General features: G+C 70.5%; 47 protein-coding genes and 4 pseudogenes (2 of these 51 cut by a window edge). 19 read left to right on the top strand and 32 right to left on the bottom strand.

The genetic code is table 11. The annotated features are described in order from the left end of the window. The 3 genes from ACFY4A_RS07240 to ACFY4A_RS07230 form a co-directional block, all read right to left on the bottom strand. A protein-coding gene (locus ACFY4A_RS07240) for a metallophosphoesterase (RefSeq protein ID WP_390828402.1) crosses the window boundary here: on the bottom strand, positions 1-41 show its 5' end (the start). Its footprint begins 1,576 nt before the window's first position; the window shows 41 of its 1,617 coding nt (coding positions 1-41); its start codon is at positions 39-41; its stop codon lies off the left edge, out of view. A 672-nt stretch (positions 42-713) separates the two neighbouring features. Further along, positions 714-956: a 2'-5' RNA ligase family protein gene (locus ACFY4A_RS07235; protein ID WP_390828401.1), complete on the bottom strand. Its 243-nt coding sequence runs from the start codon at positions 954-956 to the stop codon at positions 714-716. 179 nt (positions 957-1,135) lie between these two features. After that, the gene (locus ACFY4A_RS07230) at positions 1,136-2,125 is read right to left on the bottom strand and encodes a helix-turn-helix domain-containing protein (RefSeq protein WP_390828400.1); all 990 of its coding nucleotides are present in this window, start codon (positions 2,123-2,125) and stop codon (positions 1,136-1,138) included. Between the two features lie 210 nt (positions 2,126-2,335). Here ACFY4A_RS07230 and ACFY4A_RS07225 point away from each other — a divergent pair, with 210 nt between their 5' ends. Further along, positions 2,336-6,097 (top strand): S8 family serine peptidase, encoded by a 3,762-nt coding sequence (locus tag ACFY4A_RS07225; RefSeq protein ID WP_390828399.1) that lies wholly within the window; start codon positions 2,336-2,338, stop codon positions 6,095-6,097. A 124-nt stretch (positions 6,098-6,221) separates the two neighbouring features. Here ACFY4A_RS07225 and ACFY4A_RS07220 read toward each other — a convergent pair whose 3' ends face one another. The 3 genes and pseudogenes from ACFY4A_RS07220 to ACFY4A_RS07210 form a co-directional block, all read right to left on the bottom strand. Further along, positions 6,222-6,587, bottom strand: coding sequence for a hypothetical protein (locus ACFY4A_RS07220; protein WP_390828398.1), 366 nt, complete (start codon positions 6,585-6,587; stop codon positions 6,222-6,224). Between the two features lie 386 nt (positions 6,588-6,973). Continuing rightward, positions 6,974-7,732 carry a sugar phosphate isomerase/epimerase family protein gene (locus ACFY4A_RS07215; protein WP_390828523.1) on the bottom strand — a complete coding sequence of 253 codons (759 nt, stop codon included), beginning with the start codon at positions 7,730-7,732 and terminating at the stop codon, positions 6,974-6,976. 90 nt (positions 7,733-7,822) lie between these two features. Next, a pseudogene (locus tag ACFY4A_RS07210) lies at positions 7,823-7,915 on the bottom strand (twin-arginine translocation signal domain-containing protein); the annotation flags it as partial. Between the two features lie 468 nt (positions 7,916-8,383). On the opposite strand from ACFY4A_RS07210, the gene ACFY4A_RS07205 reads away from it, so the two are divergent. Then, positions 8,384-9,127 (top strand): GNAT family N-acetyltransferase, encoded by a 744-nt coding sequence (locus ACFY4A_RS07205; protein ID WP_390828397.1) that lies wholly within the window; start codon positions 8,384-8,386, stop codon positions 9,125-9,127. 137 nt (positions 9,128-9,264) lie between these two features. Here ACFY4A_RS07205 and ACFY4A_RS07200 read toward each other — a convergent pair whose 3' ends face one another. The 5 genes from ACFY4A_RS07200 to ACFY4A_RS07180 all read right to left on the bottom strand — a co-directional run bounded on the left by ACFY4A_RS07200 (position 9,265) and on the right by ACFY4A_RS07180 (position 13,410). Further along, positions 9,265-10,245 carry an alpha/beta fold hydrolase gene (locus ACFY4A_RS07200; protein ID WP_390828396.1) on the bottom strand — a complete coding sequence of 327 codons (981 nt, stop codon included), beginning with the start codon at positions 10,243-10,245 and terminating at the stop codon, positions 9,265-9,267. Positions 10,246-10,786: 541 nt separating this feature from the next. Beyond that, the gene (locus ACFY4A_RS07195; RefSeq protein WP_390828395.1) at positions 10,787-11,230 is read right to left on the bottom strand and encodes a VOC family protein; all 444 of its coding nucleotides are present in this window, start codon (positions 11,228-11,230) and stop codon (positions 10,787-10,789) included. 69 nt (positions 11,231-11,299) lie between these two features. Next, positions 11,300-11,749 carry a helix-turn-helix transcriptional regulator gene (locus ACFY4A_RS07190; RefSeq protein WP_390828522.1) on the bottom strand — a complete coding sequence of 150 codons (450 nt, stop codon included), beginning with the start codon at positions 11,747-11,749 and terminating at the stop codon, positions 11,300-11,302. Between the two features lie 105 nt (positions 11,750-11,854). Further along, positions 11,855-12,994, bottom strand: coding sequence for an RNA polymerase sigma factor (locus ACFY4A_RS07185; protein ID WP_390828521.1), 1,140 nt, complete (start codon positions 12,992-12,994; stop codon positions 11,855-11,857). Positions 12,995-13,002: 8 nt separating this feature from the next. After that, the gene (locus tag ACFY4A_RS07180; protein WP_390828394.1) at positions 13,003-13,410 is read right to left on the bottom strand and encodes a YciI family protein; all 408 of its coding nucleotides are present in this window, start codon (positions 13,408-13,410) and stop codon (positions 13,003-13,005) included. A 201-nt stretch (positions 13,411-13,611) separates the two neighbouring features. Between ACFY4A_RS07180 and ACFY4A_RS07175 the strand changes: the two genes are divergently transcribed. Genes ACFY4A_RS07175 through ACFY4A_RS07165 form a run of 3 tightly spaced genes read left to right on the top strand, consistent with a single transcriptional unit; the run spans position 13,612 to position 16,897 of the window. Further along, positions 13,612-14,235: a helix-turn-helix domain-containing protein gene (locus tag ACFY4A_RS07175; protein ID WP_390828393.1), complete on the top strand. Its 624-nt coding sequence runs from the start codon at positions 13,612-13,614 to the stop codon at positions 14,233-14,235. A 47-nt stretch (positions 14,236-14,282) separates the two neighbouring features. After that, complete coding sequence (locus ACFY4A_RS07170; protein ID WP_390828392.1) at positions 14,283-15,767, top strand: peptide MFS transporter; 1,485 nt, start codon at positions 14,283-14,285, stop codon at positions 15,765-15,767. Between the two features lie 32 nt (positions 15,768-15,799). Next, entirely contained in the window at positions 15,800-16,897 is a 1,098-nt protein-coding gene (locus tag ACFY4A_RS07165; RefSeq protein WP_390828391.1) for an NAD(P)/FAD-dependent oxidoreductase, read from the top strand. Between the two features lie 364 nt (positions 16,898-17,261). On the opposite strand, the gene ACFY4A_RS07160 is transcribed toward ACFY4A_RS07165, so the two are convergent. Further along, on the bottom strand, positions 17,262-18,056 hold the full coding sequence (locus tag ACFY4A_RS07160) for an SDR family NAD(P)-dependent oxidoreductase (RefSeq protein WP_390828390.1): 795 nt from the start codon (positions 18,054-18,056) through the stop codon (positions 17,262-17,264). A 100-nt stretch (positions 18,057-18,156) separates the two neighbouring features. Next, positions 18,157-18,423: pseudogene (locus ACFY4A_RS07155) on the bottom strand (aldo/keto reductase); the annotation flags it as partial. A 2-nt stretch (positions 18,424-18,425) separates the two neighbouring features. Between ACFY4A_RS07155 and ACFY4A_RS07150 the strand changes: the two are divergent. After that, positions 18,426-18,635, top strand: a pseudogene (locus tag ACFY4A_RS07150) (MarR family transcriptional regulator); the annotation flags it as partial. Between the two features lie 222 nt (positions 18,636-18,857). Here ACFY4A_RS07150 and ACFY4A_RS07145 read toward each other — a convergent pair. Further along, positions 18,858-20,030, bottom strand: coding sequence for a mandelate racemase/muconate lactonizing enzyme family protein (locus ACFY4A_RS07145; RefSeq protein WP_390828389.1), 1,173 nt, complete (start codon positions 20,028-20,030; stop codon positions 18,858-18,860). A gap of 95 nt (positions 20,031-20,125) precedes the next feature. Beyond that, complete coding sequence (locus ACFY4A_RS07140; RefSeq protein ID WP_390828388.1) at positions 20,126-21,166, bottom strand: LacI family DNA-binding transcriptional regulator; 1,041 nt, start codon at positions 21,164-21,166, stop codon at positions 20,126-20,128. Between the two features lie 258 nt (positions 21,167-21,424). Between ACFY4A_RS07140 and ACFY4A_RS07135 the strand changes: the two genes are divergently transcribed. From ACFY4A_RS07135 to ACFY4A_RS07120, 4 genes and pseudogenes are all read left to right on the top strand, one after another. Next, the gene (locus tag ACFY4A_RS07135; RefSeq protein ID WP_390828387.1) at positions 21,425-22,288 is read left to right on the top strand and encodes an ABC transporter permease; all 864 of its coding nucleotides are present in this window, start codon (positions 21,425-21,427) and stop codon (positions 22,286-22,288) included. A 39-nt stretch (positions 22,289-22,327) separates the two neighbouring features. Continuing rightward, positions 22,328-23,347: an ABC transporter substrate-binding protein gene (locus ACFY4A_RS07130; RefSeq protein ID WP_390828386.1), complete on the top strand. Its 1,020-nt coding sequence runs from the start codon at positions 22,328-22,330 to the stop codon at positions 23,345-23,347. Next, on the top strand, positions 23,344-24,186 hold the full coding sequence (locus ACFY4A_RS07125; protein WP_390828385.1) for an ABC transporter ATP-binding protein: 843 nt from the start codon (positions 23,344-23,346) through the stop codon (positions 24,184-24,186). The genes ACFY4A_RS07130 and ACFY4A_RS07125 overlap by 4 nt, the downstream gene beginning before the upstream one ends. Before the next feature lie 408 nt (positions 24,187-24,594). After that, positions 24,595-24,815: pseudogene (locus tag ACFY4A_RS07120) on the top strand (MGMT family protein); the annotation flags it as partial. Here the strand turns inward: ACFY4A_RS07120 and ACFY4A_RS07115 are convergent. The 8 genes from ACFY4A_RS07115 to ACFY4A_RS07080 all read right to left on the bottom strand — a co-directional run bounded on the left by ACFY4A_RS07115 (position 24,734) and on the right by ACFY4A_RS07080 (position 38,017). Beyond that, complete coding sequence (locus ACFY4A_RS07115; RefSeq protein WP_390828384.1) at positions 24,734-27,082, bottom strand: glycoside hydrolase family 95-like protein; 2,349 nt, start codon at positions 27,080-27,082, stop codon at positions 24,734-24,736. The pseudogene ACFY4A_RS07120 and the gene ACFY4A_RS07115 sit on opposite strands and share 82 nt — an antisense overlap. 259 nt (positions 27,083-27,341) lie before the next feature. Continuing rightward, entirely contained in the window at positions 27,342-28,070 is a 729-nt protein-coding gene (locus tag ACFY4A_RS07110; protein WP_390828520.1) for a sugar phosphate isomerase/epimerase family protein, read from the bottom strand. A 359-nt stretch (positions 28,071-28,429) separates the two neighbouring features. Further along, positions 28,430-31,882, bottom strand: a complete 3,453-nt coding sequence (locus ACFY4A_RS07105; protein ID WP_390828383.1) for a ThuA domain-containing protein — start codon at positions 31,880-31,882, stop codon at positions 28,430-28,432. Between the two features lie 93 nt (positions 31,883-31,975). Continuing rightward, positions 31,976-32,596 (bottom strand): hypothetical protein, encoded by a 621-nt coding sequence (locus ACFY4A_RS07100; RefSeq protein WP_390828382.1) that lies wholly within the window; start codon positions 32,594-32,596, stop codon positions 31,976-31,978. A 90-nt stretch (positions 32,597-32,686) separates the two neighbouring features. Next, on the bottom strand, positions 32,687-32,905 hold the full coding sequence (locus tag ACFY4A_RS07095; RefSeq protein WP_390828381.1) for a hypothetical protein: 219 nt from the start codon (positions 32,903-32,905) through the stop codon (positions 32,687-32,689). A 130-nt stretch (positions 32,906-33,035) separates the two neighbouring features. Then, entirely contained in the window at positions 33,036-33,680 is a 645-nt protein-coding gene (locus ACFY4A_RS07090) for a DUF6174 domain-containing protein (protein WP_390828380.1), read from the bottom strand. Between the two features lie 258 nt (positions 33,681-33,938). Then, entirely contained in the window at positions 33,939-36,638 is a 2,700-nt protein-coding gene (locus ACFY4A_RS07085; protein WP_390828379.1) for a M4 family metallopeptidase, read from the bottom strand. 161 nt (positions 36,639-36,799) lie between these two features. Next, complete coding sequence (locus tag ACFY4A_RS07080) at positions 36,800-38,017, bottom strand: helix-turn-helix transcriptional regulator (protein WP_390828378.1); 1,218 nt, start codon at positions 38,015-38,017, stop codon at positions 36,800-36,802. Between ACFY4A_RS07080 and ACFY4A_RS07075 the strand changes: the two genes are divergently transcribed. Next, a complete protein-coding gene (locus tag ACFY4A_RS07075; RefSeq protein WP_390828377.1) occupies positions 38,016-38,399 on the top strand; it encodes a helix-turn-helix domain-containing protein in 384 nt (127 codons plus the stop codon). The two genes, ACFY4A_RS07080 and ACFY4A_RS07075, sit on opposite strands and share 2 nt — an antisense overlap. Next, the gene (locus tag ACFY4A_RS07070) at positions 38,396-40,603 is read left to right on the top strand and encodes an MFS transporter (protein ID WP_390828376.1); all 2,208 of its coding nucleotides are present in this window, start codon (positions 38,396-38,398) and stop codon (positions 40,601-40,603) included. Before ACFY4A_RS07075 ends, ACFY4A_RS07070 begins: the two co-directional genes overlap by 4 nt. Before the next feature lie 60 nt (positions 40,604-40,663). Here the strand turns inward: ACFY4A_RS07070 and ACFY4A_RS07065 are convergent, their stop codons facing one another. Beyond that, positions 40,664-41,881, bottom strand: coding sequence for an MFS transporter (locus ACFY4A_RS07065; protein WP_390828375.1), 1,218 nt, complete (start codon positions 41,879-41,881; stop codon positions 40,664-40,666). Positions 41,882-41,930: 49 nt separating this feature from the next. Beyond that, a complete protein-coding gene (locus ACFY4A_RS07060; RefSeq protein ID WP_390828374.1) occupies positions 41,931-43,724 on the bottom strand; it encodes an MFS transporter in 1,794 nt (597 codons plus the stop codon). A 328-nt stretch (positions 43,725-44,052) separates the two neighbouring features. Here ACFY4A_RS07060 and ACFY4A_RS07055 point away from each other — a divergent pair, with 328 nt between their 5' ends. Both ACFY4A_RS07055 and ACFY4A_RS07050 read left to right on the top strand, forming a co-directional pair. After that, positions 44,053-45,117, top strand: coding sequence for an acetamidase/formamidase family protein (locus ACFY4A_RS07055; RefSeq protein WP_390828373.1), 1,065 nt, complete (start codon positions 44,053-44,055; stop codon positions 45,115-45,117). A 38-nt stretch (positions 45,118-45,155) separates the two neighbouring features. Continuing rightward, the gene (locus ACFY4A_RS07050; RefSeq protein WP_390828372.1) at positions 45,156-45,545 is read left to right on the top strand and encodes a cytochrome P450; all 390 of its coding nucleotides are present in this window, start codon (positions 45,156-45,158) and stop codon (positions 45,543-45,545) included. A gap of 68 nt (positions 45,546-45,613) precedes the next feature. Here ACFY4A_RS07050 and ACFY4A_RS07045 read toward each other — a convergent pair whose 3' ends face one another. Next, the gene (locus ACFY4A_RS07045; RefSeq protein WP_390828371.1) at positions 45,614-46,213 is read right to left on the bottom strand and encodes a TetR/AcrR family transcriptional regulator; all 600 of its coding nucleotides are present in this window, start codon (positions 46,211-46,213) and stop codon (positions 45,614-45,616) included. Positions 46,214-46,339: 126 nt separating this feature from the next. Between ACFY4A_RS07045 and ACFY4A_RS07040 the strand changes: the two genes are divergently transcribed. Continuing rightward, positions 46,340-48,031, top strand: a complete 1,692-nt coding sequence (locus ACFY4A_RS07040) for an amidohydrolase (RefSeq protein WP_390828370.1) — start codon at positions 46,340-46,342, stop codon at positions 48,029-48,031. Positions 48,032-48,044: 13 nt separating this feature from the next. Here the strand turns inward: ACFY4A_RS07040 and ACFY4A_RS07035 are convergent, their stop codons facing one another. Then, entirely contained in the window at positions 48,045-48,677 is a 633-nt protein-coding gene (locus ACFY4A_RS07035) for an amino acid permease (protein ID WP_390828369.1), read from the bottom strand. Between the two features lie 155 nt (positions 48,678-48,832). On the opposite strand from ACFY4A_RS07035, the gene ACFY4A_RS07030 reads away from it, so the two are divergent. Then, complete coding sequence (locus ACFY4A_RS07030) at positions 48,833-48,973, top strand: hypothetical protein (RefSeq protein ID WP_390828368.1); 141 nt, start codon at positions 48,833-48,835, stop codon at positions 48,971-48,973. Between the two features lie 40 nt (positions 48,974-49,013). Here ACFY4A_RS07030 and ACFY4A_RS07025 read toward each other — a convergent pair whose 3' ends face one another. Next, entirely contained in the window at positions 49,014-50,231 is a 1,218-nt protein-coding gene (locus ACFY4A_RS07025; protein WP_390828367.1) for an MFS transporter, read from the bottom strand. A gap of 337 nt (positions 50,232-50,568) precedes the next feature. Here ACFY4A_RS07025 and ACFY4A_RS07020 point away from each other — a divergent pair, with 337 nt between their 5' ends. Both ACFY4A_RS07020 and ACFY4A_RS07015 read left to right on the top strand, forming a co-directional pair. Then, positions 50,569-52,242, top strand: a complete 1,674-nt coding sequence (locus ACFY4A_RS07020) for a SulP family inorganic anion transporter (protein WP_390828519.1) — start codon at positions 50,569-50,571, stop codon at positions 52,240-52,242. Positions 52,243-52,305: 63 nt separating this feature from the next. After that, positions 52,306-52,659 carry an ArsR/SmtB family transcription factor gene (locus ACFY4A_RS07015; protein ID WP_390828366.1) on the top strand — a complete coding sequence of 118 codons (354 nt, stop codon included), beginning with the start codon at positions 52,306-52,308 and terminating at the stop codon, positions 52,657-52,659. A gap of 61 nt (positions 52,660-52,720) precedes the next feature. On the opposite strand, the gene ACFY4A_RS07010 is transcribed toward ACFY4A_RS07015, so the two are convergent. From ACFY4A_RS07010 to ACFY4A_RS06995, 4 genes are all read right to left on the bottom strand, one after another. After that, positions 52,721-53,212, bottom strand: a complete 492-nt coding sequence (locus ACFY4A_RS07010) for a hypothetical protein (protein ID WP_390828365.1) — start codon at positions 53,210-53,212, stop codon at positions 52,721-52,723. A gap of 156 nt (positions 53,213-53,368) precedes the next feature. Continuing rightward, positions 53,369-54,256, bottom strand: a complete 888-nt coding sequence (locus ACFY4A_RS07005) for an amidohydrolase family protein (RefSeq protein WP_390828364.1) — start codon at positions 54,254-54,256, stop codon at positions 53,369-53,371. 164 nt (positions 54,257-54,420) lie between these two features. Next, positions 54,421-55,095, bottom strand: a complete 675-nt coding sequence (locus ACFY4A_RS07000; protein WP_390828363.1) for a response regulator — start codon at positions 55,093-55,095, stop codon at positions 54,421-54,423. Then, the gene (locus ACFY4A_RS06995; RefSeq protein WP_390828362.1) at positions 55,092-56,300 is read right to left on the bottom strand and encodes a sensor histidine kinase; all 1,209 of its coding nucleotides are present in this window, start codon (positions 56,298-56,300) and stop codon (positions 55,092-55,094) included. Before ACFY4A_RS06995 ends, ACFY4A_RS07000 begins: the two co-directional genes overlap by 4 nt. Before the next feature lie 225 nt (positions 56,301-56,525). On the opposite strand from ACFY4A_RS06995, the gene ACFY4A_RS06990 reads away from it, so the two are divergent. Next, a protein-coding gene (locus tag ACFY4A_RS06990) for a class I SAM-dependent methyltransferase (RefSeq protein WP_390828361.1) crosses the window boundary here: on the top strand, positions 56,526-56,758 show its start. It continues 475 nt past the right edge of the window; the window shows 233 of its 708 coding nt (coding positions 1-233); the start codon lies at positions 56,526-56,528; the stop codon falls past the right edge of the window.

Below are 56,758 nucleotides of genomic sequence, written 5' to 3'. Positions count from 1 at the left end.
GCGACAGAGGCCGCGGTGATCACGAGAGGGGTGAGTCTCACTGGTTTTCCTGTTCTCTGGTCAGGCGGTTACGGACGCGGCTTCCCCGCACGGCTTGATAACGTACGGATAACCGGTCTGGTCCAAAGACGCTACGGGGATCGCGCCGGGCTGTGGTGCGTTCCGATTGACATCCCGGTGAAGCGATCATGAATGTCCGCCCGTCCCCGTTCGGGCGGCTTCCCCATGAGGGCCGGACGACGTGACAGCCGGGCAGTGTCCCGCTGCGACCGGCCCCGCCCGACGGACTGCGGCCCTCGCGTGCGCAGTCACGGAGGGCGCCGCGACGATGGCGACGACGCTGGCGGCGATGTCGGAGTGGGGCCGCGCGTGGGAGGGCGGGTCGCCTCGGGGGGCGGAGCGGGAGCGGCTGCTACGGGGGTGGGTGGGCTAGTGCCCCGGCAGGCAACGTTTGCCCGTTGAGGAGCGGCGTCCGGTGCGTGCTCTCGGCGTGCCGACCGGAAGTCCTCGTACTGGGCGTACTTGGGCTTTCGGGCGGTGCGGCGAGAGTGCGTGCCGGGCGTCGCGACGGGGCGAACGTTGCCTGTTGGGGCACTAGAGTCTCCACCTCGTCAGCACCCGAGCCCGCGCCGAGCAGGTCGCAGCCAACCAATTGAACGTATCCACGCCGACCGCTGCCCGCTGCGGCGCTGATCGGCCGAGCCACGGCCTCTTCATTCACGAAGTGCGAACGCCACCCGCTCTTGCCACTTCGTACCGTCATGCACCATGAGGTCAACCGACGGGACCCGTGACGCGAAGGGCAGTTCACCGAGCACGTCGGCTTCAATCTCATCCAGGACACCATCGTCCTGACCATCGGCGATGGTCAGGTGGGGCACGACCTCGGTGAACTTGCCGGCATAGGGAGGGGCGTCGGGCCATCGCTCGGCGATCACCTCGGTGAGCCGCCGCAACGGGGTGTCCGGCTCAGGAGCGAGACAATTCACGCCATGCGCGGACGGCCGGCTCCGCGTCCGGGACCCTGACGATGATCCCCGTCCGGCCTGCCTGAAACCTACTCGCGCCGTCGTCTGCCACAACACGGCATGCTGCCACCGCGCCTCAGCCGCGCGACTTCCCAGGCGACCGCAGCTCAGAGCTGGGGCTCCCGCGCCACCCAGCCGCGCTCGTACGCGTGCCAGCCCAGCTGGAGGCGGGTCGACACTCCGGTCAGTTCCATCAGGCCCTTCACCCGCCGCTGTACGGTCCGCAGCCCCAGGTCCAGCTGCTTCGCCACGCTCGCGTCCGTCATCCCGGCCAGCAGCAGCGACAGGACCTCCAGGTCCGTGGCGTCCGGCCCGTTGGACTCCTCCTCCAGCCGGCCGCTTCCGCCGAGCCGGAGCGGCATCGCGTCCCGCCACACCACCTCGAACAGACCCATCAACGACTCCAGCAGGCCGGAGGCGTGGACGACCAGGGCCGCGGGCTCCGCGCCCCGGCCGGTCAGCGGCACCATCGCCAGGGCCCCGTCGGCGACGACCAGCTTGGTGGGCACCCGGTCGACGACCCGGCACTGCTCGTCACGGCCCAGCGCCGCCGACAACTCCATGATCCCGGACGGCAGTGAGAGCACCTCGCGCTCCACCACCACCCGGTACGACACCCCGCGCGTGGCCGCCCGCTCCTCGGCCTCGTTCTCCATGCCGCTCACCGCGACCGGCTTGCCGGTGACCAGGGCGCACACCTCGCTCGTCGCCCCCAACTGCAGCTGGAAGAAGCGGTGCGCCACCGCGCTCGCACCCGTCACCACCTCGACCAGGTCGTGCACGGCCGCATCGGTCGCCTCCGCCCGGTACTCCTCGGCGAGCATCGCCGCCGCCAGCTCCGCCTGCTCCAGTTCATGACGCTGCTGGGTCAGCAGCGCCCCCAGCGCCACCGCGGGCAGCGCCGCCACCCAGCGGTCGACGCGGGACGAGGACTGGGCGGCCAGGCCGTTCTGTTCCAGCCGGCGCAGGGCCCGTTCGGTGTCCGGCTCGGGGAGGGCCAGCCGGTGGGCGAGGTCGGAGATTTCCGCTGCGCCCACCGCCACGAGGGCGCGGTACACCGACTCCTGCACCTCGTCGAGACCTATGGCTGCCAGCATCCCTCGCTCCCCTCCCGGACGTATGGATTGCGCACGTCGTCGCCGTCCTCGAGCGTCCGGCCGCGGCGAAAAACGGCCACGGCGTAAACCCGCCGTGGCCATCATCCCTGTATCGCCCGTCGCTCTGCCAATGTGGCGCCACGGCAGTACCGACAACTTCCGGAATACCGCTGCTAGTTCAGAGTTGACCGGTTTTACTTAGGGAGAGCGATGCGCCCGATATCGCGTACGGCGCTGGGGGCGGCCACCGCCGCCGTCCTGGCCGTCACCGCGATCGCACCGTCCGCGGCTTCGCCGCAGGACGACCCGACCGCGAAAAGACCACTGACCGGCAGCACGGCCGCCGACAAGGCAGGCACACCGGCCACCGTCACCCTGGTCACCGGCGACAAGGTCCTGGTGCGCACGGACGGTTCGGGGGCCGCGTCGGTCACCGCCCTTCCCGGCGAGGACGGTTCCGTGCCCCTCCTGCAGACCCGGCAGTCCGGCAAGGACCTCTACGTCTACCCCGACACCGCCGCTCGGGCGCTGGCCGCGGGCAAGGTCGACGAGGAACTCTTCAACGTCACGGGACTCATCCGGCAGGGCTACGACGACGCGCACACCAACGCGCTGCCGCTGATCGCCGTATACGGCGACGCCGCGGGCCGCACCGCGCCCGCCACCCCGCGCGGCGCGAAGCGCGGCCCCGTACTGGACGCCATCGACGGCATCGCGCTCAAGACGGACAAGGCGAAGGCCGCCGACTTCTGGACGGACGTCACCAACACCCGTTCCCGCTCCGCCTCCGGTCTGAAGAAGCTCTGGCTCGACCGCAAGGTCCAGGCCACCCTCGACCGGTCCACCAAGCAGATCGGCGCCGATCTCGCCTGGGCCGCCGGATACACCGGCAAGGGCACCAAGGTCGCCGTCCTCGACACCGGCGCCGACGCGGAACACCCCGACCTCAAGGGCCGGATCGCCGCCTCGGAGAACTTCACCGACTCCAGCACCACCGGCGACCGGCAGGGCCACGGCACCCACACCATCTCCACCGTCGGCGGCTCCGGTGCCGCGAGCGACGGCAGGAAGAAGGGCGTCGCCCCCGACGCCGAACTGCTCAACGGCAAGGTCCTCAACGACGGCGGCTACGGCGCCGAATCCTGGATCATCGCCGGAATGCAGTGGGCTGTCGACCAGAAGGCCGACGTCGTCTCCATGAGCCTCGGCAGCCCGGAGCCGACCGACTGCACCGACCCGATGAGCGTCGCCGCCGAGAAGCTCGCCCAGAGCAAGGACACGCTGTTCGTCGTCGCGGCAGGCAACTCCGGCCCGAGGCTCAACACCGTCTCCTCGCCCGGCTGCGCCCCGAGCGTGCTGACCGTCGGCGCCGTCGACCGCGACGACTCCACCGCCTGGTTCTCCAGCCTCGGACCCGCGATCGGCGCGCACACCCTCAAGCCGGAGATCGCCGCCCCCGGCGTCGGCATCTCCGCCGCGGCCGCGGGCGGCCGGGGCCTGTACGCCTACCAGTCGATGTCCGGTACGTCGATGGCCACCCCGCACGTCGCGGGCGCCGCCGCCCTCGTGAAGCAGCGTCACCCGGAGTGGACCGCCCAGCAGGTCAAGACCGCTCTGGTGTCGTCCGCCAAGAACGACATCCCCGGCGACGTGCGCGCGACCGGCGCCGGCCGCCTCGATGTGAAGGCCGCCATCGACACCACCGTCGTCGGCGCCCCCGCCGTCCAGGCCGGCACCTTCGCATGGCCGCAGAACAACGGCGACCGCACCACCGTCGACCTCCCCTACACCAACTCCGGCACCAAGCAGGTGAGGCTGTCGCTGAAGGTCCAGGGCGTCACCGGCAACGACGGCTCCGAGGTCCGCTCCCCGGTCGCCGCGCTCGACGAGAACACCGTCACCGTCCCGGCCGGGGCCACCGTGAAGGTCCCGCTGCGCATCGACCCGGCCGCGAACCTGAAGGCCGCCCAGTACGGCGACGTCACCGGTCGCGTACTGGCCACCGGACCCGACGGTGCGAAGGTCTCCACCCCGTTCTCCCTGTACGTCGAGCCGGAGACCGTCACTCTCCGCGTCAAGCTGATCGACCGCACCGGCGAGCCCGCCACAGGCTCCTCCTCGCTGGACGTCATCGGCACCGACACCTCCAGCGGTGAGCGCCGCTTCAACGACGGCGACACCGAGCAGGTCTACCGGGTGCGCCCCGGCGCGTACTTCGTCTCCGGCTTCGTCATCACGCCGGACGCCGCGGACGCCACGGGCCGCCTGGCCGAGTCCGTCGGCTACCTCGCCCGGCCCCAGGTCGACGTCACCAAGGACACCACCCTGGTGCTCGACGCCCGCAAGGCGCACCGGCTCCAGGTGGAGACCGCGGACCGCGCCTCCGAGAACCGCTCCACGACCCTGGCCTTCGGCCGTACCTGGGACGGGACCTGGCTGCACTCCGGCTCCATCACCGGCAACCGGAGCGTCCGGAACTACCTGGCCGACGTGCAGGGCAAGGCACGCGACGGCGACTTCGAGTTCGTCGGCCTCTGGCGCGCGTACGCCCCGCAGATCGAGAGGCTGTCGGTCGTGGGCGGTGCCGAACTGCACCCGAGGACGGCGAGCACCGGCTCCGTCAACCTCGACGGAACGGGCGAGGCCGCGCTGGTCGACGCGGGCACCGGCACCCCCGAGGAGCTGAGGTCCGCGGGCGTCGCCGGGAAGATCGCGCTGGTCGAGGCCGGCGACGACGGCTACCTGTACAACCTGGCGCGTGACGCGAAGGCCGCGGGCGCGAAGGCTGTCCTCGCCCACCGCCGCGCTGCGGGCCCCTGGCAGCCGTCGATCGGCTTCGGCCAGGCGCCGGTGCCCTCGCTCGGCATCGAGGCGGACGAGGCCGCCGCGCTGAAGGCCGAATTGGCCAAGGGCCCGGTGACGCTCAGCTGGAAGGCCACCGCCGTCAGCCCGTTCGTCTACAACCTCGCCTTCCCCGAGACCGGCCCCATCACCTCGGACCGCATCTACCAGGTCCGGGACAAGAAGCTCGGCACGGTCACCTCGACCTACGAGGCGATGGGCGTCGCGGCGGACTACGTCGACACGATGATCATGGAGCGGCCGTACGGCGGGGTGTTCTCCGCCGCCAGCGACTCCGTCGCCGCTCCCAGCAAGCGCACCGAGTACTACTCGGCGGGCGACACCGCCTGGACGCGCTACCTCTCCTCCAGCTTGCCCTGGGGCGAGGCCATGGCCGACCAGGCGCGCACGTACACCGCGGGCTCGAAACGGGCGGAGAACTGGTACCGGGGCATCCCGGCCCCGGCCGCCCCGCGCGACGCCGACGGCAAGCTCCAGCTGGCCGCCGAACGGCAGGACAACCTGATCGGCGTGGCCCCCGCCTTCTGGGGCGACACCGAGCACATGGGCATCCAGGGCTCCTTCGGGGACATCGGCAACATGAAGCTCACCAGCGGCGGCAAGGTCATCGGCGAGACCGGGTGGCCGTCCGGGGTGTTCACCGTCCCGGCCGAGGACGCCGCGTACGAACTCACCATGACAACCATGAAGTTCGGGCAGCCCGCCGCCGTGTGGAAGCGGTCCACCCGCACCCAGACGGCCTGGAAGTTCCGCTCGCACCGGGACGAGAAGGCCTACTCCCAGGGCATTCCGCTGCTCTTCCCGGTCTACGACCTGGACGCGGACGGGCTCAAGACCCTTCCGGCGAAGGACGGTCAGACGATCGGCCTGAGCGTCACCGGTCACGCGGGCTACACGCCCGGCGAGCTGGTCGCCGCCAAGGTCTCGTACTCGTACGACGGCGGCGCGACCTGGACCGAGGGCGCCACCTCGCAGAGCGATGGCCGCTGGACCGCGACCGTGAACCACGCGGGCGCGGCCGGCAAGCCGGTCACGCTGAAGACCGAACTGACGGACGCCAACGGCAACTCCGTCATCCAGACCGTGACCGACGCGTACGCCGTGCGCTGATCACGTCCCGACCGGTCCGCCGGACTGACTTTCCCGTGGGGGTGAGTCCGTCCGGCGGACATTTTCCATGGCCGGGCCCATGGACGATCAAGGGCATGAGCCAGCACACGATCACGCGCAGCCGCTAGCGGCACAGGTGCTTGAAGGCGCTCGCACCCGGCCTGGCACGGAACTTCACCTCATGCCCCGCGTCGTCGGTGAAGACGGCCTCCCTCTCGGACGTCAAGGTCATGGTGCCGCGCTGGGTGGGATTGCCCCATCCCTCGGGCGGATTTCCTGAACCGTCGGAGAGCGGAGCCTCCGCTTCGAAGTACGTCGAGCCGATACGGGCCTCGTCGATTCCGCAATGCGTATAGAGGTCGTAGGGAATGCTCCGGCCGGACGGAGTCGCCCTGACGGTCCCTCCGCCTTCGCCGGCCGTGGCACAGCCCGTCAGTACCCCAGCAGCCAGCGCAGCGACGACGATGATGTGCCCAGTTCTCTCAGCCATGGCCATTCGACGCTCGGACCAAGTCGGCGGTTCCGCACCTCACTGTTCATGGGCACCGGTGGTGAAGGGTGCGGGACACGCCGATCTGCCGGCCCGCGTCCTTGGTCAGTCCTGTGGGTATGGCGGTCATCCTCCCTCAGGTGCGCCGGGAGCCCCGGGTAAAGTGGCGATCTCCGGTCGGCGAAGCCGTACGGAGTCATCGAAGGCCGGGCACATCATGCATCTCGCCGACCATCCCGCACGCCGCCGCCTCAGCGCCGCCCTGGACGACCTCTCCATCACCTTCCGCGGCATGACCGCACATCCGAACGAGCACAACTGCGAATGCCACTGGGGCAGCCCGGAGGAGATCTCCCTTCTGAAATGCCGCCCCGACGTCTTACGCCTCAGGACCTCTGAGCGACCCCGCCCGGGCCATGGCCGTTGCCCGGAGGGCCTACGCGGATCGTGCGGAAGTAGTCGTAGGACACGTGGGCGGTGCGGACCGGGTTGGGCTGCTGGTCCCTCTCGATGATGTAGTGGTGATGGGGCAGTTGCCGCAGGTTGGCGAAGATGCCCGCGAAGTCGATCTCGCCCTCACCCAGGTCGGTCTCGACGTTTCTCCACGGTGCGCCGTCCTTGACGTGGAGCATCGGGAACCGCTTCTCGTAGGACCTGAGGTAGGGGGCCGGGTCCGCGCCTGCCCGCAGGATCCAGTAGAGGTCCATCTCGAACCAGACCAGATCCGGGTCGGTCTCCTCCAGCCACACGTCGAAGAGAGTCTGCCCAGTCTGCGGATCCGCGTGGAACTCGTTGTCGTGCAGGTGGGCGTACCAGCGCAGACCCCGGGCCCGGGCGGCCTCGCCCCACTGGTTCATCTCCCGCGCCATCGCACGGTAGCCCGTGGCGGTCTGGGCGCTGTCCATGTAGGAGACGCCGACGTACTCCTGTCCGAGGGCCACCGCGTTGTCGAAGGTCTGCTGCGCCCGGGTGCCCCGGAAGTCGCCGGGGTTGTGGTGACTGCCGATCACCCGCAGCCCGTTCGCATCGGCGATCCTGCGGAACTGCTCGGCGGTGCGCCCGCCATAGGTGTAGGCAGGCTCGATCTCGGCGTAGCCCGCGTCGGCGATCATCTCCAGGGTGCCCTCGGGATTGACGGCGAGCATGTCGCGCACCGAGTAGAGCTGGAGACCGATGCGGCCTGCCGGAACCCGTCTGCCCGCACCTCCGGGGGCCGGAACTGCCGAGGCCGGCCAGGCCTGCGATCCGGCGGCCAGAACGGCGGCGGAGACCGCTGCTCCACGGAGGAATCGACGACGACTGTGTGACTTTCCTTGAGCGGAGTTCATCTTTGTCCCTCTCTCAGCGAAAGTTGAGAGGATGCTATGAACACATCAACTGCTGACACAAGGACTTCGACATCGATCGCTCTTAAGTCGCTAGGACCTCTTGGAGCGGGATCATGTCCGTGGCGCCCGCGTCGGCATGGGCACGCGGGCTCACTGCGGCCCATGCCGACGCGGGCGGGCTGGGGCGGCCTATATGGGGCCGGCTCCCTCACGGCGCATTGCGGCGGAGCAGCTGGAACGGCTACTCCGCACCGGGCTCAGGACCTGCTGCAACGCCAGAAGGCCACACCTCGCCGCGGATCACGCGGACCTCTTCCGCCCTTGGCGCCGTCGCGACCGGACCGGGACATATGACGTAGGCGGAAGCCACGGCACCGGCGGTGATCAGTCGACAATTCTGTTGCCGCGCCGAACACGGAACCGCAGGATGTCAGACGCCAATCACATGTGATCCATCGAGGACGAAGAGTGACTGAGAACGACGAACAGCGCCAGACCCTGACGAATGCTTCCGGTGTACCGGTCCTGACCTACCTGCGTGGTGTTCGCGACGGGCACCCGTGGGCGGACCTGGCCGAAGTGGTCGGCCCCGACCCTGTGGACACCATCGTCTCCGACATGTCCGGATGGGCAGTATCGGGATCGGTGGAGCTCGGCGAGCAACTGCTGCGCCGTGGCGCCCGGGTGATGCGACACGCCCATGAAATGCGAAAAGACCTGATCGCGTCTCCGCCGCCCGCCGACTGGTCATCGCGCCTCGGAGACGGACTTCGCGTGGTTCCTTGCGACCGCGCTGCCGACGCGCTCTTCCCAGCATGGCGAGCCGCTTTTTCCGCCGACCACCCTGACCATCACCAGGGCAGCGACGAAGAAGCGCTGAACGAGCGTCTGGCACCTCTGCTGGCGGGCTCTGTCCTCGGTCCCCTCCTTCCGTGCAGTGCCTTGGTGGTGGACGAGACGGACCACGTCGTCGCCGGGGCGATCGTCACCGACCGCGATGGTCTGCCATGGATCGCGGACGTGTTTCGCCAACCTGGGGTACGGCACGCGGGACTTGGCGCCGATCTGCTTCGTCGCGTGCTCAGCGACGCCGCGGCCGACGGGTTGACCGAAGTCTCGCTCGCCGTGAGCGACGCGAATCCGGCGCGCCGCATCTACGAAAAGCTCGGTTTCCAACTGACTGGCACATCCCTGACTGTCGTAGTGCCGTAGGTTCCAAGGCGGCTCGCGTCTCAAGATGTCGTACGCCTGGGTTGTGATCCGGCAGCAGTGATGTCGACTGCACCGTGCCGGAAGGAAGGCTGTGGGCACCTGCCGTCGACAGCACTGGGCGGCGCTGCGCGAGTGCGTCAGGCAGGCAGGGCGGCGAGCCAGTCGGTCAGGAGCCGGTTGACCTCGACGGGGCGTTCTTGCTGGATCCAGTGGCCGCATCCGTCGAGAAGATGGCAGGAGATCAGGCCCGGCAGCGTGACCGGGTACGCCTTGATTGCCTCGGCCAGCCATGTCGTGGAAGCGTCCAGGCTGCCGCCGGCGAATAGGGACGGCTGGGTGATTGGGGCACCGTCGAAGGCGGCGAGGTCCTCCCAATCGCGGTCCATGTTCCGGTAGCGGTTGAGCGCTCCGCTCAGGCCGGTGCGTTCGAACTCCCCGGCGTAGACGTCGAGGTCCCTCTCGCTGAGCCAGGCGGGCAGCCGGCCGACGGGAAACCGGTCCCGCAGCGTCCCGGTCCTGCTGACGAAGTGCGGATCGGGAGCACCGGGTGCGGGCATGGTGTCGGCGGACAGGGCAGCGTAGAAGCCCGCGAGCCAGCCGCGTACATCGGGTTCGATCTCGGCCTCGGCGCGGCCCGGCTCCTGAAAGTACGAGACGTAGAACTCCTCGTCCCCGCCCATCTGCGCGAAGACGTCGCTGGGGCGGGGGCCGCCGCGCGGGGTGTAGGGAACGCTCAGCAGGCCCGCCGCGCGGAAGATTTCCGGCCTGAGCAGGGCGGAGTTCGCGGCGATGGTCGCGCCCCAGTCGTGGCCGATGACCACCGCCTTCTCCTCGCCCAGGGCGTGCACCACCGCGACGTTGTCCTCCACGAGGTCGAGCATCCGGTACGCGTCCGCAGCGGCCGGCTTGGAGGAGCGGCCGTAGCCGCGGACATCGATAGCGACCGCGCGGAATCCCGCCGCCGCGAGTACCGGCAGTTGGTGGCGCCAGGAGTACCAGGACTCCGGGAAGCCGTGTACGAGCAGCACCAGCGGTCCGGTTCCCTGCTCCACGAGGTGGATCCGGCCTCCCGGCGAGGCCACCGACCGGTGTGTGATCTCCGCGACGTGCCGCGACATGGGTCTCCTCCAGGACTGTCGGTCTTCTGAGCCCCAGGACGGCTTCCTTATGCCGTTCCGCTGACTCAACGCCGATCCTGCGGAAGTCCCTGCCCAGAAGACGAGTTTGTTTGCCGATTCTGCAAGCCCGGCCCTCGGTGGTGGCACCGACCCGGTCATCTGTCCGCCTCGGAGTGCGTCAGTCGCGGGGCCGGGAGCGTAGGGCTGTGGTGGAAGAGCTCACACGCCTGCGGCCCGGGCGACCGTCCCGTCTGTCCAGGTCCACGACGTCAGCGCGGCCGTCAGCACGACCGCGACGAATGTCGCGAGTGACCCGGCCGGCCTGGCCCCGCAGCGGCTCGCAGCCGGGGTGGAGATCCTCCTGCCCGCACTCGCCGCGGGCTGGCTGTGGCGGACCAAGCGCTGATGTCCCGCCTCCGCCCCGGCCTCGCTCGGGGCGGACCCGTCCCGCCCGACCGGCTCCGTCGGTCCGACTCGCGACGCCTCCAGGAGGCGGCAGGCGGCATTCCGGACATGAAGATCACGGTCTACGGCCTACGCCTCAGCAGCTCCAATCCTTGGCGAGATCGAGTTGCTCGCGGCGCTGGGTGAAGGAGAACCAGTTGCCGGAATCGTCACGGAAGATGGCCTCGGTGCCGTACGGCCGTTCCTGCGGTTCCTGCAGGAACTCCACGCCGCGCGCCTTCATCGCCTGGTAGTCGGCATGGATGTCGTCGGTGGCGAATACGCCCGCCCCCAGCACGCCCTTGGCGATCAGCTTCTTCAGTTCCTCGGCGGACTCCGGATCCAGCGCGGGCGGGCCCGGGACCATCAGCGTGAGTTCGAGATCCGGCTGGTCCTTGGCTCCGACGGTGAGCCAGCGCATCCCGGCCTCGCCCATCGTCATGTCGGTCCGGACCTCAAGCCCCAGCTTCTCGGTGTAGAACGCCCTGGCCCGGTCGTGATCGAGGACCCAGACGTTGGCGATGGACAAGCCCTTGATCATGGCTGACTCCCTGTGCTCGGCGGGGCGCCACTCGCCCACGCGTTGCGGCCCACCGTAGTTACCACTGCCTCACCGGGCTTCTCCAAAGTTGCGCTCTTCGGTGCCGCGCTCCAGCAGGCCCTTGAAACTTCCGTGCCAGAGCAGCGCATAACACCCGGGAATCAGCGCCGACCCCTGCCCGACATGCCGGGCACGGTACTCACTCGGAGTGAGGCCGGTGTGCTTTTTGAAGCTCGAGGAGAAGGATCCCAGGCTGGTGAAGCCCACGAGCATGCAGATCTCGGTGACCGACAGGTCGGCGGTGCGCAGCAGGTCCTCCGCGCGCTCGATGCGGCGGCGGCTCAGATACTGCCCCGGTGTCTGGCCGTACACATCCCGGAAGACGCGGACGAAGTGGTAGCGCGAGTACCCGGCGTGCGCGGCGAGCACGTCCAGGTCTATGGGTTCGGCCCAGTCACGGTCCATGACGTCCTTGGCCAGACGTAGCCGCCGCAACTGCGACAGCTGGGCGTCGGGCATCGAGTCCGGCGTGGTACTCACCCATCGATGGTGACACACTCCCGATGCCCGCCCCCGCGCGGACTGATCGACATGTCGACCACCGGCACTGCGTGCGGCGATTGTTCACCGGCGCGGGTTGAGCCGGGCCGCCTGGCGTGTCAGGTGGTCGCGTTCGGCGAGGTTGGGGGCCCTGTGGGCCGCCTCGACGTACAGCCGTGCCGCCGTCGTCAGGTCGCCGTCGCGTTCGTGGAGGTACGCCGCCACCGCGGCGTGGCGGGGCAGTGAGTCGTCCAGCGCCGCGAGCGCCGCCAGGCCGGCGCGCGGTCCGTCGGCCTCGCCGACGGCGACGGCGCGGTTGAGCCGGACGACCGGGCTGTCGGTCAGGCGCGTGAGCTCGTCGTACCACTCGACGATCTGGACCCAGTCGGTCTCCTCGGCGGTGGGCGCGTCGGCGTGGAGTGCCGCGATGGCGGCCTGGGCCTGGAACTCGCCCAGCCGGTCGCGGGCGAGGGCCGTCTGCAGGATCTCGACGCCCTCGGCGATCGACTCGGTGTCCCACCGGCCGCGGTCCTGCTCGGCGAGCGGTACCAGGCTGCCGTCGGGCGCGGTACGGCTGGCGCGCCGGGCGTGGTGGAGCAGCATGAGGGCGAGCAGCCCCGCGACCTCTGGGTGGTCGATCGCGGCCGCGAGCTGCCGGGTGAGCCGGATGGCCTCGGCGGCGAGGTCGACATCGCCGGAGTAGCCCTCGTTGAAGACCAGGTAGAGGACGCGCAGCACGGTGGCGACGTCGCCGGGCTGGTCGAACCGCACGCCGGAGACGGTGCGCTTGGCGCGGCTGATGCGCTGCGCCATGGTTGCCTCGGGCACCAGGTAGGCCTGGGCGATCTGGCGGGTGGTCAGCCCGCCGACGGCGCGCAGCGTGAGCGCGACCGCGGACGACGGCGTCAGCGACGGGTGAGCGCAGAGGAAGTAGAGCTGGAGCGTGTCGTCCACTGCGGGCGCGGGCCCGGGCGCCGGCTCCTCGTCGACGAGGTCCTCACGCCGGCGACGGGCGGCGTCCGCCCGGGTCGCGTCGAGGTAGCGGCGCCAGGCCACGGTGACCAGCCAGCCCTTGGGATCCCTCGGCTGGTCGGCCGGCCAGACGCGGACGGCGTCGACCAGCGCGTCCTGCACGGCGTCCTCGGCCGCCGCGAAGTCGGCTCCGCGGCGGACGAGGATCGCGAGCACACTCGGTGTGAGGCTCCGGAGCAGGGCCTCGTTCATCGTTGAGGTCATTCCGTGATGGTGGGCGGCGCGGCCAGGAACGGGCGCACCTCGAGCCACTCGTGGATCGGCTTTCCGCCTGCCCCGGGGGCGGCCGACAGTTCCCCGGCCAGCTCGATGGCGCGCTCGTAGTCGTCGACGTCGATCACCATCCAGCCGGCGATGAGGTCCTTGGTCTCGGCGAACGGGCCGTCGGTGACCGGCGGGCGCCCCTCACCGTCGTACCGGACGAATGTCCCCTCGGGGGCGAGCGCCTGACCGTCGACGAACTCGCCGGTCTTCTCGAGCCGGGCCGCGAAGTCGTGCATGTACTGCACGTGGGCCGAGATCTCCTCCGGCGTCCACTGGTCCATCGGCACGTCGTTGACCGCTGCGGGAGCGCCTCGGTAGTGCTTGAGCAGCAAGTACTTCGCCATCGTGGTTCTCCTCGGTGCTGGTGCGACCCATTGTCGTCACGTTCACCCCTGGGACGAAGCCGCTCACGGGTTCTCGACATCGCCGTCCGAAATTTTTCGGGCTCTCGTGGATGAAACCCGTGAGGCCCTCTCGAGTTCAGTATTGACGACCTGTGTTTGGTGTGACTAAATCTCCGTACCTGATGGAAGGGGCCAGGAACTGTGGTCGACAGCGCTCAGCCGGCTGAACCGGCCGCCGATGGTCCTACCCGGCTGGTGGGGGCGGCGATCAAGCGGATCCGCACCGAGCGCGGCCTGACGCTCCGGGACCTGGCGGAACGCTGCGGACTGTCGCCGGGCTTCCTCTCGCTGGTCGAGCGCGGCATCAACTCGATCTCGCTGACCTCCCTCTTCGCGCTGGCCAACGCGCTGGAGGTGGACGCGGTCGAGCTGCTGGGCGCGGCCGGTCGCCGCAGTCGGCACGACTACGCGATCGCCCGGCACGACGACCCGCACGCAACGCGGGTGGTGATGGGCGAGCGTGAGCACCGCGTGCTGACCGCGGATCTGCCGGACCAGCGCATCGAGGCGCTGGCCACCAAGGTGCACCCGACCGCGGAGCCGTCACCGGTCACCCAGCACGACGGCGAGGAGTTCTGCTATGTGCTGCGCGGTGAGCTGACTTTCCTGCTGCCGGACGAGACCGCGGTGCTCGTCGCGGGCGACTCGATCCACTTCAAGTCCCGAATTCCGCACGCCATCCACAACCGCGGCACCGACATCGCGGAGGTGCTCTGGACGGTCGACCGCCCGCTGCTGCGGCGACCCGACGGCACGATCTGCTGATCGCGCTTCGCCTCCCTGCCGGTTCCGCCACCCACCGAGAGGCGGCCATGAGCGAACTGACGAAGGTTGAGGTCTCCCGGAGCGACCGAGGTTTCTTCGGCCACCCACGCGGACTGGCCACGTTGTTCTTCCTGGAGATGTGGGAGCGGTTCTCCTACTACGGGATGTCCGCGATCCTGCTGTACTACCTGTACGACCGGACCTCCGACGGCGGGCTCGGGCTGGACAAGCCGACAGCGTCGGCGCTGGTGTCGATCTACGGCGCCCTGGTGTTCATGTCCGGCATCCTCGGCGGCTGGATGGCCGATCGGTTGCTGGGCATGCGCCGAGCGGTGCTGCTGGGCGGCCTGCTGATCATGTGCGGTCACCTGGCACTGGCGGTGCCCGGCGGGTTGCTCGCTCTGCTGGCGTCGATGCTGCTGATCGTGGTCGGCACCGGGCTCTTGAAGCCGAACGTGTCGAGCCTGGTCGGGGAGCTGTACTCGGCGACCGACAACCGCCGCGACGCCGGGTTCTCCATCTTCTACATGGGCATCAACCTGGGCGCTTTCATCGCGCCGTACCTGGTGGGCACGCTCGGGCAGAGGGTCGACTACCACCTCGGCTTCGGTCTCGCGGCCGTCGGCATGGCCGCGGGGCTGGTCGTTTACGCCCGGGGGCGGACGCGACTGGGCCGGGCCGGGGACGTGTCGACGAATCCGCTCCGCGCCGGTGAGCGGCGCCAGGTGGCGCTGCGCGCAGCCGTGGGTGTGGCGGTGGTGGCGGTGGTGGTCGTGGCTCTCGGCGCCGGCGGTTCCCTGACCGTCCAGACGCTGATCAACGCCGTGACGGTGCTCGCGGTGCTGCTGCCGGTGGCGTATTTGATCATGATGCTGCGCAGCCCGCACACCGATACCGTGGAGCGGTCCCGCTTGATCGCCTACATCCCGCTGTTCATCGGCGCGGTGTGCTACTGGGTGGTCAACGAGCAGTCCGGCTCGGTGCTCGCTCAGTTCGCCGACACCCGAACCGACCTGGAGGTCTTCGGGCTCGCGGTGCCGTCCTCGTGGTTCCAGTCGCTGAACCCGATCGCCACGCTCGTCCTGGCCCCCACCTTCGCCTGGCTGTGGATCAGGCTGGGGGACCGGCAGCCCACCACGCCGCGCAAGTTCGCCACCGGACTGCTGCTCGGTGGGGCCTCGTTCGTGCTGATGGCCGGGCCCGGTCTGCTGCACGGCGTGGATGCGCTCGCCAGCCCGTGGTGGCTCGTCGCGAGTTACTTCGTTGTGATCTGCGGGTCGATGTGCCTGTCTCCGGTGGGGCTCTCGGCCACCACCAAGCTGGCACCGCGGGCCTTCCTGGCCCAGATGATGAGCTTGTGGTTCCTGGCCTCCGCCGCAGCGGGCGGCATCAACGCGCAACTGGTGCAGCTCTACCGCGCGGAGACCGAGGTCGGCTACTTCGCCGGAGTCGGTGCGGCCGTGATGGCCACCGGAGCTGTCATGCACCTGATCGCGCCGTGGGTGCAACGGCGCATGGGCGGTGTGCGGTGAGAAGTAGTCGGTCCAACCAGAAGGAGCAGAAGATGCGAGTGGTGGTCGTCGGCAGCGGCATCGTCGGTGCGGCAGCCGGTTACGAGCTGGCCCGGGCCGGGTTGGACGTGGTCCTGGTGGACTCGTCGGCCCCCGGCCGTGCGACGTCGGCCGGTGCGGGCATCATCTGCCCGTGGTCGTCCGAGGTGGACGATCCGGACTGGTACCGGATCGCGGTCGCCGGGGCGGAGCACTACCCGGAGTTGCTGGCAGCGTTGACCGCTGACGGGGAGACCGAGTTCGGCTACCGGCGGATCGGCTCGCTGCGACTGGTCCACGAAGCCGAATCCGAGAAGGCGCTACGGCGCGTGGCCGAGCGTGCCGCCAAGTCCCCGATGGCCGGCGAGGTGGAGTTGATCAGCGCTCGCCGGGCCCGCGAGCTCTTCCCGCCCCTCGAACACGACGGCCCCGCGATCCACGTCCCAGGAGGAGCGCGCCTGGACGGCCGCTCGGTCCGCGACGCGATGCTTCGCGCCGCAGTCCGGCGCGGCGCTCGGGTCGTCAACGGCACGGCCGCGATCGTCGCCGACAGCGCGGTCCGCGGAGTACAGGTCGACGATGTGTTCGTCGGCGCGGACACCGTGATCGCGGCGGCCGGCGCCTGGTCGCCGCAGCTGCTCGAACCGATCGGTGTCCGGGTGCGGGTCACGCCGCAGCGCGGGCAGATCATGCACCTGCGGCTGCCCGGCGTGGAAACCGCGAACTGGCCGGTCGTGCTGCCGCGGTCGCGGCACTACCTTCTGGCCTTCGACGACTCGCGGGTCGTCGTCGGCGCGACCCGCGAGGACGACGCCGGCTTCGACCACCGGGTGACCGCGGCCGGGATGGCGGAGGTGCTCGCCGAGGCTCTGTCGGTGGCCCCTGGGCTGGCCGGCGCCACGCACGTGGAGACCCGCATCGGGTTCCGCCCGATCGGGCCCGACATCCTACCGCTGCTCGGCGCGGTCCCGCAGGTCACCGGGCTGATCGTGGCCAACGGCCTGGGGGCCTCCGGTCTGACGATCGGCCCCTACGCGGGTTCGGTCGCGGCGCGGTTGGCCCGTCAGGCCGATCCGGGGATCGACCTGACGCCCTACGACCCGCTGCGTTGACGGCTCAGCCCGCTCCGGGTCAGCAGCGGGTCGCGGTCGGAGCCGAGTCCCGCGGCTGCCGGGACAGCATCTCGCCGAGCCGTATCTCGGCCAGGCCCGCGCCGTGGAACGGGGCAGTTGAGCCGCTCGGCGCCTCCCCGTACGCTCTTTCGCAGCCTCACTTGCGTACGCAATTACTTACAGGCGCTCGTTAATGCAAGCGCGCATTAAGTGCGCGTGGGGGCAGGATCGGAATGTCCCCTCGGCCTGCGAGGTCGGGGGAAACGGCCTGTGGCCGGAACGTTCTCGATGGAGGACGGTCCGGCCACAGGCTCAGGAGCGGGCGGCACGGGTCGGGGCGGCCCCGCCGTGGCCGGCGCCGGGCTCAGGGCAGGATGGAATCGACGTAGCCGCCGTCCACCCGCACCGCGCCGCCGGTGGTGGCGGAGGCGGAGGGCGAGGCGAGGTAGACGACCAAGTTGGCGATCTCCTCGGGCTCGATGAGGCGCTGCAGCAGGGACTGGGGACGGTACTTGACCATGAACTCGTGCTGCGCCTCGTCCCAGGGCAGCTCGTCGCCGACGAGTTCGCGGACGAACCCCTCGACGCCGCCGGTGTGGGTCGGCCCGGCGATGACGGAGTTGACGGTGACGCCGGTGCCGGCGGCGTCCTTGGCGAACCCGCGGCTGACGGCGAGCAGCGAGGTCTTCGTCATGCCGTAGTGGATCATTTCGGCGGGGATGGCCACGGCCGAGTCGCTGGCGAGGTTGAGGACGCGTCCCCAGCCCCGTGCCTTCATGCCGGGCAGGTAGGCGCGGATGAGCCGGACGGCGGAGAGGACGTTGACTTCGAAGTAGCGGCGCCACTCGGCGTCGTCGATCTCCAGCGGAGCGGCGGAGCCGAAGATACCGAGGTTGTTGACGAGGATGTCGACCATGGGCACGGCCTCCAGCACGGCGGCGGCCCCCTCCTCCGTCGCCAGATCGCCCACCGCGCCGGTGACGTCGTCGCTGCCGGAGTCGGCGCGTACGGTGCGGACGGCTTCGGCGACGCGCTCCTCACCGCGGCCGTTGACGACGACGCGGGCGCCCGCGCGGGCGAGGCCGGTGGCGATGGCGTGGCCGATGCCCTGGGTGGAACCGGTGACCAGAGCAGTGCGGCCGGAGAGAGCGATCTGCATGGTGCGTTCCCCTCGTTGAGGCTGTTGAGCTGCTGCGGCGGTGTCGGCGCCCCCGGAGCGCCCCTCCGACGTGGACGGGTGCTTCCGGGGGCGTTCGGGGTCAGTTGAGGGTGCCGGGGTCCGGGCCGGTGCGCAGACCACGGTCGAGGTCCGTGAGGGCGGCCATGTCGGCGTCGGTGAGCTCGAAGCCGAAGACGTCGAGGTTCTGCCGGATGCGGTCGGGGGTGACGGACTTGGGGATCACGATGTTGCCGGTCTGCAGGTGCCGGCGCAGCACGACCTGCGCCGGGGTTACGCCATACGCCTCGGCGACTCGCACGATCGCCTCGTCCCCGGGGACCGCGCCCCGGGCCAGGGGGCTCCAGGCCCACCACGCGGCTGGTGACCCGGCTGGAGGACCGTGGACTGCTCTCGCGCTACCTGTGCCCCACCGACCGCCGGGGCATCTACACCGCCGTCACGGACGACGGCCTGCGCCTGCTGGAGGAGGCCCGCCCCAACCACAACACCGCCCTGCACGAGGCCCTCGACCAGGCAGCCATCGAGCCCGTGCCGGCACCCCTGGTCCAGGCCGTCCAAGGGAATGGCAAGGCGGCGTCCAGCCGGTATGACCGAACGCCGCCCGCGATAACACCACGGAAGGGTCCCGCGCCACGATCCTGCTACCGGGATTCATTCGCAGTGCACCGGCGTTCACGCCGGTGGTGGAAGCCAAGGAATCCCACACGGAAACCGTGCCGCGCAGCGGCACAGCAACCCGTGGGACGGCCAGAATCCTCGGGCATCAGCCCGAGGAGCAAGTCAAGACCGCTGTTCGAGGACGTCCACAGCCAGCTTCCGCACCGCGGTGTCGTCGACCTCGACGCCGAGCCCCGGACCGCCGGGCACCCGCGCCGTCCCGTTCTCGATCGTCACCGTCGGCCCCGCGTAGGGCGACTCGACGAACTGGCGGCCGTTCAGGTCCACTGGCGTGTCGAGCCCGTAGGCCGCGAAGAGGTGCAGCGAGGCGGCGAGCCCCACGTCCGAGTCGGTGAGTCCCGACCCCATGAGCTGTACGCCGCAGTCCTCGGCCAGCGCGCACAACCGCCGCGAGAGCGTGAGCCCGCCGCTGCGCTGCACCTTGGCGATGGCGATGTCGACGGCTCCGAGACGGACGAACGTCGCCAGGTCGGTGGGGTGGCGCAGACTCTCGTCGAGCGCGACCGGGATCGGTGAGGCGTCCCGGAGCCTGCGCAGTCCGGCGATGTCGTTGGCGGGCAGCGGCTGTTCGAAGGCGCTCACCCCGAGGCCGGCCAGGCGGGCGGACATGCGCAGCGCGGCCGGCACGGTGTACGCCTGGTTGGCGTCCACCCACAACGGGGCTTTGGCCGGGGCGTGTTCGCGTACGGCGGCCACCACGGCCGCGTCCGTCTCCTCGTCGTGCAGCCCCACCTTCACCTTGAACGCCCGGTAGCCCGCGTCCACGCCCTCTGCCACGCTGTCGCCGACCTCCGCCGGTGACTGGCCGGAGACGACCCAGCCCAGCTCGACCGTCTCCTGCCTCCGCTGCCCCCACAGCGTGCCCAGCGGCACGCCGGCCGCCCGCCCGAGCAGGTCGTGCAGCGCGACGTCGACGGCTCCCTTGGCCAGCGGGGCGCCGATGGTGAAGCCCCGGTTGACGGCACGGTCGAACGCTGCGTCCACGCCGTCGAGATCCCAGGCCGGGCGGCCCAGGACCGCCGGCGCGAGATAGCGGTCGACGGTCGTGACGATCGACTCCGCGGTCTCGTACGTCCACGCGGGGATCGGCGTCGCCTCGCCCCAGCCGTGCACGCCGTCGGCGTCGACCCGTACCAGGACGCGGATGCTGGGCCGGCCGGCCACGGCCACCGCGCCGCCGGAGACTCCGAAGGAGCGCCGGGTGGGCAGGGCCACGGCGTACGTGGTGATGCGGTCGATGGTCAGATCGCCGAGCGGGAGCCGATGCGGTGTCATGGGCGTCCTTCCGTCTGAAGTGACTGAAGTGGTTTGCCGTTACGAGCCTGGCCGGGCGTACGGCCGGGGGTCGGTGCGCGGTCGGACGTACGACGTCACCCCCGCCCCGGCGGTGCCGTGCCGCCGCGCCACGGTGTTGTGCTGCCCCGCAGCAGGACCTCACCCGGGATGCGCTCCACGCGCGAGCGCCGTCCCCGAGGCTCGCGCAGCGCCAGGTCCAGGACGGTCTCTCCCATCCGTGCGAGCGGCAGCGCGACCGTGGTCAGCGGCGGGGTGAGGTCCCGTACGATCGGTACGTCGTCGAAGCCGGCGAGCGAGAGGTCCTCCGGCACCCGGAGCCCGCTTTCGCGCAGTGCCGCCAGCGCCCCGACGGCCATCACGTCCGTGACGGCGAAGACGCAGCTCGCCCTCAGGCCCCGGGCGAGCAGTTCTGCGGTCGCGGCGTACCCGCCCTCACGGGTGAACGCGCCCTCGACCACCTGGTCGGCGGCCAGCCGGATCGAGTGCTCGGCCAGCGCGGCGCGGAAGCCGCGCAGCCGGTCGGCGACCGTCGTCAGCGACGGCGGGCCGGTCAGCACCGCGAACTCCCGGTGCCCCAGGCCGATCAGGGCCCTGGCCAGTTCCGCCGCCCCGGCCCGGTTCTCCGGCAGCACCGTGTCCACCCGCAGGCTGCGGTGGCGGCTGACGACGGCGACACGGCCGCCGCTCGACACGTACGGCCCCAGTTCCGCGGCCATCGACCGCTCCCAGTCCGCGTCCTCGAAGCCGGAGCCGATGAGCAGGATGGCGCGGGCGCGGTGGGCGCGCAGCGTCGAGACGTAGGCGACCTCACGGGCGGGTTCGCGGAAGGTGCTCGCCAGCATCACCATGAGGTCCCGCGCGGCGGCGGCGCGCGTCACGCCGCTGGCTATGGCGGAGAAGTACGGGTCGCCGACGTCGTGGCAGATGACGCCGACGACTGAGCTCTGGGCGCTCGCGAGTGCCTGCGCATGGGCGTTGGGGATGTAGGCGAGGTGCTCGGCGGCGAGCAGCACGCGCCTGCGCAGGTCCTCGCTGACCCGGCCGGTGCCGTTGAGTGCACGCGAGGCGGTGGCCACGGAGACCCCGGCGGTACGGGCGACGGCGTCCAGGGTCACGTGCGCCCGTGCCCGCCCGGGCCGTTCGGGTACAGGCGCGTTGTCTCGGCTTACGGGTCGGTTCACGGCACCCCCAGATCGCACCAGGGCCACAGGCGCGGCAAGGTCCGGAAACCTCTTGACGCCCTATTGACCATTCGTACGCGCTGTCCCTAACGTGGCAGAGCATAGCAGAAAGCGCTTTCTGGAAGCGTTTTCCGAAACGAATCCCTACGACTCCTTTCCCTCGCCACGACCCGACGTCAGAGGAGTTCACCCATGAGCCAGAGCGCCGTCCGCCGAACTCCCGCTTCCCCGGCGGGAGTCAAGGAGCGCGCGCAGCGCGGCGCGGCCGAACGGCTCGGCGAGGCGGCTGAGCGGTCGTGGCGGCCGTTCGCCCTGCTCCTCGCGTGCCTCGTCGCCTGGTGGGCCGTCTCGGCCGGCGGCCTGGTCGAGCCCTACCTCGTGCCCTCGCCGGGCGCGACCCTGGACCTGATGGCCACCAAGAGCGGCTACCTCTGGCACCACAGCTGGGTGACCACGTACGAGACGCTGCTGGGCTTCGTGATCGCGGTCGTCGTCGGCGTCCTCGCGGCCGTGGTGATGGTCTACTCGTCGACCGTCGAGAAGACGCTGTATCCCATCCTGCTGTTCGCCCAGGTGATCCCGAAGATCGCCATCGCGCCGCTGTTCGTGGTGTGGCTGGGCTTCGGCATCGCGCCGAAGATCCTCATCGCCGTGCTCATCGCCTTCTTCCCGGTGGTCATCTCCATGGTGACCGGCCTGAAGTCGGTGGACCCGGAGATGATCCAGCTCTCCCAGACCATGGGCGCGAGCGCGCTCCAGACCTTCGTCAAGATCCGCTTCCCGGCGTCGTTCCCACACCTGTTCTCCGGTCTGAAGGTGGCCGTCACGCTGGCGGTCACCGGTGCGGTCGTCGGCGAGTTCGTCGGTGCCAACGAAGGTCTCGGCTATGTGATCCTCCAGGCCAACGGCAATCTCGACACCCCGATGCTCTTCGCCGGGCTCCTGGTGATGTCACTGATCGGTGTCGTCCTCTTCGTGGTCGTGGAGATCACCGAGAAGCTCCTGCTCCCCTGGCACGCCAGCCGCCGGGGCGACGCCGTCAGCACCGCGTACTGAAGGCAACTTCCCGCTCCCCGTTCCGAGAAGGGCCGGACCATGCACCTGCGCAGACTGCCCACCGTCCTCGTCCCACTGCTGCTGCTCGCCACCGCCTGCGGCGGCGAGGGCTCGGACAAGACCACGAGCGCGTCGGGCAAGGAACTCGACAAGGTCACGCTCACGCTGAACTGGTATCCCTACGGCGAGCACGCGCCCTTCTACTACGGCAAGCAGCAGAAGATCTACGAGAAGCACGGCATCGACCTGCAGATCCGGGCCGGACAAGGTTCGCAGAAGACCGTGCAGGCCACTGCCGCCGGTCAGACCGACTTCGGCTGGGCGGACACCCCGGCCGTCCTCGCGGGCGTGGACCAGGGAGTCAAGGTCAAGAGCCTGGGCGTGTTCCTGCAGACCACCCCGGCGTCCGTGCAGTTCTTCGCCGACAAGGGCATCGACAAGCCCTCGGACATCAAGGGCAGGACGATCGCGGGAACCGCCGGTGACGCCCTCTCCAGGACCTTCCCGGTCTTCCTGGAGAAGAACGGGATCGCCGAGTCCGACGTGAAGATCCAGAACACCGACCCCGCCGGCAAGATCGCCGCGGTGATCTCCGGCCAGACCGACGCGCTGCTCGGATACGCCAGCGACCAGGGCCCCACCATGCAGAACAAGGCCGGCAAGAAGGTCTCCTACCTGCGCTTCTCCGAGCATGGGCTCAACTTCTACTCCAACGGCCTCATCGCCGGGCAGCGCACCCTCAGCCGCGACCCCGACCTGGCCAAGCGCATGGCCCAGGCCACCAGCGAGGCGTGGGCCGCGGCGGAGAAGAGCCCGGGTCCCGCCGTCGCCTCGATGGCGGGCGCCTCCGGCCAACTGCCGCCCGAGAAGGTCCTGTCCGAACAGTTCGCCACCACGCTGACCCTGCTGCACACCGACGCCACCCAGGGCAAGGCACCGGGCGTCAACACCGAGGCGGACTGGCAGAAGACCGTCGACCTCTTCGCCCAGGTCGGCATGGTCCGCAACGCCAAGCCGGTCTCGGAGTACTGGGACACCAGCGCGGCCCCGAAGGGATGACGATGGGAGAGAAGACCCTCCGTACACCGCGGGCGGACGCCGGCCGGCAGCCGTCCGCAGCCGAGTCGTCCACAGCCGTCGGACTCGATGCGGTGCAGGTGCGGTTCCGTACGAAGAAGAAGGACGTCACCGCCCTGCGGGACGTCTCGTTCGACGTCGCGCCCGGTGAGTTCGTCGCCATCGTCGGACCGTCCGGGTGCGGCAAGTCGACCCTGCTCAAGCTTGTCGCGGGGCTGCTGCGGCCGTCCTCGGGCACCGTCCGGCTGCACGGCGAGGACGTCACCGCGCCTCGCCCCGACATCGGGTACGTCTTCCAGCGCGCCGCTCTGCTCGAATGGCGCACAGTACGGCGGAACATCCTCCTCCAGGCCGAGATGCGGAAGATGTCCGCCGACCGGGCCCGTGCCCGGGCCGCCGAACTCATCGAGATGACCGGCCTGACCGGCTTCGAGGACGCGTACCCGCACGAACTGTCCGGCGGAATGCAGCAGCGCGTGGCGCTGTGCCGAGCGCTGCTGCACGAGCCGCCGGTGCTGCTCATGGACGAGCCCTTCGGTGCCCTCGACGCGCTCACCCGCGAGCAGATGAACGTCGAGCTGAACCGTATCTGGCGGGAGACCGGCACCACTGTCCTGCTGGTCACCCACTCGATCTCCGAAGCGGCGTACCTGGCGGACCGCGTGGCGGTGATGAGTGCACGGCCCGGCACGATCACCGAGATCATCGATGTCGGCCTGCCGCCGGAACGTGACTACACCGACACCATGAGCCGCCCGGAGTTCCGCCGCGCCACGGCCCGTATCCGAACTCTGCTGGGCGCGGCCTCGGCGGCCGACTGACGGGCGCCGCCCTGCCGCCCCGGCGCCGGCCTCGGGGTGCCTACGCGGCCTCGGCGGCCGAAGGCCCCACCCCTTCCCGGCCCACCCCTTCCCGGCGCACGCGTGGCAGGCGTGGACCGAGCTGCCCGGGCCGGAACCGGCTTCGGTTCCGGCCCCGGCCCCAGGGCCTGTTCGAAATGTTGATCAAGGTCGTGGAACGATCCTCAGGTGGCTCGTGGGGATCTGACAGACGACCAGTGGGAGCGGCTGGAACCGTGGCTGCCGCCGGCGTCGAAGACGGGCCGGCGGCCGCGGGACCGCCGGCAGGCTTTCAAACGCGATCTGGTGGCGGGTGCGAACGGGCTCGCCGTGGCGGGACGTGCCGGAGAGGGTACGGACCCTGGGAGACGGCGTACTCGCTCTTCCGTCGGCGCCGGTCCACCGCTGACTGTGCGCCCCTGCCACCGCATCATCGGCGCCGACGGCTCGCTCACCGGATACGCGGGCGGCTTGAGCGCAAGCAGCACCTGCTCGCGCTCGAGCACGCGATCCGACGGACCCAGCGGGCTCAAGCCGAGGGCAGCCCCCAGCCGGGTGCCGGTGCGTTCGGCGTGACCGGTCCGATCCGCAGTTCGGGACGGTCGCCCTGAACCGTGATCAGCGCCGACTCGCCCTTGCCGAGGGCTATGCGGATCGCCCCGTCGCCCGCGTCCTCGTACGCGAGCGGCTTGCCCCGCCCGTCCCGGACGTCGACCGGCCCCGCGATCCCATGGCGTACCACGCAGGGCGCGCCGGCCTCGCTGACCAGCCGAACCCAGCGGGTCGCCCCGGCCTCCCGGACCGCGCTCAGCAGGAACGCGCCCTGGGTGCGGAAGTCGTGCACGGTCAGTTCGCGCCAGGCGGCGGGCAGCGCCGGGAAGACGCGGATCACGCCGCCCCAGGACTGGCACACCATGTCGTGCAGGGACTGTGCGGCGGACAACGGCGTCTCGATGACCGGGCCCGACTCCTTGTACATGGTGTTGGCCTGGATGAAGCGGCTCATCAGCTGGCCCAGGTACCTGAGCGCGTCGTCGCCCTTGCCGAGGAGGGCCGACATCGACGCCGCGCCCGTGAACGTATAGCCCTGCAGGGCGCCTTCGAAGCCCACCCAGTGGGCCAGGGACTTCTCGATCAGGGCCTTCTCGTCCGGGGTGCGGCCGGTGAGTTCGTACAGCGGATAGACGGCGAGCAGGTGGGAGTAGTGACGGTGGGACTTCGCGAACGGGATATCGGCACCGATCATGAAGCCGTTGGAGTCCGTCGGGTAGGGCACGCGCTTGGCCAGGACCTCGCGCCAGCGCGGGGCCAGTTCGTCGTCGATGCCGAGCAGTTCGGCCGACTCCAGCAGCGTCCGGCAGCCCCAGGTCAGCAGCATCAGGTCGTAGTTGCAGTCGCGGGAGTTGCCGCCGTACTCGGGTGAGAACGTCGCCGGCAGATGCAGTTTGCCGTCCGCGCCCGGCTCCAGGAAGTGCAGGTAGTAGTTGATCGCCTTGCGCAGAAGGGGGAAGAGGACATCGCGCAGGATCGACTCGTCCATGGTGTGGCGGTAGCTGAGCCAGACATTGTGCAGGGCCCAGGTGAGGTTGCCGACCTCCGGCGTGGGCGGGCTCTGGCCGGGGATGCCGACGCCGTAGCCGGTGAGGGTGCTTGCCGCGCCGTTGACCAGGGACGGGTCCGTGGTGCGGGGGATGCCGAGCGAGTCGCCGCGGTACGGGGGCGCCACCTCCTTCGCGAGGTTGTCCCGGAACTCGCTCAACGCGCGTGTGACGGCGTCGAGTTCCAGGTGGTTGGAACCGTGGATCAGCCAGTACTCCAGCTGCGCGTTCAGATTCCACCAGGTGTTGGGCCAGGGCGTGGACTCCAGCCAGGGGCCGCAGGTCGCCATCACGGGCGCGTCACGGCGCGCGGCGGAGGCGGCCTTGTAGAGCTGGATCCAGTAGAACCGCTGGATGCGGGCGTCGGGCAGGGACAGGAAGCTCTTGCGGTAGAAGTCGTGCCACCAGGCGCGATGCGCGACGGCCAGCGCCTCGTACGGCAACACGGAGACGTCGCGCACCGCGCGCAGCGCGCGGTCGCGGGCCGTCGACGTGGGGAACGAGTGCGCCACATGCACGTACAGAGTGCGCCGCTCGTCGCGGGTGCGCTCGCGCCAGGCGGTGACGTGCTGCCCGCCCGCGAGCAACGGCTGCACGGCGGCCGACACATCGTCGTGCTCCTCGACCTCGGCGGGCGGATTGCCTCGGTACCCGTCGGGCAGCGGCATGAAGGCGGCGCGCGGGCTGATCGCGTTCGCCGGGTGGAACACCCAGCGGAAGTCGCGCTCGCCCTCGCTCGGGGTCACCTCCACGGCCAGCACCGAGCGGGAGGTGTGGACGAAGGCGCGGAGCGCGAGGGTGCCGCGGTCCGTGGTCAGCGTGCCGGTCAGCTCGGCGTCGCGCAGTCCCAGACGCCAGTCCAGGCCCGTGATCGTGCCGACCGGCTCCAGCGTGAAGTGCCCGATCGGCAGCCGCGCGAGGCCGAAGAGGGAGCCGAACTCGGGCCGGTGGTCCTGCACCTCGGAGTGCTGCACATTGAAGCGGACGGCCCTCGTCCCGGCACCGGGCTCCGCGTAGATCCCGGAGCCGAGCAGACCGTTGCCCAGATACGGACCCTCGTACCAGGTCTTCGGCATGCGGCGCCAGACGAGATCGGCGTCGTCGAGCACCGTGCGCCAGGCGTCGTCGGGGGCGTCGACACGGCCCGGACCCGTCGCGGGTGAGGCCCCGTGTTCCGGGGCGTCCGCCGCCCGAGCGGGTGTCGGCAGCCCTCCGGCCAGTAGCGCTCCGCTGAACGCGGAGCCGGTCGCGAGCACGGTTCTTCTGGACGGTCTCGGCATGACGCCTCCCGGGGCTCGGGCTGAGCAACAATTCATCGGATCTATCCCAGCCTTGCAAGGTAGAGGTGGTCCACGGGATCGTCAATACGTTGCGAGACATCCGATCTATCAGCCCCAGATCGCGGCACCGAGCCACGCCCCCGCATCAGCAGGCAGGCGAACAACTCGACCAGCGCCCTCGTGCCCAGCGCCCGCATGCGAGACCCCGTGGTCTGCCCAGCACCTGGGCCGGACGGGCCACGGGGTCACAGGCCGCGGATCAGAACCGCACGTCCCGCAGGTACTCGTAGCTGGTGCGGGCCGAGGCGAAGGGATCGGCCGGGCGGTCGTGTTCGACCAGCCACTGCTTGACGCCGCCTCGTCGCGCCGAGCCGAACATGTGGGGGAAGTCCAGGACCCCGGAGCCGACGTCGGCGAAGTCGCCGTTCGGCGCCATGTCCTTGACGTGCAGGGCCGGGAAGCGGTGCCGGTTCTCGGTGAAGTAGTCGGCCGGGTCCTTGGCACCGCCCTTCGCCGCCCAGTACAGGTCGAGTTCGAAGCCGACGAGGTGCGGATCGGTCTCCGCGAGCAGGATGTCGTACAGCATCTGCCCGTTGACCGTCCTGTGGTCCGGCTCGTGATTGTGGAACAGCACCTTCAGCCCGGCTTCGCGGGCCGTCAGCCCCGCCTGATTCAGCTTGCGCGCGGCCTCCCGGTAGCCCTCCGGAGAGAGCAGGGAGCTTGGCAGGCTCGGTACGACGATCCACTTCCCGCCGAGCGTGCGGACGTCCTCGAGGGCCTGGGGCAGACCGCTGCCCGTGACCGTGTCGTATCCAACGTGTTCGAGTACCGCCTTCAGACCCGTCGCGTCCAGCATCCGCCGAATGTCGGCGGCACTGTGCCCGTGGCGGCCGCTCACTCCGACGGTCGCGTAGCCGATGGCCGCCAGCTTCTCGAGGGTGCCCTCGAAGTCCCGTGCCAGCGGGTCGCGCATGGTGTACAGGTGCATGCCGATCGCGCTCGGCGGGATCGGCCGCGTCTGCCCGGCCTCGGCCGAGGTGCTCGCGGCAGGGCCGGTCGCCGCCCTCGCCGAGCCGGCCGTCGCCGCTGCCGCCGCGACGCCGAGCAGGCCGCCGAGGAACAACCGCCTGCCGGGTCCTGTTGCATGCCGGTGCGCGGCTTCCGATCCCGGGCTGCGCGTTGCGTGCCGTTGTGCGCCGTCCATGTGCTGTCGCCTCCGATGAGCGGTGGGTTGGTGGGGAGCGAAGAAGGGTGGTCGCCGTATGGCCTTTCGCGGTGGCCGGGCCCTCTCGAGCCCGGCCACCGGCCTGTGCGGCGGGGGCCGCACAGGCCGCACGCTGCGGACCGTCAGCTCACGCTGATCCGGACCGCTCCCGTTGTCGTGTGTCCCTTGTTGTCGGTGACGGTGAGGTGTGCGGTGTAGCTGCCCTTGCGGGCGTAGGTGTGCTGGACCGTCGCCGTGTTCGCCGTCTTGCTGCCGTCACCGAAGTCCCAGTGGTAGGACTGCACGGTCCGCCCGGCCTGAAGGCTTGCCGTGCCCTCGAGCGACACGGCCAGCGGCGCGCCGCCCTGCGACGGCGAGGCCGTGACCTCCACGCTGCCCGCGGGCCGCTGCTGGACGCCGGGACCGTTGAAGTGCAGCCAGTCCAGAGCCAGCAGATCCGCCTTGCCGGCCGACCACTCCGGGTTGCGGAAGACGACGTACAGGTTCACCGTCCCTTCCGGGTCGGCCAGATCGACCGTCGGCGAGACGAGGTTGCCCCAGCCACCGGTATTGGGGATGTGGGCCGTGCCGAGGAGGGTCCCCGTGGGCGAGCCCACCCGGAACTCCACGTCACCGCCGATGCCGCCGGACGCCGCGCCGACGGTCACCGAGTCGATGCCCTTCAGGTGAACCGGGTCGAGCCTGATCCAGTCGCCGTCCTCGATCTCGACGAGCCGCTTGCCGCCGGAGGCGTCGGACCGGTCCCCGATCTGCGCGCCGCCGTTGGAGCCGCCGGTGCGGGTGTAGTGCTCGGCCTCGCGGAACTTGGGGCGCAGCGTCAGCGCCGCGGAGCCGGTGAGGGCCGGCGCGCCCGGGGCGCCCTTGTCCTCGTACTGCGCGCTGATCCCCGCGTAGAGGTTCTGGCCCGGGCCGTGGCTGTCACCGGTGTCGGTCACGATCTCGCCCTCGCACCCGGTGTAGTTGTCCAGCGGGTGCAGGTGCGTGTCATGGCCGAGCTGGGACTGCACGACCACACGCTCGCAGTCGATCGTTCCGTCCTCCGGGTCCTTGACCTTGACCCTGAAGGGAATGGTGTCACCGAAGGCGAACATCCCGCCGTTCGGTGGCTGTTGGATCGTCACCTCGGGGCGGGTGTTGCCGACGGTGATGTCCTTCACCGCCGCGGCCTCCAGCCCGCCGGGACCGGTGACCGTGAGGCGGGCGGTGAACGCACCCTTGTCGCGGTAGGTGTGCGTGGGGTTGGCCTCGGTCGAGTCGACGGTCCCGTTCCCGTCGAAGTCCCAGGCGTACGTCACGGGCTTCCCGCCCGGCACGCCCGACCCCTCGCTGGAGAACTGCACCGTCAGCGGCGCGGGACCGTTGTCCGGGTCGGCCGCCACCTTCGCGGTCGGCAGCAGTCCGTCCTGGACGTAGTCGATGCGGTAGATGCCCGACCCCTCGTTGCTGCCGCCGCGTCCGGTTCCGCTGCCGAGGCCGAAGTCGATCACGTACAGAGCGCCGTCAGGACCGAACTCCGCCTCGAAGGGCTGGTTCCACTTCATGTCCGCGAAGACGGAGTTGATCGACAGCAGTTCGCCCTTCTTGGCGTCCGGGAAGCGGGAGTTCTCGAACGACTGGTCCTGCTGCTGGAACGAGAAGGTCTTGAACCACTGGCGCGTCAGCTCGTAGGTGAACCACTTCTTGTCGAAGTAGGCCGGGAACTTGGACTTGTACGGGTTGTCCTTGTCGTACGCGTAGACGGGCCCGCCCATCGGGCCGCCACCGCCCGCCCCGAGTTCGGGGAACTCCTTCGAGGCGGAGTACGCGTACCACACCACCGCGGGCTGGGCGGGCGGCAGTTCGCGCAGGCCGGTGTTGTTCGGCGAGTCGTTGACGGGCGCGCCGCAGTCGAACTTCGGGCCGGACGTCCTCGTCGCGAAGTCGTAGTCACTGAACGGGATGTTGTTGCCGATGCAGTACGGCCAGCCGAGGTTGCCTGCCTTGGTGACCCGGTTGAACTCGACCGTGCCTTCGGGGCCGCGGTCGGGCACCTCCTTCTTGGCGTCCGGACCGTAGTCGCCGATCATCAGCGCGTCGTCGTGCGGATCGATGGTGATCCGGAACGGGTTGCGCATCCCCATCACGTAGATCTCGGGGCGGGTCTTGTCCGTCCCGGGTGCGAAGAGGTTGCCTTCGGGCACGGTGTACGTGCCGTCGACCTCCGGGTGGATGCGCAGGACCTTGCCGCGCAGGTCGTTGGTGTTGCCCGCGGTGCGCTGGGCGTCGAAGGCACGGCGGCCCTCGCGCTCGTCGATCGGGGTGAAGGCATCGGACTCGAACGGGTCGGTGTTGTCGCCCGTCGCCGCGTAGAGGTTGCCCTTGGTGTCCATGGCGAGCGAGCCGGCCATGTGCACGTTGGCGCGGGCCTCGCCCCGCTGGGTCGGGATGGTCAGCAGCCGCTTCTCGGAGGCCGTGTCGACGGTGGAGCCGGAGACGGTGAAGCGGGAGAGGTTGAGGCGATTCTCGGTCTTGTCCGAGTACAGCAGGTACAGCCAGTGGTTGTCGGCGAAGTGCCGGTCCAGGGTGAGGCCGAGCAGCCCGTCCGACTGGCTGGTCATCTCGGGGGTGTACTGGAAGTCCAGCGCGGTGGTGACCTTCAGGCTCCCCTGGTCGACGACCTTCAACTTGCCGGTGCGCTCGATGAAGAAGACCCTCCGGTCGGGCGCGACCGCCAGCTCGAACGGGTCGGCCAGGCCGTCCGTGACCAGCGGGGTGCGCTGGAAACTACCGGTCTTGGTGGCGGAGCAGTCGCCGGCCCTGGCCCCGGCCGCCCACTCGATGCCGCCGAGAAGGTGTTTGACGAACAGCGGCTCGGAGAAAGCGGAGGAGTCGTGGCCACCCGCGGTGAACCAGGACCGGCCGCCCTCGTAGTTCTGGCACCAGGACCACGGGTGGTCGACGCCCTGGGTCAGGCCGGTGATGCCGTCACGCTGCTTGATCTGCGCGAGCGTGTGGACCTTTCCGGTGGGGTTGACGCGCCAGTTGTACCACTCCTCGGTGCGCTCCCACAGGTCCGGGAGGCCCTCGGTGGAGGGGTGCACCTGGTCGAGCACCTTGACCCGGCCGGTCTGGACGGCCGGGTGCTGGTCGAAGATGGCGCCGACCAGGCCCTCGTACCAGTCCCAGTCGCGCTCGCTGGCGGAGGCCGCGTGCAGGCCGATCCAGCCGCCGCCGCCGCGGATGTACTTCTGGAGGGCGGCGCGCTGGTCGGCGTTGAGCAGGTCGCCGGACTCGGGGGTGGAGTTGGTGTTGTTGAAGACGATCGCCTGGAAGCGGGAGAGGTTGGCGTCGGTGAAGGCGGCCGAGTCGTCGGTCGCCTCCACCTCGAAGTTGTTCTCCGCACCCATCTTCTTGATGGCCTCGACCCCGGCGGGGATCGAGTCATGACGGAAGTTGGTCACCTTGGAGAAGACCAGAACCCGGAACTGCGGGTCGGCGTGCGCCGGCGCCGACGCGGCCACGGCCCAGGTGAGGAGGGCGAGGAGTACGGCGAGGACGGGAAGGGGTGACCGAGTGCTGCGGACCAGTGGACTCATGGCGCTCCCGGTGCGAGTGGGAAAACTTCCTGCGGGACATGGAAAGCGCTTACTGAGTTGCGCCGCTCAGAGTAGGTTCCCTGCGCGGGACGGTCAACGGTGCCGGACGGTACGTGTGTTGCGTGCGAGCCGAGACGCCGGGACGGCGGTTGCCTGCGCGCAGGGAGCCGCTGCCATGCCGGCGGGGCCACTTGGGCCTTGATCCCTCAGCGGTCGTTTCAGATGGTGATGCGGCGGAGGCACGAGCGCACGAAGGGCCCGGTGACAGGTCACGGGACGGCCCAGGGCAGTGGAGAACTCGGCCGCGATCGCCGCCACATCACGGGAGCGCGACCCGGTCGGCTCATGGACCCGGCCGGACGGCGGAGCCGGGTCGAGCAGGAGGCGTGCGATGACCTCCGCCACATCGGCTGCGGCGACCGGGGAGGTCCGGGCGGAGCCGAACGGGAGGCGGATCGTGCCGTCCCGCAGGATCGAGGCGACGGCGACCCGGGCGAAGAGCGGATTCTCCATGCGCACCGTGGGCCGGGCATGGACGACCGGCACCCCCGACCAGTCGAGCACGTGCTCGGCCAGCCGGTGCAGCCGCTGCTGGTGGGAATCGGCATCGCTGGTGAGGTCCATCCGCGAGTCCGTCATCTGCGAGATGCTCACCAGCAGATCGAGGCCGTCCCCCGGGCGGCCGCAGCGACCGTCGTCGCGGCCTCCAGGCATGCGGGCGACGATGGCGCCCGCCTCATCCGGCACGCAGGCTGGGGACATGGACACCATCGCGCTCAGCTGAGAGCGGTCGGTCCCCGATGTTCAAGGAGCGGGAGTGCCGTTGATGGGCGGTGTGGGGCGGTTCAGGCGCCAGACCACGTCGATGCCGCAGCCGGAGGGTGCTGCGGGTGGTGTTGCCTGCTCACGCCGGACTTCGGTGAACCCCAACCGGCGCGGAATGACGCCACTGGAGGTGTTGGCCAGATCGTGCGTGCTTTCCAGGCACTCCACGTCCGGCAGGGCGAACATCTCGGTCACCATGGCTGCCGTCGCTTCTCCTGGCGATGCCCTGGCCGGCGGCGGCAGGGTGCAGCCAGTACCCCAGGTCGCCGTCGCCGTTGCCGACCAGTGGCGAGTACGCGGCAAACCTGCCTGTTCTGAGCACACATGGTCAGGGGAGTTCGCGGTATTCGGTGATGAAGTAGTCGGCCTCGTCGTCGATGGCGTTCTTCTGCCAGTCGATGTGGATCTCTGTGGGGTGGCCGTCTGCGGCGAATACCGCATTCGCTACGTCGGCGTGGTCCGCACGTGCCTCCTGAACCATGGTGAGGAGACCGCCCAGTGTCGGGACATGCTGTGGATTGTCCCCGACGGTGCGCCGGGCCGACTCGTCGAGGCCGGTCGCTTTGACGACCTTCCCGTTCACCACCGTGACCCGGTACTCCCCGAGGCCGCCCCGTTCTCCGGACTCGGAGAGAAGCCTGAAGGAGTAGCGGTCCGGCTCGGGCCATTGGGCCGGCTTTACCTGAGCAGCCCCTTCGGCGGTCCGTGCGGACCCTGCCTCGCAGCCGACCGCGGCGAGGGCGAGCCCAGCGGATGCGACGAGCAGCTGGGTGCGGGTTCTCCTCATGAAAGGGCCTTTCGGTAGCTCAGTCGGCCCTTCGACGGTGTCACCGTTGATTCGGTTCCCGGCCGGGCCCGGTCGGTCCAGGTCCGACTGCCACAGGTCGGGGCCGAATACCTCGTACTGGATGTCGTGCGGGGCGACGCCGTTGATCGACAGCCCGGAGTCGGCCGTGACCAGGTGCGACAGCATGCGCGGGAACAGTGGGACTGATCGGACTGCTCAACCCCGTCACCGGCGTGCTGCTCGGCACAGCGGGCGTCGGAGAAGTGCTGACGGCCCGGAAACCGTGCGGGCTGGTGCTCGTCCTGGTCGGAGTCGTCCTGGGCCGACCCACGCGCACGGGCCGACGCGGCAACATCGGGCGCCTGCACAACCGTTCGATCGGCACGACGCGGGCGGCCACCGGTCGAACCGGTGGCCGCCCTCAGTGCCGTTCTGCCGTCGGGGCTAGGCGCAGGTGTTCGCGAACGTCTCGCGCGTCACGACGTCCGTCGCGGCGGCGGTGGTGTCCAGCCAGACGACGCGCTGGCCGTCACCGAGGGACGGGGCCAACTGCGAGCCGGAGGAGCAGGAGACGCGGCTGAAGTTGTTCAGACCGGCCAGCACGTCGGAGGTCTTGGCGACCTTCACCTTGGTGGGACCGTCCCAGGAGCCGAGGGCGCCCCAGATGCTGTACGTCGAGTACGCCAGGTAGTTGTCGTTCACGGAGAACTGGGCGACGTAGAGGCTCGACGGGTAGCGCAGGTTGGCCATCTGGTTGACGTCGTTGACCGGCGTCGAGCCCAGCGTGGTGCTCGGGATCAGGAAGCCGCCCGTGATGCGGTAGAAGACGCGGTCGGAGGTGAGCTGGATGTCCGAGATGTAGTTGAACAGGAAGCCGCCGATCCGCTTGTTCTGCGTGGTGCCGGTGGCGCTGTCGTGGATGTAGAGGTACGTGCCGTCACCGCCGGCCCAGGCGATGGTGCCGTTCTTCATGGCGAGGTGGGACGCCTGGGTGCCGGGCTCGGGCGTCAGGTTGACCGTGGTGCCGTCGGCCTTGCGGAGCACGACGTCCTGCTCGCCCTCAGGGGTGGTGCGGATGTAGGCGACGGCGCCGTTCTCGGTGACCGGCTCGGTCTCGTCCACGCCCGGCTCGTCGACCAGCTTCTTGATCTCGCCCTGGCCCTTGTCGCCGGCCTGGTAGATGCCCACGCCGTCGGCGGCGATCCGGGTGAAGACGACGCGGTCGCTGTCGACGGACGGGTCGAGCAGGTAGGCGTCCTTCTGGGCCAGCTCGTGCTGCGGGTACTTGGAGAAGCGGCCCACGGTGATGCCGAACGCGGCGCCGCCCTGGTCCCAGGCGATGGCGTCGCCGTGGCTGATGGCGTAGACGTCGCCGTTGATCTGGGCGGCCTGCTCGTCGACGCCGCCGTAGACCTCGTAGGCGGGCAGGACGTCGGCGCCGATGGTGGTGCCGTCGTGCGTGCCGCCCTTGCGCTCCCAGCCCTGCTCGATGCCGTGGGCGTCGAAGGCCTTCTCGATCGCGGCGAGGTCGGCCGTGGAGACCTTCATGGACTTCGCGGCGAGGGTGACCGCGTTGCGCATGTCCGTGAAGCCGGACAGTGGGGTGAGGTAGTTCTGCGCGGCCCGGTAGACGATCTGGTCCGCGAGCTTGGCGTCGATGTTCTTGCGCATGTCCCACAGCGCGCCGCCGACGATGGTGGAGTTGTAGTGGACTCCGCCGTTGTCGATGTCGAGCGTGATGGGCAGGTAGTCCTTCTGCGCGTTGCGGCCGTCGTTCAGGTCGCGCAGGGCGCAGTCCTCGAGCGGCTTGGTGCCGTTGCAGAGGTACTCGCCGACGAGGCCGGACGTGGGGTCGCTCATGGCGATGCCCTTGTCGGCGGTCTCCATGGCGTTGCCGAAGTAGTCGGAGATGGCCTCGTTGAGGGCGCCCGACTGGTTGAGGTAGACGAGTCCGGCGGCGTGCTCGGTGACGCCGTGCGTCATCTCGTGGCCGACGACGTCCAGGCCCACGGACAGCGGTACGCCGTTCATGTGGCCGTAGACCATCTTCGAGCCGTCCCAGAAGGCGTTGGCGTAGTCCTTGCCGTTGCTGGCGACGTTGACGACGGAGTAGACGGAGCTGCCCTTGCCGTCGATGCCGTCACGGCCGAGCTGGCCCTTGTAGTACTCGTAGACCTTCGCTGCGTTGATGTGGGCGTCGACCGCGCCGGAGGTGGTGTTCGCACCGTCGAAGTGGTCGGTCATGGAGGCCGCCAGCGGGACGTCGTCGGTGACCGGGCCGCCCGCGACGAGCAGGTAGCTCTTGCGCTGCGCGTCGTAGGTGCGTATCTGGCCGCCGGTGCGCGCGTACATGTCGCGGGTGGAGTCGGCCAGGGTGTACGAGCCGTCCGCCTCCTGGCTGGCGTTCAGCTGCACCTCGCTGCCGTCCACGCGCACGCCCGTCGCCGCCACGGGCGCGGCGTCGGCCGCGTCGATGTTGTTGTACGACAGGGCGATACCGCCGACGTTCGCGTCGACGTACACCTCCTGGCGCACCGGGCTGCCGTCAGCCCTGGCGCCGGTCACCGTGAAGTGCCAGGTCAGCGTGCCGCCATGGGAGTTGGGCAGGACGACGAGGCCGTGCTCGGCGGTCTTGACGCCCTCGACGGCGCCCAGGCGCGCGTCCAGCGAGAACATCCGCTGCCTGGCGGCGGCCTCGGCGACCTTCGGGGTGGTGGAGACGGAGAGGTCGGTGTACAGCGTGCCGGTGGCGGAAAGGACCTTCTGGCCGCCGTCGGCCGGCTCGGTCTGCACCGCGTACTCGGCGCCGAAGACCGGCACCCCGTGGTGCTTCTGCCGGAAGCGGACCGTGGACTGCTTGCCGACCTTGGTGGTCTTCAAGGTCTGCAAGTCGGAAACCGGGACCCTGTACTTGTCCTGATGGGCCTCGAGGTGCGCGCGGGCCGCCTCGACGGGAGTCCCCTTGCGGGTGGCCTCGTCCAGGCCCTCGGTCATGGCCGGCGCGACCGGCGCCTGGTCGGCGGTGACCTTCGCGGGCCGCGGTACCTCGTCCTCGGCCCAGGCCGGTGAGACCAGCAGCGACGCTCCGGTGGCCGCGACGACCACTGCGGTGGCCAGCGCCCGGCGGAGACCTCTTGTCCTCATGGGGAACACGGGAACCTCTCCATTTTGCACGGATACGTGAAATCGCACCTGTACGCGGGATGCACGGTCCCACGCGTTCGGTGAGCTCGATGGTTCGGTACGGCCCGTTCCCCGTACAAGGGATCAGCCCCGACGCAAATGTGCCGTGGCGCAAATGCGCCTCAACCGTGGTGGGATTCCGGTGGATTCGCGGGTGTCTCGTCGTCCAGCCAGCCGGACCGGGCGGCGTGCCAGCCCAGTTGGAAGCGGGTGGCGGCGCCGACCTCCACCATGAGGGCGCGCAGGCGGCGTTGGACGGTGCGGTGGCCCATGCCGAGCTGGCGGGCGATGGCCGCGTCGGTGAGGCCCACGTGCAGCAGGGCGACGATCTGCCGGTCGACGCCGTCGAGTCGGGCCTCGACGAGACCGTCCGGGCCGGGTCCTGTGCCGGAGGCGTGCAGCCGCCAGCCCTTCTCGAAGTACTCGTCGAAGAGCGAACCGAGCGCGGTGAGCAGCCCGGTGCGGTGCACGACGAGCGCCACGGGTTCGCCCTCGCGCTCCGGGTCGAGGGGCAGCAGGGCGATGCGCCGGTCGACGATGACCAGCTTGACGGGCACCTTGTCGGCGACGACGATGTGCTGGCCCTCGGCCACGTAGGAGGCCAACGCCGAAACCGTTTCGGGTCGTTCGAGCCAATCGCGCTCGATGACGCCGCGCATGACGACCCCGCGCCGGGCCATCTCGCGCTCGACCTCGTCGTGGTTCTCCTCGAAGGTGAGCACCGCGGGCACCCGCCGCAGCGGCAGCATGGTGCACACCTCGCCGACGGCCTGACTTTGCATCAGCAGCAGCCTGCGCCGGATCGCCGCGGCACCCGACAGCACCTCGATCGGCGCGCCCGCGGCGTGGGCCTGGGCGGAGCGGTGCCGCTCGGCGAGGTCGGCGACCAGGGATTCGACGCGGTGCAGGGCGGTGCGGCGGGATTCGAGGAGCGGGCCGAGGGCGAGCATCGGCGATGCGGCACGGTAGCGCGGGGCGCTCCCGTCGGTGCGGGCGGCGTTGGCGAGGCCGCGTTCGACCAGGACGTCGAGGGCGCGCCCCACCTCGGCGGCCGGCCCCGTCGACAGGCCCGCCAGCGCGGCGGGATCGCTGTCGGGCCGGTCGACGAGGAGCCGGTAGACGGCGCTCTCCTGGGGGCTCAGACCGAGCAGGGTGAGCAGGGACGCGTCCGTGGGGGCCGGTACGGAAAAGGCACCGTCCGGCGGATGTATGTGGTCGGTTCTCAACACCCAGCCCTCGTCGGGGCGTTCCCGGAACTCGTCGAGCGAGGGCGCTGCGCCGCGGCCGGCGTCCCGCCGGCGACAACAGCGAACATCCTGCGTGGATAGGAGACGAAGCATGGGTACCCAGATTTTCACCTCGTCGCTCAAGACGCTGGAGGTGCTCGCCGCCCTGGCCGACGAACCGCGCGGCGTGGGGGTGTCCGAGCTGGCCCGCCGCACCGGGGGCAGCCGGGGCTATGTGCACCGGCAGTTGGTGACCCTGTGCGCCGGCGGCTGGGCCGAGCAGACCGAGAACGGGACCTACCGGCTCAGTCTCCGCGTCTCCCGGCTCTCCGAGGCGGCGTTCGCGCAGGCCGGGCTCGGCCACCGCGCCACCGCCGTGATGGAGGAACTGGCCGGCCTGGTCGACGAGACGGTGTCGCTCGCCGTCCTCGACGGGCGGTGGGCACACCCGCCTCGCGCAGCGCGGCCAGATCGTGCGGCAGCGCCCAGGCAGTGAGCACCCGTCCGGAGGCGGTGTCGGAGCGCAAGGGCCTGCCCCCGATGCGCGCCCTGGCCGGGGTGAGCCTGGAGGTCGCCCCCGGCGAGATCGTCGGCATCGTCGGCGAGTCCGGCTGTGGCAAGTCCACCCTGGCACGCACCGTCACCGGGCTGGTCCCGACGCGCTCCGGTTCGGTCTCCTTCGACGGCACGGCGGTCGGCGCGGTGGGGCGCCGCCGCGACCCCGGCCTGCTGCCGCTCCAGATGGTGTTCCAGGACCCGAACGCCTCGCTCAACCCGCGCCGCACCGTCGGCGTGCAGATCGAGGACGTCGTGGTCGCCCGCGACCGGGCGCACGGCGTGAAGCGCGCGCGCCGCGACCCGCGGGCCGTCCGCGAGGCCGCCGAGGCACTGCGGCGGGTCGGCCTGCCGGACGGGGCGGCGGAGAAGTACCCGCACGAGTTCTCCGGTGGTCAGCGGCAGCGTGCGGCGATCGCCCGTGCGCTCGCCTCCCGCCCGAAGATGATCGTCGCGGACGAGCCGGTGTCGGCTCTGGACGCCTCCGCCCAGGCCGCCGTGGCAAACCTGCTGCGCGACCTGCCGCCCGGATCCGGCTGCTTCTTACGCGACCGCGTCCATCGCCCGGGGTGTCCACGATCGACTCGTAGGCACCGGCGCCACCGTCAGTCCGGCATCGTGCAGGATCCCCTGGTGGTTGGTATCCCATTCTGCTTTTTTGGTATACAGAAAAGCATGCACTCTGCACCGATCTCGACCTCCGTCCCTCAACCACGGCTTCCCGACTCCCGTCGCTGGTGGGCGCTGTGCGTCCTCGGGCTGGCGCAGTTGATGATCCTGCTGGACAGCACCATCGTGAACGTGGCGTTGCCCTCCATGCAGACGCAGTTGGGGATGGCGGACGGGGATCGGCCGTGGGTGGTCACCTCGTACACCGTCGCGTTCGGTGGGCTGCTCCTGCTCGCCGGGCGTATCGCCGACCACACGGGGCGCAAGCGGGTGTTCATGTCGGGGCTGCTGGGCTTCGCGGTGGCCTCGGCCGCCGGAGGCGTGGCGCCCACCGCTCAGGTCCTCTTCGCCGCTCGGGCCGTGCAGGGCGCCTTCGCGGCTCTCCTCGCCGCCTCGGCGCTCGCCCTGGTCGCCACCACCTTCACCGACCCGCGTGAGCGTCGAAAGGCCATTGCCGTCTTCGGTGCTCTCGGCGGCGCCGGCGGCTCTCTCGGAGTGGTGCTGGGCGGGCTGCTGACCCAGTGGGCAGGCTGGCGCTGGTGCCTGCTGGTCAACGTGCCCATCGCCCTACTGGCGCTGCTCGGCAGCATATGGACACCCCGCGAGCGGGCGCGGCGCCCGTCCGGGCGCGTCGATGTCGCCGGGGCCGTGCTGGGCTGTGGCGGTCTGACGACCGTGGTGTACGGCTGCAGCCGGGCCGAGGCCCAGGGCTGGACCTCGCCGTCCGTGCTCGGGGCGCTGGCCGGAGGGATGGCGCTGCTCGTGGCGTTCGCCTGGTGGCAGACCCGTGCCGCCACCCCGCTGCTGCCGCCGCGGCTGCTGCGCGACCGTCGCCGTATCGCCGCTCTGCTGGCCGGGGGCGCCCTGATGATGGCGCAGCTGTCCGTCTCGCTGTTCCTCACCTACTACCTGCAGACCGTACTGGGCTGGTCCGCGGTGGCGAGCGGACTGGGCTTCCTGCCCATCAGTGTCCTCACCACCGCGACCGCCACTCAGCTCGGCACGCGCCTGCTGCCCAGGCTCGGTCCCCGCGTCATGATGACGGCGGGCCTCTCCCTCGCCGCCTGCGGGCTGTTCCAGTTCACGCTGCTGACCCCAGACTCCAGCTACGCCGCGAACGTCCTCCCCGCGCTGGTCACGTTCAGCGTCGGCAACGGCGGCAGCTTCCTCGCCATCATGACCAGCGCCACCGCCGACGTGCCGGCCCAGGACTCGGGGATCGCCTCGGCCTCGGTGAACTCCGCGCAGCAGATGGGAGGTTCCATCGGCTCGGCAGCCTTCAACACCGTGGCCGCCAGTGCGACCGCGGCGTTTCACGGAGGCACGCGGGCCGCCGCCGTGCACGGCTTCACCACGGCGATCTGGGTTCCCCTGGCCGCGCTGCTGCTGGCGGCCGCCGCGACGGCCGCACTGGCGGGCGCGAGGTCGCCCCGCCGCACGAGGCCGGGCGCGCGGACCGAGGTTCCCGCTGCGTGAGGGCGCGCGCGGCCGCGGGTCCCCACTGCGTGACGGTGGTCGAGAAGTTCGCGACGCGGCTCACCCTGCCGCGTCGCGGTTCCACCACCGCGCGCCCGCCCAGCAGGCACCCACGAGAGCGGTGGCGGCGGCGAGAACCGCGTACGCGGCCATGTAGGAACTCGCGGTGACGACCGCTCCTGCGGCGAAGGCACCGAGCCCGGTGCCGGCGTCGAAGCCGACGTTCCAGGCGACGCTGACGGAGGAGCGGGCCCGCTCGCCGGCGGCGGCGAAGGCCTGCACCAGGGTCAGGTTCTGCAGGCCGCCGTAGGCGACGCCCACGACGAGCATGCCGGCCACGACCATGACCGGCCCGGCCGCACCGGACCCACGCGCCGTACCCGCGCCGATCACGGCGAGCCCGGCAGCGCCTGCGAGCAGCAGCGGGGCGATCGCCGGGGCGGCGCCCCTGCGGTCCGCGACGTGTCCGAACCCCCATCGGCACAGCGCCGCCGTCGCGGTGAACGCCAGGAGCGCGAGGTAGACGGCGACCGGGTCGGACAGCAGGCGGGGGGTGAAGGTGAGGATGGCGCCGCCGGCCGCGGTGATGGCGAGCAGCGCGGCGATCGGACCGACCAGGACGCGGCGGAGTCGGCTCGTGTCCTGTGCTTCAGCGGGCGCGGTGGATATGTCGCCCCTGTCGTGCAGGGCATGTGCCACTCGCGGTGCCAGCGGGATCGCGAGCAAGGGCACGGCCGCGCAGGTGAACACCAGCCAGAATCCGACGCGTTCGGCCAGCCAGGGCGCGATCGGGATGAGCAGGCACTGAGGGGCCGCGATGGCGAGCCCGTAGGCGCCGACCGCCCGGCCGCGGCGGGCGGGTTCGACGAGCGCGGCCACTCCGGTGGCACCGCACACGGTGAGGATCCCGAACCCGAGGCCCCGCACCGCCGCGAGGGCCATGACGGCTCCCGCCTGGCTGGTGGCCAGATGCCCCAGGGCGGGGAGTCCGAGCAGGCACGAGCCGAGGGCCAGTGACCTCTGCCAGCCAAGACGTCCGAGGATCCTGCCGACCAGCAGCTGGGCGATCACCGTGAAGAGCATCAGCACGGTGTTGACCAGGCCCGCGCCCAGTTCGTCCGCCCCGCCCTCGAGTGCCCACAGGGGCGCGACCGGCATCAGCAACGACAGGCCGCCGAAGCCCAGCGCTGTCGAGGCCAGCAGCGGTCGCATCCCCGGCACGCGCCACACCGGTACGGCTTCCCGGCAGGCGAGCCCGTCACCTTGTTGCTTCAACATTGGCTAGATGGTAGGCCGTTCGTACTGCCGTTCACGCTGCCTCCCCTTGTCAGGATGCCCGGTCGATCTCCTTGACGATCTCCTGGTAGCCGCGCCGTGCCGCGAGGTCGCGGGGCAAGACTCCGTGTTTGTCGGGGATCGTCGGGTCGGCGCCCGCCGCGAGGAGCAGCCTGACGACCGTGACGTGGTCCTGGGAGCCGTTTCCGAGCACGATCGCTTCGTGCAGGGCGGTCCACGACAGGTTGTTGACGTGGACGGGCACGCCGGCCGCCAGCAGGATCCGGACGGTCACGACGTGTCCGTGTTCGCTGGCGGGAATCAGGGCGGTCCCGCCATAACGATTGGTGCTGCGCACGTCGGCGCCGTGCTCGAGGGTGAGTTCGAGGATCTCGTTGAGTCCCTCCGCGCCGGCGTACAGGAAGGCGGAGTCCTGGATCTTGTCCTTCGCGTTGGGATCCGCGCCGGACTCCAGCAGCAGGCGTGCCATCTTGACGTGATTGGCCTTGGTGGCCATGACGAGCGGGGTCTGTCCCTGGTCGTTGCGCGCTTCGAGGTTCGCGTCCGCCCTGATGGCCTTGGCCGCGGCGCCCGGGTTGTCGTCCGCCACCGCTTCAAGGAGCTGTGCGGTCGCTTCCTCGCCGGTGGCGGCGCGGTGCGAGCGGCTCGTCGCCGGGGCCGACACCTCGGCGAAGACCGGCATGAAGGCCTGATACACCGGCCACAACAGGGTGTTCGCCGCCAGGGTGACGATGAGCACCGCCACCGCGAGCCGGCCGCGCGCGATGATCCGCAGTCCGCCGACGACCATCGCACGGACCGACTGCGCCTGGTCGTGGACGACCTTCCCGGACCCGCGCAGGGGCAGGAGCAGCACGAGTGAGGCCCCGTACCAGGCGGTCGAGACCCACAGCGCGGCCGGAGCGCCCATCGCCGCGATCATGGCTCCGCCGAGGCCCGGGCCGATCACCTGCGTCATGTTCATCGCCATGGCGTTGAGCGCGTTGGCGTTGGAGAGTTTCTCCTGCCCCACGAGTTCGAGCACCACCGAGGCCCGGGCCGGCTGCGACGGTGACTGGGCGAGGCCGATGGCCAGCCCGCCGACGACCAGGACCCAGTACGGCAGCAGGTCCGCCGTGGCCAGAGCCGCCACCACGGTGCCCGCGCCCGTGGCCCAGGCGCAGGCGACGACGAGCAGCCGGACGCGGTTGTGCCGGTCGGCGAACGCGCCAGCCACCGGGCCGAGGAACATCGGCGCCAGGCGGGCGGCGGTGAACACCGCGACGAGGAACTCCGAGTGCGTCAGCTCGAACGCGAGCCAGCCGAGCACCAGGGTCTGGGTCCACACTCCGCCGAAGAAGAACACGTTGGAGAGCCACAGCCACTGGAAGGGCCGGTTCCCCCGCAGGGAGGCCAGCGCGCCGCGCAGGCCCGGCCTGTGACTGGAGGCGTCTGACGCCGACGGCACCTGGAGAACCTCTCGGGTGAGGATGTGTGCGGGAAGGGTTCGGAGCAGGACGTGCCCGTCGCGGGCGACGGCCTCGCCACCGCAGATGACGAGCTTGCGCTCAGGGGCACGCACCAGCGCGTCGGCGACGGCCTCCGCCTCGATGAGCACCAGGTCGTCCCGGGCGCCCGCCACGAGTCCATGGTCCTCGCGGTGCACGAAGCGCTTCGCGTCCGCCGGGGCCAGGTGGACCGCGGTCGTCAGGTCGTCGTCGGTGCGCATGCCGTGCAGGCGGGCGAAGCCGAGCGCGATGCGCAGCATGTCGCCGTCGCCGAACGGAGACCACAGGTCACGGATACCGTCGGTCCCCAGCCCCAACCCGATACCGCGGTCCACCATCTCCCGCCACGGCAGCGGCGCCGACCCCGCCGGAGCGACCGCCGCCCATGAGTTGCTGGGCGCACGTTCGTCACAGTCACAGTCACAGTCATGCGACAAATGGTATACCAAGCGGCCGCGCCCGCGAGAGCCGTGACGTTTGACTTTGCACCCACGCAGCTCTCCGCGACCCCCTTTGGTCTACAGCATATCGTATGCAATACTGCCGAGATCGACACCTCGCCAACGCGAGGGTGTCCCCCGCCGTCCTGGTACGGACGGCGGCCAGCAGGCAGCAACACCAGTTTCCTCGTACGAGTGCCACACCACCGGATGACGGGAGACCTGCGTGTACCACAAGCTGACCGCCACCCCCGAGACCTGCCAATGGGGCTACTTCGACAACGCACTTGAACCGGCGCTGACGATCCGGTCCGGCGACGTCGTGGCGATGGAGTGCCTGACCCACCACGCCGGCGAGGCACCCGACCTCATGATGGACGACGGTGTTCGAGCGGTCTACGAGAAGATCGACAAGAACGACCGGGGCCCTGGGCCGCACATCGTCACCGGACCCATCGCCGTCACCGGCGCCGAGCCCGGAGACGTCCTGGAGTGCCGTTTCCTTCAGGCCGAGCCGCGCCTGCCCTACGGCGTCAACTTCCAGGCCAACTGGGGACTGCTGTACGGACCGGTGCGCGCCCCGCTAGGCCACGCTACGGCCACCGATCTGGAGTCCCACCAACACGTCGTGGTCTACGAGGCCGACTGGCAACAGGGCACCGCCAAGGGCCTGTTCCAGTACGCCTACCCCTACGCCGACGAGCCGCCGTACCCCGGCACGCTCATCGAGCCGCACACCGTCGCCCGCCAATCCGTGCTGCGCGGCGTCAGCGTTCCGTTGCGCCCCCACATGGGTACCGCAGGGGTGGCGCTGGCCCAGAGCGGCCGGATCCACACGGTGCCACCGGGAGAGTTCGGCGGCAATGTCGACAACCGCAGCTTCGTTCCGGGGACGCGCATGTTCTACCCCGTCCAGGTTCCGTCGGCGCTGTTCTGGGCCGGCGACACCCACTTCGCCGAAGGTGACGGCGAGATATCCGGTACCGCGATCGAGGGGCATCTGAACGTGATGCTCCAGTTCGTCCTGCACAAGAACCTGCGCATCCGCACACCGCTGCTGGAGACGGACACGGAGGTGATGGTGCACGGCTTCCACGAGAACCTCGACGAAGCGGTCCGCATCGCCGCCGCGGAGACCATCTACGAGATGGGGCGCCGGTGGGGGCTGTCCCAGCGGGAGTCCTACTCCCTGCTCAGCGTGGCCGGTGACCTGAGGGTGACGCAGGTGGTCAACGGCGTGAAGGGTGCGCACTTCGTGCTGAGCAAGAACGTCATCCGTGAGATGCGCTGAGCGTCTCACAGGCCCGTGCCGGGTCGGAAGTCAAACGGTTGACTAAACTCGCCGCCGAGCTCGCCGACGACGAGATCGTGTCCACGGTGATCGTGCTGCTGAACGCCGGTCACGAGGCCACGGTCAACACCACCGGCAACGGCATGACCGCCCTGCTGCGCCACCCCGACCAGTGGGCGCGGGTGACCTCCCAGGAGGTGGCCGCGCGCCAGGCGGTGGAGGAGGTCATCCGCTGGGATCCCCCGCTGCAGCTGCCGGGCCGCGGCGCTCGCAGGGGCTGGTCGCCGGCCTCCGGCGGGAAGGGAGTGACGCTCGTGGCACGCCGCCGGGTTACGGGCGCCGATGTCGCCGCCGAGGCGGGGGTGTCGGTCTCCATCGGCGTCGTACAGTCTCCGCCCAGACGGTTGGGCTCGGCCGCGGGCTGGTAGACCGCGGCGGCGGTGAAGGGTCGCAGATCCGCCCACCAACGAGTCGGTGCGCACAACGAACGAAGTGTTCACGCAGCCGGTGCGCCGAACGCCCGCGCGGCGTCGAACATCGCCTCGACGGCTCGCTGCACGCTGATCTGGCCGTTGCCGGCCACGATGTGCAGTCCGTAGGCGTCCTCCAGCGCCACCAGGTTCAGGGCCGCCGTCGGCGCGTCCATGATGAGGTTGAACGCCCCGGCGTCGACGCCGAGTTCCAGCACGGTCCGATACGTGGCCAGTTGCCGCTCGTACATCGACTCGACCAGCCTGGTGTGCAGCGGGGAACTCTCCGCCAGCACGTCGAACTCGTACAGCAGGCGCATCAGCGCGTCGTCCGGTCCCGCCGGGAGCCCGGCGCGGATCGTCTCCCCCAGGAGTCGCGCCGGGTTCTCGACCGTGTCCCGCAGCGCGTCCCGCCGGTCGCAGAAGCGTTCCATGCCCGCGCGATAGGCCTCGCTCAGCAGCGCGTCGAGGTCGTCGTAGTAGTACAGGACAGCCCCTCGGGTCAGCCCTGCCTTGCGTGCCACGTCCGCGAGCGACAGGGAGCGGAGCCCGGTCTCGGCGGTCGTGTCGATGACCGCCTGGATGAGGTGGGCGCGGCGTTCGTCCTGGTTTTTTCGGCGGGCCATCCCTTGACAGTAGCCGAGATGCTCATGAGACTCGAACCATTCTTTGACGCCGATGACAAAAAATGCGCACCGTCTCGGCGCACCTTCGCCGCGCGTTCCTGGCGCGGCTCAGAACCAAGGACGACCATGCTGGACACCCTGATCACCGGCGCCCGTGTGCGCACGTTCCACGATGCCCGTCCGTGGGCCGGCGCCGTCGGCATCACCGGCGGGCGCATCGCCTTCGTGGGCGACGAGGCGCAGGCCCCGGCGGCCCGCGAGCACCGCCGCCTGGACGGAGGCCTCCTCACTCCGGGCATCATCGACAGCCACAACCACCTGCTGCTCGGCTTCGACCCCGACGCCGTCAGCCTCGAGGGCGCCGAGATCCTCGATGAGGTCCGCCGACGTATCGCCGAACTCGCCTATGCTCGCCCGGACTTGACCTGGATCTGCGCCGAGAACGCCGTGTACTCGGTGGTCCACGGCCGCCGCCCCAACGCCCGCGACCTGGCCGGCATCACCTCTCGCCCCGTCTTCGTCACCACCTACGACCAGCACTCGGTGTGGCTCAACGACGCCGCCATCCGCGCCCTGCACCTGGACGACGGCGGCGACATCCCCTGGGGCCGCCCGGAGCGGGACGCCGACGGCCGCGCCACCGGATGGGTCACCGACTTCTACACGAGCGCCATGACGACGGCGGGCCTGGCCGGCCTCCAGCGCGACATCCCGATGTACTCGCCGCAGCGGCGCTACCGCAAGCTGCTGGGCAGCCTCGAGATGGCCACCGCCGCCGGCATCACCACCGTGGTGGAACCGCAGGTCCCGATCGCCGAGATCGACCTGTTCCAGCGCGCCCGGGACGAGGGACGCCTCAGCTCCCGCGTCATCGCGGCGCTCTTCCACCCCATGGGGTCCGACGGCGCGTTCCGGCAGCAACTGCGCGCGGCGGCCGACGCCGCCCCGAGCGGTGACCGCCTGGCGTTCGGCCCCGTCAAGCTCTACGCCGACGACGTGATCGAGCCCCACAACGCCTGGATGCTCGACGACTACGCCAACCGGCCCGGGCACCGAGGCCATCCCTCCGCACCGCTGGGCGAGCTCACCCAGGTCATCACCGAACTGGACCGCCTCGGCTTCCAGACCCACACCCACGCGACGGGCGACGGCGGCATCCGCCTGGCACTGGACGCCATCGAGCACGCCACGCGCACCAATGGCACACGCGACCGCCGCCACGGGATCGTGCACGTCGAGTGCCTCGCCCCGGAAGACCTGCCGCGCTTCGCCCGACTGGGCGTCACCGCCGCCATGCAGCCGCGCCACTGCTCCCCGGACCTCGTGGCCGGCACCTGGATGGAGAACATCGGCGAGGCCCGCTGGGACCGCGCCTGGCGGCTGTGCTCGCTCATGGCCTCCGGCGCCCACGTGGCCCTCTCCAGCGACTGGCAGGTGGGAGAGATGGACCCCCTGATCGGCTTCTACTCGGCCCTGACACGGGCCGGGCTGGACGGCAAGGACGCCTGGACCCCGGCGGAGCGCCTGGGGCTCGACGACACGTTGCGCGGCTACACGGCCGAGGGCGCCTGGGCCTGGCACCGGGAGGACGAGTACGGCGTCATCCGAGAGGGCGCCAAGGCCGACCTCGTCGCATGGTCCGAGGACCTCTACGCGCTCGAATCGGACCCGGCGGCGCTGCTGCAGCAGCGGGCCGAGGTCACCTGGGTGGGCGGCGAGGTGGTCCACGAGGCCGCCACGGCACGCGCCACCGCCGGCCACTACGGTGCGCTCGCCTCCTGCTCGGCCCACGCCGAAGGCGGTCACGCCCATGTCTGAGAGCAACCTTCCCTCACACGCCGCCGAGGGCTCCAGGAAGACGGCGGAGGCGGCGATGAGACCTCGTCGCGCGCGGCAGCATGCCGTCGCGGCCCATGGCGAAGAGCAGCCGTGCCGCTGGCGCAGCCTCAGGCTGCGGCGCAACTGTGACCCGCCTGTGGCGTCCTGGGCCTGTTCGGGGTCGGCGGCGGTCGCGGTGCCCTGCGCGGTGCCGCCGAGTGCGGTGGGCGAGCGGTTCGCCGTGGCCTGCGTGGCGGAGCACCGCGGTGAGGTAGCCGCCCACGAACACCGCCTGGAAGGCGGCACCGCCGATGTACTCGGCGATCTCCGGCGAGGCGCCCACGATGTTGCCCACGGCCGAGACATCCGGGAAGAGCGTCTGCATGGCGTAGGTGATGGCCAGGAAGAACACCCCGGCCGCGGCCACGATGAGCAGGATGGCCCGCGGGATGTCCCGGCGTGGGCGCTCGGCCTCTTCGGAGAGGGTGGAGACCGCGTCGAAACCCAGGAAGGACAGGGCCAGCAACGACGCGCCGCTGAGCAGGTCTGGCAGCGACACCGAGGTCGGGTCCCAGCCGGTGGTCCCGAAGGACTCGCCATGGGTGGCGATGGCGCGCACGGCGAACACGAGGAACGCGATGGCCACGCCGGCCTGGATGACCACGTCGGGTGCTGGGTGCTCTTCGGAGGGGTCGATCCGCGCACCGGCGTCCCCGCCCTCAACGTGCTCATCGTCGGGCGGATGCCCGCGGACCCGTTGCCGCCGTACTGCAACTACTGCTGCCGGCCCTCGGGTTCGTCGTGAACGCGGCCCTGTGGGTCAGCCTGGACACCCCGGCCAAGGTCGTGGGCATCATCTGGACGCTGGTGGGCGTGGGGATCCTCACGCTCCGCACGGGCGGATTCCGCCGCCCGGTGCGGATGTTGAATCTGGAGGAGTGAGCCCGGGAAGTGCTCGGGTGCCTGGGGCGGCCGGGAGCGGTCAGAGCCGGAGAGCGGTACGTCCTCGTCCCGCACGCTCAGCGGAGCCGTTTCCGGTCCTCAGGGCGCGCATGGCGAGCGCGCCGGCCAAGGGGCCGGGGCCCAGGAGAAGGAACGCGTAGCGCCAGCCGACGGCGTCGGCGAGCAGGGGGGTCAGTTGGATGCTGACGACCGTGAGGGCGAATCCGATCGCGGTCTGGGCCGTGAGGGCCGTTCCGATGCAGCGGGAGTCGGCGACTTCGCTGAGGGCGGTGGAGAACACTCCGGAGTCAGCGATGACAGCAGCGCCCCACAGGGCACAGAAAGCGACCACGAGTGCCGGCGGTGAGTGGACGAGCAGCGGTGAGAGCAGACAGCACAGACCACTGGTGAGCAGGGCCGCGATGGCGGCGGGTGAGCGGCCGAAGCGGTCGGCGCCCCAGCCACCGAGCAGACAGCCGACGACGCCGCCGACCCCCATGGTGAGAAACACCGTGACCTCGACCGATCCGGGAAGGTCACGGGCGCTGTCAGTCGCGGCGAGAAAGGCGGGGATCCAGGTCCACAGGGCGTAGAGCTCCCACATGTGCCCGAAGTAACCGAGGTTGGCCGAGCGGGGGCCGCGCTGGGTGAACATGGTGAGGGCGTAGCGGGGATTGCGGGTGGGCGCCGCCGGGGCGGCATGGGGACCGACGCGGATGAAGGCCAGCGCGATGCAGGAGGCCAGCAGTCCGGCGGCCGACGCGACCAGGAGAACGCCCCGCCAGGGCAGTGACCCGACGCCGGCGATGAGGTGCGGAAGCGTCGATCCGAGCGTCAGGGCGGCGATGAGAACCCCCATGGACTTGCCGCGTGCGGCGCCATGTGCCCAGGAAGCCATGAGTTTCATGCCGACCGGATAGACACCGGCCAGGCACGCACCGGTCACGAAGCGGAGGGGAACGGCTGCGGCAAGCTGATCGACCGACACGGCCAGCAGCACAGTGCACACAGCGGCTGCCGCAGCGCCGCCGGCGAGAAGGCGCTGGGGTGGAAGACGGTCGGCGAGGGTGAGAGCGGCGGACGTGAGCGCTCCGGTGACGAATCCGAGCTGGACCGACGCGGTCAGCCATACGGCGTCGGCGGAGTCGAGCCCCCACTCGCCGCGCAGGGTGGGAACCACCGCCGACATGGAGAACCAGACGGCGAGGCCGAGTACCTGTACGGCGGCGATCGCGCCGCGCTGTACACCGGCGTTCATGGCCTCTCCCCCCGCGCCGGAACCAGTTGGCGGCAGAAGCCTAAGGGACAGTCCTGCCTGGCTCGGCTCGGCCGGCTCCCTGAGCGTAGGGCTGACGTGTCCCATCGGCCCACGGCGACCACACTTATCCCTACAAATAGAACAAACCGGATTTCACGATTGCTAAATTTCGCAATTGCTTAGATGCTGTGTTCGCTGTGCCCCTAGGTAGCCGGGGGCACAGCTTCTGTGTGGCTCGCCCCGGTGGGGCTGTGCGAGGGGAAGCTGAGGGGTCGTGTCGGTTCCGCTGTATCAACGGATCAGCGCCTTGTTGCCCTCCCGCTCCGATCTGTCCCAGATGCGGCGTGATCCGCGCCGTGACCTGCTCGCCGGGCTCACGGTGGCGATCGTGGCGCTGCCGCTCGCCCTCGGCTTCGGGGTGTCTTCCGGGCTCGGCGCCGAGGCGGGTCTGGCGACCGCGGTGGTCGCCGGCGCGCTGGCCGCCGTGTTCGGCGGGTCGAATCTTCAGGTGTCGGGGCCGACCGGCGCGATGACCGTGGTCCTGGTGCCGATCGTCGGCCAGTACGGCCCGACCGCCGTTCTCACGGTGGGCCTGATGGCCGGCGTGATGCTCGTCGTCCTCGCCGTGTTCAGGGCCGGGCGCTACATGCAGTACGTGCCGGCACCCGTGATCGAGGGCTTCACGCTCGGCATCGCCGGAGTGATCGGGCTCCAGCAGGTGCCGAACGCGCTGGGCGTGCCCGAACCCGAGGGCGACAAGGTGCTCGTCATCACCTGGCACGCGGTCGAGGAGTTCGTGAAGGCGCCGAACTGGACCGCCGTGGGGCTCGCGGTCTCCGTGGTCGTGCTCATGCTGGCCGGCGCACGGTGGCGGCCGACCGTGCCGTTCTCCATCGTCGCCGTGATCGCCGCCACCGTCGTGACCCAGGTCGCCGGGCTGGACGCGAAGCCGATCGGCGACCTGCCCGCGGGACTGCCCGCGCCTTCCCTCTCCTTCTTCCACCCGGGCTCGCTCGGCTCGCTGCTCGCCCCGGCCGTGGCGGTGGCCGCGCTGGCCGCGCTGGAGTCGCTGATGTCCGCGGCCGCCGCCGATGCGATGACAGTGGGACAGCGGCACGACCCGGACCGGGAACTGCTCGGCCAGGGTCTGGCCAACATCGCCGCGCCGCTGTTCGGTGGCGTCCCGGCCACCGGAGCCATCGCACGCACCGCCGTCAACGTCCGCACGGGTGCCCGCTCCCGGCTGGCCGCCCTCACGCACGCCGCCGTCCTCGCGGTGATCGTCTTCGCGGCGGCGCCCCTGGTGTCGAAGATCCCGCTGGCGGCGCTGGCCGGCGTGCTGCTGGCCACCGCGATCCGCATGGTCGAGGTCGGCTCGCTGAAGGCGATGGCCAGGGCCACGCGGTCCGATGCCGTGATCCTCGTCCTGACAGCGGTGGCGACGCTGGCTCTTGACCTGGTGTACGCGGTGATCATCGGCCTGTCGACCGCCGGGGCCCTCGCTCTGCGGGCCGTGGCCAAGCAGGCCCGCTTCGACCAGGTGTCCCTCGACCGGGGGGATCACACCGACGAGGAGCACCAGCTGCTCGCCGAGCACATCGTCGCCTACCGCATCGACGGTCCGCTCTTCTTCGCCGCCGCGCACCGCTTCCTGCTGGAGTTGACCGAGGTGGCGGACGTGAAGGTCGTCATCCTGCGGATGTCGCGGGTGTCCACGATGGACGCCACCGGCGCCCTCGTCCTGAAGGACGCGGTGGAGAAGCTGAACCGGCGCGGCATCGTCGTCCTGGCCTCCGGGATCCGTCCCGAGCAGCGGCGGGTACTCGACTCCGTCGGTGCTCTGGAGCTGCTGCGGCACGAGGGCCGCGACTACGCCAACACGCCCGAGGCGATCCACGCCGCCCGCGACCACCTGCACATCGCCGGAGTCCTGCCGGCCGAGCCGACGGCACCGGCTGGACAGCGACGCGACAGGACACGCGAGGATAGGGCGCATGTTCTTGACGAGTAGGTGGATGCGATGCCGGGTGGTCCAGCCGTTCCTGTCGTTCCGTGCCGGGGAGGGGACGGCAGGGTGAGTACGCCCCTGTACCAGCTGAAGGCCGAGTTCTTCAAGACGCTCGGACACCCGGCCCGTATCCGCGTCCTGGAGCTGCTGAGCGAGCGCGAGCACGCGGTCGCGGAAATGCTGCCCGAGGTGGGGATCGAGCCGGCGCACCTGTCCCAGCAACTGGCGGTGCTGCGGCGGGCGAACCTGGTGCGGACCCGCAAGGAGGGGTCGAACGTGTACTACTCGCTGGCCAACCTGGAGGTGGCGGAGCTGATGAGGGTGGCCCGCTCGATCCTGTCGGGTGTGCTGGCGGGGCAGGCGGAGTTGCTCGCCGATCTGCGGGCGGACCAGCCGGAGAGGAAGCCTCCCTCGCAGTGACGGTCGTCGGGCAGCGGCCGCCGCCCCCTGGGATGCGGCCTGTGCGGTGTCGCAGTCGTGGCTACCCCCTGCGGGTGGTCTCGTGCTCCGCCCCCTGCGGCCAGAGCACCTCGACGTCGACACCGTGGCTGCGGGCATAGGCCACCAGGTGCGCCGTCGCGTCCCTGCCCGAGGAAGGAGAGCCGTCCCAGACGGCCAGCACTCGCGCGCACGAGCGCAGCAAGCCCTCGTCAGCCGTCACACACGAGGTGCGGTCACCGGGGTCGTACTCCACCAGCCGCACCTGCTCGGACAACAAAAGGAGCTCACCGGCCGCCTTCCGGTCCGGCTCTGCGACATGCGCGGGTACCCCGTTGCAGGACGGCAGGACCGTCACCAGGGCCAGTCCCGACTTCCGGGCGGCCCGCCCGAACGCCACCGGCAGTCCCTTCCCGGCGCGCACCAGCCCGGACGTTCCCGCCTGGGCGAAGGCTGCCAGACGGGAACGCAGTTCCTCCTCCAGCAGAGCCAGCGTCGAGGCGGTGAGATCGGCGTGCCCTACAACAGCGATCACTCGTGGCTTTCCCTTCTCCCCATGCGCTTGATCATCGTCACGGCCGGCCGGCGGGCGCAGGGGTCCGTCGGCCTCGAAATCAGGCTGTTCGGCCCTGGCGGACTCCACTGCACGGGTACGGCCGGCACACACTCGAAGCCTGTCCGCGGTGGCGAGTTACAGCCCGAACAGCCTTGCCGCGTTGTCGTGGCACACGGCCCGCAGCCACTCCCGTCCGAGTCCCAGCCGCTCCAAGGCGTGGAGTTGATGCACGTAGGGATAGGGGATGTTGGGGAAGTCGGAGCCGAGAAGGATGCGGTCGCCGAGCCCCGCGAGCCGGGGCAGGGCCCGGCTCGGGAACGGCATGAATCCCTCGGTGAAGTCGGTGAACGCCATCGTCGTGTCGAGCCGCACCTGCTCGTACCGCTCGGCGAGGCCGAGGAACTCCTCGTACTCGGGCATCCCCATGTGCGCGACGATCAGTCGCAGCTTCGGGTGCCGCGCCAGCACCCGCGCGATCGGCTCGGGGCCGGTGTGCTTGCCGGGTGCGGGCCCCGAGCCGCAGTGGATCACCACGGGGATCCGCGCCTCGGCCAGCAACCCCCATGCCCGCTGGAGGAGTTCGTCGGCCGGGTCGTAGGCCCCCACCTGTACATGGGCCTTGAACACACGCGCGCCCGCTTCGACGGCCTCGCGGACGTAGGTTTCGACGCCTGGCTCGGGGTAGAGGGTGGCGGTGTGCAGACAGTCGGGGGTGCGACGGGCGAAGTCGACCGCCCATCCGTTCAGCCAGCCGGCCATGCCGGGCTTGTGCGGGTAGAGCATCGCGGTGAAGGCCCGGACGCCGGACTCCCGTAGAACGGCCGTCCGTTCCGTCTCGTCCTTGCGGTAGGCGATCGGCCACTCGAGCCCACCGGTCAGCGGTCCCTGCGCACCGAAGTAGTCCCAGACCTTGTGCAGGACACGCTCGGGCATGAAGTGCGTGTGGACGTCGACCAGCCCGGGAATACCAAGCCGTCCCCAGAAACGGCGGACCTCGACGGGGGCCATGCGGTCATCGTTCATGTCGCCCACGATCGGCCCTGGTGAGGGGGCGGGCCAGCCTTTCCATGAGGGGCGCGGTGAGGGATCCGTCACATGGACCGAGCGGCGAGGTGCCCTGTCCGGTCTCCCCACTCCCCTGCTCGCTCGCGGTGATCTGGATCAAGGGCATCGAACGGACCACTTGGTCAAGGGGCCGTGCCGCGGGGGGCGACCAGGCCGGACTCGTAGGCCGCTACGACGAGTTGGGCGCGGTCGCGGGCGGCGAGCTTGGTCATGGTGCGGCTGACGTGGGTCTTGACCGTGGACGAGCTGATCACCATGTGGGCGGCGATCTCGTCGTTGCTGAGGCCGCGGCCGACCAGGGCGAGGACCTCGCGTTCCCGCCGGGTCAACACCTCCAGTCGCAAGTGCGTGCCCGGGCCCGGGTACAGGGGCCGGGACGTGTACTCGGCGATGAGCTTGCGGGTGATGGCCGGGGACAGCAACGCGTCGCCGCGGGCGGCGACCCGGACCGCCTGGAGCAGGTCGGCGGGTTCGATGTCCTTGACGAGGAATCCGCTCGCACCCGCGCGCAGCGCGCTGTAGACGTACTCGTCGACGCCGTAGTTCGTCAGGATCACCACGTGCACGGCGGACAGGGCCGGGTCCGCGGCGATCCGGCGGGTGGCCTCGATCCCGTCCACCACCGGCATCGAGATGTCGACGAGGGCCACGTCGGGAACGTGCTCACAGGCGAGCGCGGCCCCGGCAGCGCCGTCGGCGGCCTCGGCGACGACCTCGATGTCGTCCTCGGCGTCGAGGAGCGCGCGGAAGCCGCCGCGGATGAGCGGCTGGTCGTCGACGAGCAGGACCCGGATCATGGTGTGCCGCCGAGGTCGGTGCCGTTCAGCGGGAACTCGGCGCGGACGGTGAACCCGCCCTCCGGCCGGGGCCCGGCGTGCAGTCGCCCGCCGAGTCCCGTGACCCGCTCGCGCATGCCGGTCAGGCCGGTACCCGGTTCCGGCTGTGCCGCGGGGGTCGCCCTGCCGTCGTCGTCGACGTGCACGGCCAGCGAGTCCTGCCGGAAGTCGAGACGGATCCGGGCCGAGGCGGCCTGGGCGTGCCGGGCGGTGTTCGTCAGGGCCTCCTGGACGACCCGGTAGACGGCCCGGTCGAGTTCGGGCGGCAACTCCCTCGGCTCGCCCTCGACGGTCACGGTGGCGGGCAGGCCCGTGGCACTGGTCCGTTCCACCAGCACGGGCAGGAGCCCGAGTCCGGTGACCGGGGGGCCGGGCCGGCCGGGGACGGCCTCGCCGGGTGCGCGGAGCACGTCGAGGGTCGCCCGGAGTTCGCGGGTCGCGTCGCCCGCGGCCTCCTGGATGGCCAGCAGAGCCTCCGGCACGCTCTCGCCGCGCTTGCGGGCCAGATGGACGGCCACCCCTGCCTGCACCTTGATCACGGAGATGCTGTGGGTGAGCGAGTCGTGCAACTCGCGCGCGATCCGCAGCCGTTCCTCCCCCGCACGGCGACGCGCGGTCTCCTCGCGGAGCCGCTCGGCGTCGGCCGCCCGCTGCTCGGCGTCGGCGGCACGCTGCTCGGCCTGCCTGAGGTTGCTGTTCCACTGGCGCCGCATCTCCGCCGCCATGGCCGCGGCCACCACCCAGCCGGCCAGCAGGAACCGTCCCTCGACGATCTGCCGGACGGACTGGCCGCCGGAGGACGTGATGCTCAGCGCCACCGTGCCCGCGACGAACGCGCCCACGCCCAGGGCGACCGTCACCAGCCGGTGGCCCGCGAGTACGGCGGTGTAGATCGCCACGAGAACAGGCACAGCGGCCCCGTCACCCGGGTAGCCGCGCAGATGGTAGGTGAACAGGCACACGAGCGTGGTCGCCACGACCGCGACCGGCAGGCGGTGCCTGGCGGTGAGCGCGAGACCCCCCACCAGCACCAGCAGGTATCCGAGCACGTCCAGGCCGGTGCGGTCGGGGACGGCCACCACTGAACCGACCAGCGAGATCACGGCGACGACACCCGCCGTCACCGCGTCCCGCGCGTAGCCGCGCAAGCTCAGCCGCATGCCCATCCCCGCACGGTAGCGCTGGTGCGCGCGGCGATACGTCACCTCGTAGGGCCATTTCGCGCGTACTCCCGGCGGAGTAGCCGTCGGGCCGGGTGGTCCTGGTGTGGCAGCGCGCAGTCGCGCCGCCAGGGCGACGACGGCGGCCCCGGCCCCGCCCATCATCGAAGGACGTCTCAGCCGACACCGCGGACGGTCGGTGCGGCAAGGACACCGGAAGGAGAACAGGTCATGAAGAGTCACGGAGTCGACACGGCCGGCACCGGGGTGCGGGAGCCGGAGCAGCCGGGCCTCCTCATCCCGTGGGCGCGCCGGTACAACCTGCTCGTCACGGTGATCTTCGGCGGCCGCCGGGGTGCGCTGAACAACACGCTGGTGGCGGCGAGCGGCGTCCGCCCCGGCGACCGGGTGCTCGACGTCGGCTGCGGTCCGGGGGTCTTCGCCGGGCGGCTCGCGGAGGCGGT

This window comes from Streptomyces sp. NPDC001292, from assembly GCF_042896465.1.
Taxonomy (GTDB): Bacteria; Actinomycetota; Actinomycetes; order Streptomycetales; family Streptomycetaceae; genus Streptomyces.
This window is presented reverse-complemented; position numbering and strand designations above follow the sequence as displayed.

What these genes read in the sequence shown, in the direction of transcription:
- ACFY4A_RS07160 (WP_390828390.1), bottom strand. Translation starts at nt 18,056, where the DNA reads ATGCAGATCGCTCTCTCCGGCCGCACTGCTCTGGTCACCGGTTCCACC.
- ACFY4A_RS07185 (WP_390828521.1), bottom strand. Translation starts at nt 12,994, where the DNA reads ATGAACGAGGCCCTGCTCCGGAGCCTCACACCGAGTGTGCTCGCGATC.
- ACFY4A_RS07170 (WP_390828392.1), top strand. Translation starts at nt 14,283, where the DNA reads ATGAGCGAACTGACGAAGGTTGAGGTCTCCCGGAGCGACCGAGGTTTC.
- ACFY4A_RS07045 (WP_390828371.1), bottom strand. Translation starts at nt 46,213, where the DNA reads ATGGCCCGCCGAAAAAACCAGGACGAACGCCGCGCCCACCTCATCCAG.
- ACFY4A_RS07145 (WP_390828389.1), bottom strand. Translation starts at nt 20,030, where the DNA reads ATGACACCGCATCGGCTCCCGCTCGGCGATCTGACCATCGACCGCATC.
- ACFY4A_RS07220 (WP_390828398.1), bottom strand. Translation starts at nt 6,587, where the DNA reads ATGGCTGAGAGAACTGGGCACATCATCGTCGTCGCTGCGCTGGCTGCT.
- ACFY4A_RS07215 (WP_390828523.1), bottom strand. Translation starts at nt 7,732, where the DNA reads ATGCTCGCCGTCAATCCCGAGGGCACCCTGGAGATGATCGCCGACGCG.
- ACFY4A_RS07105 (WP_390828383.1), bottom strand. Translation starts at nt 31,882, where the DNA reads ATGAGTCCACTGGTCCGCAGCACTCGGTCACCCCTTCCCGTCCTCGCC.
- ACFY4A_RS07060 (WP_390828374.1), bottom strand. Translation starts at nt 43,724, where the DNA reads ATGGTGGACCGCGGTATCGGGTTGGGGCTGGGGACCGACGGTATCCGT.
- ACFY4A_RS07090 (WP_390828380.1), bottom strand. Translation starts at nt 33,680, where the DNA reads ATGCTGTCGCACCTGGTCACGGCCGACTCCGGGCTGTCGATCAACGGC.
- ACFY4A_RS07130 (WP_390828386.1), top strand. Translation starts at nt 22,328, where the DNA reads ATGCACCTGCGCAGACTGCCCACCGTCCTCGTCCCACTGCTGCTGCTC.
- ACFY4A_RS07005 (WP_390828364.1), bottom strand. Translation starts at nt 54,256, where the DNA reads ATGAACGATGACCGCATGGCCCCCGTCGAGGTCCGCCGTTTCTGGGGA.
- ACFY4A_RS07190 (WP_390828522.1), bottom strand. Translation starts at nt 11,749, where the DNA reads ATGCCCGACGCCCAGCTGTCGCAGTTGCGGCGGCTACGTCTGGCCAAG.
- ACFY4A_RS07085 (WP_390828379.1), bottom strand. Translation starts at nt 36,638, where the DNA reads ATGAGGACAAGAGGTCTCCGCCGGGCGCTGGCCACCGCAGTGGTCGTC.
- ACFY4A_RS07230 (WP_390828400.1), bottom strand. Translation starts at nt 2,125, where the DNA reads ATGCTGGCAGCCATAGGTCTCGACGAGGTGCAGGAGTCGGTGTACCGC.
- ACFY4A_RS07000 (WP_390828363.1), bottom strand. Translation starts at nt 55,095, where the DNA reads ATGATCCGGGTCCTGCTCGTCGACGACCAGCCGCTCATCCGCGGCGGC.
- ACFY4A_RS07200 (WP_390828396.1), bottom strand. Translation starts at nt 10,245, where the DNA reads ATGTCGCGGCACGTCGCGGAGATCACACACCGGTCGGTGGCCTCGCCG.
- ACFY4A_RS07095 (WP_390828381.1), bottom strand. Translation starts at nt 32,905, where the DNA reads ATGGTGACCGAGATGTTCGCCCTGCCGGACGTGGAGTGCCTGGAAAGC.
- ACFY4A_RS07040 (WP_390828370.1), top strand. Translation starts at nt 46,340, where the DNA reads ATGCTGGACACCCTGATCACCGGCGCCCGTGTGCGCACGTTCCACGAT.
- ACFY4A_RS07020 (WP_390828519.1), top strand. Translation starts at nt 50,569, where the DNA reads ATGCGGCGTGATCCGCGCCGTGACCTGCTCGCCGGGCTCACGGTGGCG.
- ACFY4A_RS07195 (WP_390828395.1), bottom strand. Translation starts at nt 11,230, where the DNA reads ATGATCAAGGGCTTGTCCATCGCCAACGTCTGGGTCCTCGATCACGAC.
- ACFY4A_RS07165 (WP_390828391.1), top strand. Translation starts at nt 15,800, where the DNA reads ATGCGAGTGGTGGTCGTCGGCAGCGGCATCGTCGGTGCGGCAGCCGGT.
- ACFY4A_RS06995 (WP_390828362.1), bottom strand. Translation starts at nt 56,300, where the DNA reads ATGGGCATGCGGCTGAGCTTGCGCGGCTACGCGCGGGACGCGGTGACG.
- ACFY4A_RS07080 (WP_390828378.1), bottom strand. Translation starts at nt 38,017, where the DNA reads ATGCTTCGTCTCCTATCCACGCAGGATGTTCGCTGTTGTCGCCGGCGG.
- ACFY4A_RS07075 (WP_390828377.1), top strand. Translation starts at nt 38,016, where the DNA reads ATGGGTACCCAGATTTTCACCTCGTCGCTCAAGACGCTGGAGGTGCTC.
- ACFY4A_RS07025 (WP_390828367.1), bottom strand. Translation starts at nt 50,231, where the DNA reads ATGAACGCCGGTGTACAGCGCGGCGCGATCGCCGCCGTACAGGTACTC.
- ACFY4A_RS07125 (WP_390828385.1), top strand. Translation starts at nt 23,344, where the DNA reads ATGACGATGGGAGAGAAGACCCTCCGTACACCGCGGGCGGACGCCGGC.
- ACFY4A_RS07065 (WP_390828375.1), bottom strand. Translation starts at nt 41,881, where the DNA reads ATGTTGAAGCAACAAGGTGACGGGCTCGCCTGCCGGGAAGCCGTACCG.
- ACFY4A_RS07115 (WP_390828384.1), bottom strand. Translation starts at nt 27,082, where the DNA reads ATGCCGAGACCGTCCAGAAGAACCGTGCTCGCGACCGGCTCCGCGTTC.
- ACFY4A_RS07225 (WP_390828399.1), top strand. Translation starts at nt 2,336, where the DNA reads ATGCGCCCGATATCGCGTACGGCGCTGGGGGCGGCCACCGCCGCCGTC.
- ACFY4A_RS07180 (WP_390828394.1), bottom strand. Translation starts at nt 13,410, where the DNA reads ATGGCGAAGTACTTGCTGCTCAAGCACTACCGAGGCGCTCCCGCAGCG.
- ACFY4A_RS07100 (WP_390828382.1), bottom strand. Translation starts at nt 32,596, where the DNA reads ATGCCTGGAGGCCGCGACGACGGTCGCTGCGGCCGCCCGGGGGACGGC.
- ACFY4A_RS07135 (WP_390828387.1), top strand. Translation starts at nt 21,425, where the DNA reads ATGAGCCAGAGCGCCGTCCGCCGAACTCCCGCTTCCCCGGCGGGAGTC.
- ACFY4A_RS07110 (WP_390828520.1), bottom strand. Translation starts at nt 28,070, where the DNA reads ATGCACCTGTACACCATGCGCGACCCGCTGGCACGGGACTTCGAGGGC.